We start from the raw sequence: 57,671 nt of genomic DNA on the forward strand, positions 1-57,671 counted from the left end.
TCCCGGTAACGGCCGGCCAGCTCCACGATCTGCATGATCAGCTCCGCATTCAGAAGATCTTCCTTCACCATAAAGCTTAAAACGCGGATCTCGAAATCCTCCAGCCGTTTCAGAAGAAGCGGCGATTTCTGCAGAACCAGAGCCGCCTCCAGATACATGATCCGGCTCGCACAGCCGTAGATATACTGCTGCCGGATCGCATCCAGCTTCTGTCCCGGATGGCGGAGATAATTCTCACGGATATAGAGGAGAAACCAGGTGAGCTTCCAGTTCTCGGGATTCCGTAAACTCAGCTCCCCAAGCTTTTCCTCCACATAGTCGATATATTTTTTATCCTTATTATAAAAGGTCGTGAGATACAGAAAATATCCCTGCTGCTCCGGTGCTGTCAGATGGTTTCTCTGCTGCTCGATCCGATCCAGAAGGAAGCAGGCCTCCTCCTCTTTTCCCGCGGAAAATAAAAGGTGAATGTGGATGAGTTCCATCATGGTTCCGGTGCCGCCGGCCTTCGTGTACTCATCCCAGGCCCTAATGGAGCGCTCCACCCAGGTCTCCGCCTGGATCCGTTTCAGCCGGAAATCCATATAGCAGTCGTAGAGAGCCGCCAGCTCCCGATGCTGCTCCTTGAGGTTTCCGTCCTTCTTTCGCAAAATTCCGCCATGGACTCGCACCTCAAAGGTCAGATCCGTTCCCACGCCGTGAATGTGGATCCTGCCGAAATTCCGTCCGGCATGAAGTTCCTCCCGGTCGATGAGATAATTCAGAGTGTAGGTGCTTCCGATAAACTCATCGGTGGTGACAACGGGCTTCTCCACCTTGAGGAAGGGTGCGTCAGAAGTCACCTCCAGTTTGAAAAATCCCCAAGTGCTCTTCGTGAGAGTCAGGCTCTCCCGGATGGTCTGGGGCATTGTATCGTAGGAAGCTTCCGTCTTATCTGCCTGAATCACCACGGGTTCCTTTAAGCCCGCGGAAACCAGAAATTCTTCCATGCTCCGATAGCTCATGGCTTCATTCTGGAAGCCTTCGTAGAGAAGCCTGAGTTTTGGCGCTTTCTCTTTTAAAAATTCCCCAAAGCTCCCGGATGCAAAGAACACATAGGCTTTCTGGAAATCCTTCTGAGCCAGGGTCACAAAATCCTCCAGGCTCTCGCAGGGCTTCTCAAGCTCCTTCACCTCCGGAGCCTCGATCTCGATGCGATAAGGAATGGCATACTCGCCCAGACTGGAGGCCACAGTCAGTTTTCCCTCCAGCACATCTCCTTTTTCCATGCCTGTGGTGTCGATCTCGTAGATCACCTTCTCGCTGATGGCAGAAAAAGCCGCCGGCTCAAAGGCAACTCTGGGGCTCTCCGCATAAAGAAAGCCCTTCACCTTCTTCTGGGCCGGATTTTCCAGGCTGAAACTTCCCCTCACCTGCTTGCCTTCCCGCACTTTTGCCTCTATTTTATCCTCGGATATCTGAAGCTTCGGAGTCTCATATTCAAAAATTCCGTTTAACAGCTGTTCGATTCTTCTTTTCAAAACTTTCACCTGCACTTTTTCATTGGCTTTCATTGATATACATACTCCTAGGAAGTATAACACTAACCCGAGGGGTTCCGCAAGGTTTGTTTTGTGTGATATAATAAGCGAATCGAAACAGGGAAATCACTATTTTTCAGTCCTTCATGATCACCTGTTATATGGATTCTTCTGTATCAAAGAAGATGATGAGCACATAGAAATTGGCCTGGGTATGAAACCAGAATATACAGGTATCCACCACACAGCCCCGCCGGGAAGCAGCGGGCGGGGCATCCGTCTGGACCTGACATTGACCGCATATCGTAAAATCTCAAAATGAGTCAAACATACCCCCAAAATCGCATGACTGCAATCCTAAAAATTCCAAAACAAGTCAAATGCACACCAAATCGCATGAACACAAATCAAAAAAAGCTCAACGCAGTCAATTCTACAGCCAGTAACTCCAAAACACACCGCGTCTCAGGCAGAAATTTTCCAAAAATAAAATACACTGCACAAATCTCACTCTGATTCGCAGTTGTTAAATATACCTGTACGGGTACATGCATTTTCCTCATCGCTATAGCAACAACTATAATAAATAGAAACAGGCAGGAGCCTTCCCCAGCTCCTGCCTGTTTCTTATCTTACTCTTTATTCCTCATCCTTCGCCCAATGTAGCGCGTATTTCACAGCCTTATTCCAGCCTTTGAGCTTCTTTGCCCGCTCTTCCTCGGTGATGGCCGGGGTAAAGGTCCGGTCGATGGCCCAGTTCTTGCGGATCTCGTCCTGATCCTTCCAGTAGCCTACGGCGAGGCCGGCGAGGTAGGCTGCTCCCATAGCGGTGGTCTCCACACATTTCGGGCGGTTCACCGGCGCGTTGATGATGTCTGCTTGGGACTGCATCAGGAAATTGTTGGCGCTGGCGCCGCCGTCCACCTTAAGCTCGCTCAAGGAAATACCGGAGTCTGCCCGCATGGCATCCAGCACGTCATGCACCTGGTAGGCGATGGATTCCAGCGTGGCCCGGGTGATGTGGTACTTGTTCACGCCACGGGTGATGCCGACGATCGTTCCTCTCGCGTACTGATCCCAGTGGGGCGCTCCAAGACCGGTGAAAGCAGGCACCACATAACAGCCGTGGGTATCCTTCACCTTCCGGGCCAGATACTCGGAATCCTCAGCGGAATCGATGAGACGCATCTCATCCCGGAGCCACTGGATAGCCGCTCCGGCCACGAAAATCGAACCCTCCAGCGCATAGTTCACCTTTCCGTCGATGCCCCAGGCGATCGTCGTGACAAGGCCGTTGCTCGAAAAGACCGGCTTCTCGCCCGTATTCATCAGAAGGAAACAGCCTGTACCGTAAGTATTTTTCGCATCTCCTGCCTGGAAACAGGTCTGGCCAAAAAGCGCCGCCTGCTGGTCTCCTGCCGCTCCGCCCAACGGAATCGGCGCGCCGAAAAACTCCGGAGCCGTCTCCCCGTAGATGCAGCTTGAGGGCTTCACCTCCGGCAGCATACAGACAGGAATGTTCAGTTCCTTTAAGATATCCTCATCCCAGGCCAGCGTATTGATGTTAAACAGCATAGTTCGGGAGGCGTTGGAATAATCCGTCACATGGATCTGCCCCCTGGTCAGCTTGTAGATGAGCCAGGTCTCCACGGTTCCGAAAAGAAGCTCTCCCCGTTCTGCCCGCTCCCGCACGCCGGGCACCTCATCCAGAATCCATTTCAGCTTCGTCGCCGAAAAGTAAGCATCGATGACAAGGCCTGTCTTCTGGCGGAAACTCTCCGTCAGTCCTTTTTCCATCAGGGAATCACAATATCTCGAGGTTCTCCGGCACTGCCAGACAATGGCGTGATAGACCGGCTCTCCGGTATTTTTGTCCCAGACGATGGTCGTCTCTCTCTGGTTTGTGATGCCGATGGAAGCGATATCCGCAGCCTCGGCCCCGGCCTTTTGCATGGCCTCCACAGCCACGCCCAGCATCGTGGACCAGATCTCCCCCGCGTCATGCTCCACCCAGCCGGGCTTCGGAAAATACTGGGTAAATTCCTTCTGAGCCACGCTCACCATGTTTCCTTCCCTGTCAAATAAGATACAGCGGTTGCTCGTCGTTCCCGCATCCAGCGCCATTACATATTTCCCCATCGTAAGCTCCTCCTTAGTTACAGAAAGTCTGTCTTTACGACCAGTGTAACGCGGCAAAAGTCATCTGTCAACGACGGTTTTTGCTCTGCTTCTCTTGACAAATGAAAGTCTATTCTTTAGGATAAACATAAGAAAACTTTTGGAGGTATACTATGGCTAGAGAAGATTACCACAACGCGCGTGTGGCAGGCCGCAAGGCGTACCGGGCCGATGTACAGGCCGGCCGCTATCCCTACCTGCCCGCCCTGGATGATATGATATCTTATTCCGAAACCCAGGGAGAATACCCATTAGGCCGGGTGGACATTCCCTTAAATCTTATTGTCGGAACAAAAACCGCCGGCCGGCAGAAAGCCTTTGCCAGCAACTTCATGCCCCTTCTGGGAGAAAATACCGAGTTCGGCATGAAATGGGCTACCCTCTACGACTCCCAGTTAAACGAGGGCATCCGGGACCCCATCAAAGCCTACGAATTCATGAATAAATTCTATGTAGAGGAAGGAAACAAGCGTGTCAGCGTCATGCGGGCCGTAGACGCCGCCTATATCCCGGCTATCGTTACCCGGATCCTTCCCAAACGGACCGAGGAAAAAGACAACCTGATTTATTACGAATTTGTCGATTTCTATAATGTAGCCCACACCAACGAGATCTGGTTCAGCCAGTTGGGAAGCTTTCCTGCTCTCATCCAGGCCATCGGAAAGAAGCCCGGAGAGCCCTGGTCCGATGAGTTCCGCCGGGATTTCTTTTCCCTCTATAATACCTTCTCCGAATATTTCCTGGCAAAGGGCGGCGAAAAGCTCCCTGTGACCATCGCCGATGCCTTCCTCAAATATCTGGAAATCTACGATTACGAGGATATCCTGAAAAAGAGTCCCGCTGAGGTCAAGGAAGATGTCAACCGGCTCTGGGATGAGTTTTCCGTTACCGGTGATGAAGGCTCTGCCCTGGTAAAAGACACCGGGGACGCCACCACCACCTCGAAGGGTCTCTTAAGCCTGACCCGCCTCTTCTCCGGCAGAACCCAGAAAGTCAAGATTGCTTTCTTAAACGAGAAGACCAGCGAGACTTCCAGCTGGACCTACAGCCATGAGCTGGGCCGCCTGTATCTCGAAGAGACCTATCCCAACAACGTAGAGACCTTCCACATCGACAACCTGGAGGAGGGCGAGAGCGCCGAGAAAGCCATCGAGTCCGCGATCCAGCTGGGCAGCGATATCATTTTCACCACCTCCCCCTGCCTCATCAAATCCAGTGTCCGGGCAGCTGTGGCTCACCCCAACGTGATTATCCTGAACTGCTCCCTGAATCAGTTCTACCACTCGCTTCGCACCTACTACGGCAGAATGTACGAAGCCAAATTCCTCATGGGCGCCATCGCCGCCGCCATGTCCCAGACGGACCACATCGGCTACCTGGCAGATTACCCCATCTACGGAACCATCGCCAACATCAACGCCTTCGCCATGGGTGCAAAAATGATCAATCCCCGGGCCATGATCCATTTGGAATGGTCCCGCATCAACCACTGGAGCGGCCGTCACCTCTCCGAGATGGAGGAGGTTCAGGTCATCTCTGGCCAGGATATGATCCGCCCCGACGCTCCTTCCCGGGAGTTCGGTATTTACAAAAAAGGAAAAGACGGCATCGAGAACATCGCCTCTCCGATGTGGCACTGGGGTAAATTCTACGAGCAGATCGTCCAGAACGTACTGGACGGCACCTGGAAAAAGACAAAGACAGCCATGAACTACTGGCTTGGCCTTTCCTCCGATGTCATTGATATCGTTTATTCCAACAATCTGCCTGTAGGCACCCGCCGGCTTCTGAAATTTCTGGAAGCCTCCATCATCAAAGGCACTCTGGAGCCTTTCTACGGCGTTCTCTATTCCCAGGACGGCATCGTGCAGAAATCTGAGGATGAAAGCATGACACCGGAGCAGATCGTGACCATGGACTGGCTGGCTGACAACGTTCTCGGAGTGATTCCTACCTTCAGCGACCTGACCGATGAGGCCAGGGAACTGGTACTGCTGCAGGGACCCCTGAATACAGAGGAGTAAAATACATGAGAATTTTAGTGATCGGCGATCATGAATCCAAATCCCTCTGGGATTTCTACGAACCTTCCAAACTGGAGGATATCGACCTTATCATCTCCTGCGGAGACTTAAGCCCCCGATACCTTTCTTTCCTCGTGACAATGGCTCACGCCCCGGTGCTCTACATCCACGGAAACCATGACGACAAGTATGAGATGACCCCGCCCGAGGGCTGTATCTGTGTGGACGATGATCTCTACGTCTACAATGGAATCCGCATTCTGGGCCTGGGCGGCTCCATGCGTTACCGCTACGGCACACACCAGTACACGGAAAAAGAAATGCGGACCCGCATCCGGAAGCTCTGGATGAAACTGATCCGCTACAAGGGTTTCGATATCCTCCTGACCCACTCTCCGGCCAAGGATATCAACGACGGCGAGGATCTGCCTCACCAGGGCTTCGAGTGTTTCCGGACCCTGCTGGAAAAATATAAGCCCAAATATTTTATCCACGGCCATGTTCATATGAGCTACGGTCGAAAGTACAAGAGAATCGACCATTATCAGGACACCGTGATCATCAATGGTTACGATCAGTATGTCTTTGATTATGAAAATCCTGATTTCTCCTCCGACGTCAGCCGGGCCGGAACCCATATGAGTAAATAGTATTAAGAAAAACGGACCATCTCTTTCCGGAGCCGCTTCATGATCTTTTTCTCCAGGCGGGAAATGTAAGACTGTGAGATCCCCAGGATATCTGCCACTTCTTTCTGGGTCTTCTCCTCCCCGTCCAGGGAATTGATCCCGAAGCGCAGGGAAACGATGGTCTGTTCTCTTTTGCTGAGCTTTCTTATGGCCCGGTTCAGAAGACGGTACTCTGCCTCCGTCTCCATATCTTTGTAAATCACATCTTCATCCGTTCCCAGAATATCCGATAAAAGCAGCTCATTTCCGTCCCAGTCCACATTCAGGGGCTCGTCGATGGAGACCTCCATCCGGGTCTTGCTGTTCCGCCGAAGGTACATGAGGATCTCATTCTCGATGCAGCGGGAGGCGTATGTGGCAAGCTTGATCTTTTTCTCCGGCACAAAGGTATTGATGGCCTTGATGAGGCCGATCGTCCCGATGGAAATCAGATCCTCCACACCCACTCCCGTATTGTCGAATTTTTTCGCTATGTATACCACCAGTCTTAAGTTGTGCTCGATAAGGAGGGATTTGGCTTCCTCGCTGCCTGTCTTTCCCAGCCGCTCGATGGCGGAGGCTTCCTCGTCCGGCAGAAGAGGCGGAGGCAGGACTTCGCTTCCCCCGATATAGTGGATCTCATTTTCCTTCTGAAAAAGCACGGTCTGAAAAGCGGGAACCATGCGAAACTGAAATTTACCCGGCATTGCTACTTTTATCACCATTCTCTATTCCCTCCTAATCATCGGTCAGCGCGCTGGGCAGGATCATCTGATATCTACCTTTGGCGCTCAGCGTTTCTTTACACACTGCCACGATGGGACGGTCGATCTTCTTTTCTTCCCCATCCCTGCTGATAAAAAGACAGTCCAGACAGATCCCCGGCAGGCAGCCGCTCTGCTTTCCCACCGTCTGATAAGGAATCCACAGGACCTTCGTTTTCTGATTAAAAAGCTCTTTCACCGCCTGGTATTCTACCACGGCCACCGGTTTTCCAAAGTATGGGTCCACCAGCCGGTTTCCCGTATCCCGAAGAGCGAAAAGTTTCTTCTGTCTCCCATTCCAGAAAAGCGTGACTTCCGTAAGATTCTCCGTCTCGTATTTCCACTTCTCCTTCAGGCGCAGGGCAGCGTAAATCAGAGCCGTACCGGCGATGCCGGAAAGGATCACCGGAAGGGTGAGTCCCAGGCGCAGCACCGGAACCACTCCTCCCAAGAGAAACGCCATTCCGAAAAAGACAGCCGTACTTCTCAAAAGCCGTTTTCTCTGCCCGAAGGGAATTTGATAGCTTCCCTTCACCATGAGGAGCGCCATCGCCAGTGCCGCCGGAAAAAGAAGTCCCCCTTCCCCCGGAAAAAGAAAAAGCAGCAGGCAGCTGCACAGGCTTCCGAAGGCTGCCCCCACCGCCATGCGTCCAAAGCGTATTGGAAGTTTCGCCGCGATTCCCGTCAGGAACAGCAGCAGAAAATCCAGGCAGAAGTTTTCCAGAAAGAACTCATCCATATAAAGCTCGTAATACACAAAACACCCCCTGTATCCCACTGGGCCTTTGCTCTTTCAAGCAAGATCCATTATAGAATACAGGGGGTGCATATTTTGTCATAATCAGAAAGCGAATCTGCCATTTTCATCGACAGGATTCGACAGCACTTTGGTATGTAAATCAGCCAGCGTAACCGTTGGGGTTGTTGCTCTGCCATCTCCAGGAATCGACACACATGCGGTCGATACCGAACTCAGCCTTCCAGCCCAGCTCTCTCTCTGCCTTGGAAGCGTCGCAGTAGCAGGTAGCGATATCGCCTGCACGGCGCGGTTTAATTTCGTAAGGAAGGGTCTTTCCACAGGCTTTCTCAAATGCATGAAGCACATCCAGAACGCTGTAGCCCTTACCGGTACCCAGGTTGTAGATGTTGACGCCGCTGCCCGGTGCCAGTTTCTTCAGAGCCTTCACATGGCCTTTTGCCAGGTCTACGACATGGATATAGTCACGCACACCTGTTCCGTCCGGTGTATTGTAATCGTCACCGAAAACGCCCAGACATTTCAGTTTACCCACAGCTACCTGTGCAATGTAGGGAACCAGGTTGTTCGGGATACCCTTCGGATCCTCGCCGATGAGGCCGCTCTCATGAGCACCAATGGGGTTGAAATAGCGGAGAAGCAGGATGTTCCACTCCGGATCTGCGGTATGAAGATCGGTCAGAACCTGCTCCAGCATGCTCTTGGTACGGCCGTAGGGGTTTGTCACCTCACCCTTCGGACACTCTTCGGTGATGGGTACGAAAGCCGGATCGCCGTATACGGTTGCAGAGGAACTGAAGATCAGGTTCTTCACACCATGATTTCTCATAACATCACAGAGGTTGAAGGTTCCGGTCATGTTGTTGTGGTAATATTCCAGGGGCTTTGACACGGACTCGCCTACGGCCTTCAGACCCGCAAAATGAATAACAGCGTCAATCTTCTGCTCGTCAAAGATCTTGTTCATGCCTTCTTTATTCAGCATGTCTTCTTTGTAAAAAATAACTTTCTTGCCGGTGATCTTTTCCACCCGCTCCAGAGCCTTCTCGCTGGCATTGTAAAGGTTGTCCATGACAACGACCTCATGACCCTCGTTTAAAAGCTCGATGCAGGTATGGCTGCCGATATAACCGGCTCCGCCTGTTACTAAGATTTTCATAGCTGTGTCCTCCTTTTTATAAAAACGCTGCTGCGTTTTGAGCTGTTTACAAAAGATGGGACCACAAAATCGGGTCCCATCTTTCTATTACTTATCTCTTTCTCAGGAAATCCGGGATCTGGATATCTTTCTCCTGGATCTTGCTTTCCGGAGTTCTCAGTCTGTTAAGACCGGGAGCTGCCGGGGCCGGATTCACGGAAGGTCTCGGCTGGCTGTAGGAAGGAGCCGGGCTCTTTTTCGGGAAAGCGCTGACATTGGCTCTCTCACGGCTCTGGAACGGATTGCTGAAGGAAGAAGCGGTGGAAGTACTGTTCACTTTTTGTGTCTCCACACCGGCATTCTGGGCCTCCTCTGTGTGAAGGCCTGTAGCAATAACGGTAATGCTTGCTTCATCAGCGTATGTATCATCATACATAGCACCAAAGATGATGTTCGCATCCTCTCCTACCAGTTCCTCTACATAGCTGGCTGCATCGTTGGCATCCATCAGGGAGATATCACCGGAAATATTGATGATGACATCGGTAGCGCCCTCGATCGTGGTCTCAAGAAGCGGGCTGGATACGGCCTGTTTCACGGCCTCCATAGCCTTGTCGTCGCCCTTGGCCTGTCCGATACCGATATGAGCGATACCCTTGTTGGTCATAACGGTCTGTACGTCTGCGAAGTCCAGATTGATAAGAGCCGGCATATTGATCAGGTCTGTGATACCCTGAACGGCCTGCTGCAGGACTTCGTCTGCTTTCTTTAATGCCTCCGGCATTGTAGTCCGGCGGTCCACGATCTCAAGAAGCTTGTCATTGGGGATCACAATCAGAGTGTCCACGTTGGCTTTCAGTCTCTCGATACCTGCAAGAGCATTGCTCATACGGGTCTTTGCCTCGAAACGGAAGGGCTTGGTCACAACGCCGACGGTCAGGATACCCATATCCTTGGCAAGTCCTGCCACTACCGGAGCAGCTCCGGTTCCGGTTCCGCCGCCCATACCGCAGGTAACGAATACCATATCGGCACCCTGCATCACCTGTTTGATATCCTCTGTGCTCTCCTGGGCAGCCTGCTCGCCTACTTCCGGCTTTGCTCCTGCGCCCAGTCCCTTGGTCAGCTTCTCACCGATCTGGATGGTGGTAGGAGCCTTACAGAGCTGAAGTGCCTGCTTATCGGTATTGATTCCGACGAACTCTACGCCGCCGATGGTCTCGTCAACCATTCTATTTACAGCATTATTGCCTGCTCCGCCGACACCGATGACGATAATCTTAGCAGCAGACTCAGTTTCATTTGTCATAATTTCTAACAAGGGTATTTCCTCCTTCTCGCGTCTATATACGACCTTTCAGTCTCCTCGCGAACACTGAACAGCATCTTTCTTTCCCGATTACAGCATACTACACCCATTGCCGCAATCTTTATCATATATCATATAGGTTTTTCCCGAAATTATCAAGTATATATTTGAAAAAATTTTTATTTACTGAATGTAGGCTCCCGTGTAGGGGTCGATATAGCCATAGCCGTCGGTGATGATATCTCCGTTGCTGTCCACATAATTATAGGAATCCACGTTGTAAGTGACATTTCCGTTTTTGTCCGTGTAGTAGCGGTTTCCGTCGGCGTCCTCGGCGAAGGTGCCATCAGACTCCTGATAGGTCAGAGCACCGCTGGCCTGGGTGGTATGGGTCTCCTCGCTGTCGGAATTGTCGGAGCTTCCGGCGATCACATTTCCGTTCTCGTCCGTCTCCGTCTCTCCCGCGGTCTCTGTCTCCGTCTCGGGCGTATCCCGGTAAGTGACAGACTGGGACTGGCTGGAATAGCTCTCCATATTGAGGTTGCCACTCTTGTCCGCCACGGTGGGAAGAATGGAGGAAAGGACGGAAATCTTATCCTCGATCGAGGACTCGTCTCCCATGAGCACATTCAATTTTCCGAAAATCAGGATCAGCTCGTCCTTCGTGGAATAGCGGATCTCGTCCGGCGTCAGGCCTTCCTGGTTTAAAAGGTCCGCCACCCGGATCACCGTGTCAAGTTTGTCCGGATCGGTGGCCGTCAGGTTTTTGTAGAGCGTCACCTTATCCAACGTAAGACCTGTGACTTCCGGCACATTCTCATGAAGCTTCTGGGAATTTTCGATAATAAGGCCTGTCCGGTCAAAATAAACATATTTTCCCTGGGTCCGCACATAACCCACGGCCTGTTTCTCATAGACGTGGACCTGAACCTTGAAGGGACTTTCCATCTTCACTTCCACGCTGCTCAAAAAGGGCAGGGCCTTCTCCGCTCTCGTCTTATCGCTGTATTTCCACATGAGATAAAGGGTGTTCTGGCACAGGCCATCCTGAAGGATAGCCTGTTGGATCTGGGCTGAAGTAAAGGTGCTGTTTCCGGAAACCGAAATCTCATTTACCCGGAAAAGTCCGAAGACGATCGCTGCCGTCAGGACCAGTACCCCGATGAACCCCCATATCACTTTGCCTTTTCTCTTCCGTCTTTTATGACTGTTCTTCATTCTGTCCCCCGTAAGTTTTGCTACAGTGAAAATTAAGTTGCTGATACATTGACAATGGATGCTTTCTTCATCTGCAAGACGGAGTAATGAGGCGTAGCGGTGGCTATGTCGATTGACGACAACGCAGCAGATAAAAAATCAGACAAGTCAAGGTGTCAGTTACTTAGTTTTCACTGTGCTGCTCTGCATGCAGGCACCCAGAGCGCCAAGATCCCTCAAAAGATCCTCGTAGCCTCTCTCAATATACCCGTCATCCTGAATCAGTGTGGTTCCCTCCGCTCCCAGAGCGGCCAGAACCAGAGCAGCCCCTCCCCGGAGCTCTTTCGCCCGGACAAAGGTGCCGTGAAGGGAAGAAACGCCCCGGATCAGGGCCCTGTTCCCTTTTATCTCAAGATCCGCTCCCATCCGGCGAAGCTGAGCCGCCGTCTGGAAACGTGCTTCAAAAATATTTTCCTCAATCTCGCTTTTTCCCCGGGCCACGGTCATGGCCGAGAGCAGGGCCGACTGAAGGTCCGTCGGAAAGCCCGGATAAGGGCTGGTTTCCACTCTTCCCGCAGGAAGGAAGGCCTCCCTGGCATCGAGAAAAATCCCTCTGGGACTCGTGTGAACCACCGCCCCTGTCTTTTCTATAACCTTCAGGACCTCTGTAAGCGTCCCGGTTTCCGCTCCTTCCAGGAATACTCGGCCTCTGGTGAGCACTCCTCCGAAAAGATAAGTCCCCGCCACAATCCGGTCCGATGAAAAAATAAATTCGCTGTCCTCCAGGCTGGAAACGCCCTCGATCCGGATCGTCTCCGTCCCGTCCCCTTCGATCCGCGCTCCTTTTCCCCGAAGGAAACGGCAGAGTTCTGAAATCTCCGGCTCTCTCGCCGCTCCGGAAAGGACCGTTACGCCCTCCGCCAGTACGGCCGCGAGGATCACATTTTCCGTGGCCCCCACGCTTGGAAAAGGAAGGGAAAACTCCGCCCCGGAAAGCCTCCTGCAGCTGGCCTTAAGCCCCCGCTCCTCCTCCGTAAAGGTCACTCCCATCTCTGAGAGCATTTTTAAATGAAGGTCGATGGGACGTTTTCCGATGGTGCAGCCTCCGGGATAGGGAAGACAGGCTTCTCCAAACCTTCCGAGCAGACTTCCCAGAAGGATCACTGAGGAGCGCATCTTTTCCCCGAGGCTTTCCGGAACCCGGTTTCTGTCAAGTCCCGCGGCATCCAGAATCAGAGCATCTTTTTCCACGGTGACACTGCAGCCCAGGCTTCTCAGTATCTCAAGGGTATAACCCACGTCTGTGATCCCCGGACAGTTGTGGAGCACCGTCCTTCCTCTGTGGAGCAATGCTCCGGCCAGAACAGGCAGGGCTCCATTCTTGGAACCCTGGATTTTCACTGCCCCGTCTAAGGGCCTGCCGCCCCTTACCTCATACCATGCCAAAGAACGTCCCCCGCTTTCTTTCCTTGATACCTACGAATTGCTCCGCTGCGAAGCAGCTTACGCAATTTTACAATAAGGTATGCAGAAAGCAAAGATTCCGTGCATCAGCATTTCCGGCTGATCCCCAGGACCAGCCCCATCTCAGCCAGAAGGAAAAGAATCGAGGTTCCTCCGTAGCTGACGAAAGGAAGGGTGATGCCCGTATTCGGTATGGTGTTCGTGACCACAGCCACGTTTAAGATCACCTGGATTGAAATATGGCCCATGACCCCCGCGGCAATGAGGGAACCTAAAAGATCCGGCGCATGGACGGAGACCAGGAAAAAACGCCAGATCAGCACCAGAAAGAGAAGAAGCAGAATCCCTGCCCCCACAAGCCCCAGCTCCTCACAGATGATGGAAAAAATCATATCATTCTGTGCCTCCGGGACAAAGCCCAGCTTCTGGATACTTCCGCCAAGACCCGTGCCAAAAAGGCCGCCGGAGCCGATGGCATAGAGCCCCTGGATCGTCTGAAATCCTTTCTCGTAGCTCTCCGGGTCCCGCCAGATCGCAATGCGTTCAAGACGGTAGCTCTCAAGCCCCAGAAAGATTCCCATAAAGCCTGCTCCCGCCCCAAAAAGCCCCACGAAGGGAAGATAGAACGGACTGGAGACAAAGACCAGAATCACGGCGATGCCAAGGATAATGACGGCAGTGCTGAGATTACTGGTTCCCACGAGACCAACGATGGGCAGAATCAGAACCAGGGTCCGGAAAAGCTCCAGCATCCCCTTTTTCTTCTTCTCTCTTCTGCTGATGGTCCGGGCCAGAAATAAAATCACCGCCGGTTTCGCAAACTCCGATGGCTGGAAGGATAAGGGCCCGAGGCTCAGCCATCGTCTGGAGCCGTTGATTGAAGCTCCCACAAAAAGCACCAGAGTGGAAAGGACCAGGGACAGAAGATACGCCGCCCCTGCCCATTTTTCCAGATCATGGTAATCCATTTCCGCCACCACATACATGGCAACAACGCCTAAAATGGTAGCAAAAAACTGTTTTTTAAAATAACTGGCAGGATCGGAGAACTTCACCTGCCCGTTGTATGCACTTGTGCTTAAAAGGACGGTCAGTCCGAAAACAATCAGAATGACCACCAGTATCAGGAGTGTGTGATCCATCGTACCCTTTTTCCGGTCCATGGCACCCCCTGTTTCCTGTTACAGCTGATTTACAAACTCTTTGAACTCTTTTCCGCGAACCTCATAGCTCGGGAACATATCCCAGCTCGCGCAGGCCGGTGAGAGCAGGACTGCCTCTCCGCTTACGGCATGGGACGCGCAGAACTCCACGGCTTCCTTGAGGGAATCCACGAAATATACCGGCTCAAAGCCGCATTTTTTTGCGGTCTCGGCGATCTTCTCTCTCGTTGCTCCGAGAAGAACCAGGCCTTTTACTTTTCCGTCGAAGGCATTGATCCACTCTTCATAGGAAGAACCTTTGTCGTAGCCGCCGCCGATGAGCCAGGTGGGCCGGTTCATGGCCTGAATGCCCTTGATAGCTGCATCCGGGTTGGTTCCCTTGGAATCGTTATAGTAGGCAACACCATTTTTCTCCGTCACATACTCGATCCGGTGCTCCACCGCATGGAAGCGAACCAGTGCATAGCGGATCTCCTCCAGGCTGACGCCGTAGGCCAGCGCCATGGCAACTGCCGCCATGACATTCTCGAAGTTATGAAGGCCCAGAAGGTTCAGCTCGTCGGTATCGCAGATCTTTATGGTTTCTTTGCCGTCATTGTAGAAAATCGCGCCGTTTTCGTAGTACATTCCCTGATCTAACTTACGCGCACTGGAGAAAAATATGACTTTCGTCTTCAGGGTCTCTCCGAATTTTCTTAAGACTTCGTCCTCATAGTTCAGGACGCAGGTGTCTTCCGCCGTCTGATTGGCGGTGATCAGCTCTTTCACCCTTATGTACTCTTCCATGGTATGATGGCGGTTCAGATGATCCGGCGTGATGTTCAGGATCGCGCTCACCTTCGGGTGAAAATGCTCGATAGTCTCCAGCTGGAAGCTGCTGATTTCCGCCACCGTAACGGAATCCTCATTCATCTGCTCCACAGCTTCCGTGTAGGGATTTCCGATGTTTCCTACAACGAAAACGGAGTTTCTCGCATGCTCCATGATGGCTCCCAGAAGGCTGGTGGTTGTCGTTTTTCCATTGGTTCCCGTGATGGCCAGCACGTCACCTTTTCCAAAAGCGTAGGCCAGCTCCACCTCGCCCCAGATCTTCAGTCCTTTTTCCTTAAAATGAAGGACCAGCGGAAGGTCCGTGGGAACACCGGGACTTAATACAACCAAGGAGAGTTTATCGATCTCTTTCTCCGGCAGGTTTCCGATAAAGACCTCGGCCTTTGTGCCCTCTTTCAGGCGGCTTTTCACCTCCGCCGGGTCTGTTTTTTCATTTCCGTCGTAGAGAACGGGGATGCTTCCCATGTCCTCCAGAAGTTCAGCGGCTCCAATACCGCTCTTTCCCGTGCCGAATACCAGCACGCGCTTTTCTTTCAAATCCATGACAATCATGTCCTCCTGAGTTTATCGAATAAGCAGAAGCCCTGCGATGCAGAGCAGCATGGTAACAGTGGAAAATACGGCAACGATCCTTGTCTCGGACCAGCCGCAAAGCTCAAAATGATGGTGAATAGGCGCCATCTTGAAGAAACGTTTTCCTCCGGTCTTCTTGAAATAAGTGACCTGAATGATAACGGAAAGAACCTCGATGAGGTAAATCAGACCCACCACCAGAATGATCCAGGGCATACGGAGCATATAGGCAGAACCTGCCACGAAACCGCCCAGTGCCAGAGAACCTGTGTCACCCATAAATACCTGGGCCGGATGCACATTAAAGAGCAGGAAGCCCAAAAGTGCGCCTGCCACAGCTGCGGTCACAGGCTCGATGCCGCCGCCCAGCGCCAGGGAAGCGATCGTGAAGAAAACAGCTACCACAGCTGTCACGCTGGAAGCCAGGCCGTCCAGACCGTCGGTAAAGTTGACACCGTTGTCGGTACCCAGAATCGCGAAATAGGCCAGCGGAACCGTGATCCATTTGATATCCAGCACATAGTCCGTGAAAGGAAGGACCATCGCCAGACCGCTTTCATCCTTAAAAATCAGATAAACCACAAAAACAGTGGTCACTGCCAGCTGACAGAACAGCTTCTGTTTGGGAAGAAGTCCGTCGGAACGCTTCAGCACCACTTTCAGATAGTCATCCAGAAAACCGATGATTCCAAAGCCCAGGGTCAGAAACAGAACCGGAATGATCCGGGGATAACGGCCCACAAAAAACAGGCAGGTCACCAGGACGCTGATAAGAATGATCGTTCCACCCATTGTGGGGGTTCCCGCTTTCTTCAGATGGGACTGAACGCCCTCGACTCTCTCTGTCTGTCCGACCTTGAGTCTCCGAAGGAAGGGAATGACGAAAGGACTTAACGCCACGCTGATCGCAAACGCAACGAGCAGCGGGATCATCACGGATTGAATGATTTCTGTACTTATAACCATTTTGCACCTCTTTGTTATTTAATTCTATTTGGAGCTACAGCCCAATTCTGCTTAGCTCCGAATAGTTACAGTATAATTCTTTTTTCTCCATTACGCAAGGTTTTCTTACCCCGCCTCTGTTTCCGTACTGACCGTTTCCGTTCGTTCCACTCCAAGATAAGGGAGAATATTTGCAAAAATATCCCGGATCACCGGGGCGGCCACGGTGCCTCCATAGTAGACGCCCTGGGGATTGTGGATCACACAGATTCCCAGAACCGTGGGATTTTCCGCCGGAGTAAAGCCTAAAAAAGACGAAATATAGCGATGGGCGCTTCTCGGGATCGTCTCCGAAGTGGCGGTCTTTCCGCCGATGGAATACCCCTCAATGGCCGCATTTTTCCCCGAACCGGCGCTCACCACCTCCTTTAAAATCCCCCGCACGGTTTCCGAAGTCTCCTCCGAAAGAATCCGCTCCCCCAAGGGGTATTCGAGCACTTTTAAGAGGGCTCCGTCCCGGTCCCGTACCTGGATGCCGAAATGCGGCGTAACTCTTCTGCCGCCGTTGATGAGGGAACTCACCGTGGCCGCCAGCTGCACCGGCGTCACCTGGAACGACTGGCCGAAGGAAACCGTCGCCAGCTCCACGAGCCCCATGTTTTCCTTTTTATGCATGATCGTTCCGGCCTCTCCCGGAAGGTCAATGCCCGTCTTTTTCAGGAGGCCAAACTGCTGAAAATACCGGTAATAGGCATCGATGCCCAGCCTTAAACCCACCGTGATAAAAACCGGGTTGCAGGAGTTCATGGCCCCGTGGACGAAATCCTCGCTCCCGTGACCTCCCACCTTATGACAGCGGATCCTCCGGTCCTCCACGATGCAGTAGCCAGGACAGTAAAACGAATCCGAAGGATGTACCACGCCCTCTTCCAGCCCCGCGGACATCGTGATGATCTTAAAAACCGACCCGGGCTCGTAGGTATCGTTGATGCAGCCGTTCCGCCACATCTGGTTTCTGGCATCCTGGATCTCCTGCTCCGACAGCCCCGAGGTATCCATTTCCCCGAGATCAAAGGGATGGTTAAGATCAAACTCCGGCACATTGACACAGGCGTAAATCTCCCCGTTCCGGGGATTCATCAGGAGAATCGAAACCTTTTCCGCCTGTTTCTCCTCCATGACTTTCAGGGCCGCCTGCTCCGCGTACTCCTGGATATTCCGGTCCAGGCTGATGATGAGATTCTTCCCCGGAACAGCCTCCTGCCGCGACTCACCGGCATCAGAGAGCTCCACGCCCCTGGCGTCGGTGAGGGTCAGAATCTTTCCGTTGGTTCCTTTTAAGACCTCCTCGTACTCCGCCTCCAGACCGATGATGCCTTGGTTATCGCTTCCCGTAAAGCCCAGGACCCGGGAAGCCAGCGTCCCGTATGGATAATAGCGCTTGAAATCTTCATCCACCTTCACCCCGGGCAGATTGTATTCCCGGATCTTATCTCCCGTCTCCTTCGGCACGTTGGTGCGGATGCGCTCCAGGGCGCTGACCTTTTCCACCCGTTTTCGCACCTGCTCCCCGGGAAGTTCCAGTTCCTCTGTGAGAACATGTATCACTTCCTCCTTATCTTTCAGCTGATTGTGGACCACAGAAACCGTACAGACCGGCTGATTGTCCGCCAGCACCGTGCCGTTGACATCCAGAATCCGCCCTCTGGCCGCCTTGATATCCCGTTCCCGCTCGTGAAGGTCCGTAGCCTTTTTGTGGTAATATTCTGACTGAAAAAGCATGAGATAGCCCAGACGCCCCACCAGTCCCACCAGCATGGCCGCGCAGAGGAGAAAGACCAGAAGGATCTTTTTCTTGTGAAAAATCTTCAGCGTGGACATAGAAAAACCTCCGGAAAAGCTTTCTATTATGTATAGTCGCTTTTCCGAAGGTCTATGTGTTTTTTATTCTGCCGCGAGATCTTCTCTCGTGATGCCGGCGTTGTCCGGCAGGCCTTCCTGCTGCTCCTCGTCAGTCTTTTCCGCAGGAGGATTGGAAATGTTGGGGTTGTCTGCCACCTGACTGTCGGCACTCTGGATGACGTTTCCATTCTCATCCGTTTCCGGTGTCTCGGTCTCGGTGATTCGTCCGGCCTCCGCCTCCTCCCGGGTGATGCCGTGTTCTGCCAGCTCCTCGTCGGTGTACTCCTCGGTAGCGGGAATGTTGAGATACGGCAGAATCTCCATCAGGATCTTTCGGGACATGATGTGGGGATAGCCGCCCTGGGTCTGATCCTCCACGTTGGGCTCATCCACTACGGAATAAACCACCACTTCCGGATCGTCGATGGGGGCTGCACCGATAAAGGAAACGATGTATCGTCCTGACCAGCGCTGTCCGGTTTCCGGATTGATTTTCTCCGCAGTACCTGTCTTACCTCCGATACGGTAGCCCGGAACCCAGGCTTTCTTTCCGGTTCCGTAAAGGACACCCATCTCAAGGGCTTCCTGAAGAACCTTGGAGGTTGACTCGGAAATCGGCTGGCGAAGAAGAATCGGATCGTTGGTTTTCACCACGCCACCCTGATCGTTGATGATCTGCTTCACCATATGGGGCTGATAGTAATAACCACCGTTGACTACCGCACTGAAAGCGGCAATCTCCTGGATCATCGTACTGGTAAAACCCTGACCAAAAGTATTGGTGGCCAGTTCTACCTCGTGCATGTTCTCCGTCGTATAGAGGCTTCCGATATTCTCATTGGGAAGATCGATGCCTGTCCGGCTTCCGAAGTTGAAAAGCCGCTGGTATTTACAGAATTTCTCCACACCCAGACGATAACCGATCTGCATCAGGGCATCGTTGCAGGAGTTCTGAATGGCCTCCCGTACGGTCTCCATGCCATGACCATTGATATTATCGCAGTTGATCCGGGTATCAGTGATAAACTCATAACCATCACAGTAAAACGTGTCATCCGGATTGATGGAACCGGTCTCAAGGGCCGCGGATACGGTAATCGGTTTGAAGGTAGAACCAAGCTCAAAGGCGTAGGAAACGCAGAAGTTACTCCACATATCGTTGTAAACCACTGCCTGCTCCTCTTCGCTCAAAGCATCCACCTCATCCTGATCGTACCAGGAACTCACATTGTAGGGATCGGAAAGGTCATAGCCGTGGTTCGTGGCCATGGCATAGATCTCGCCGGTCTTCGGATTCATGACGATGACCGCGATATTCTTGGCTCCGTGGCCGTTCAGCTCCTGGTTGGAGCCGTCGCTGAGTTCTTCATCCAGCTGCTTGATGTATTTCTCCACGATCTGCTGGATATTGACATCCAGCGTGGAAACCAGACTGTAACCGTTCTCCGGCTCAATGACGGTCCGCTGCAACTCGGAATCCTCGTTGAGGTAGCCGAACTCCCGGCCGTTCACGCCATTGAGAACATCGGTATAGTAGGATTCCAGCCCCACAATACCGTCGCTTAAGTCATTGGAGAAGCCCACCACGGTACTGGCCAGAGATTTCATCGGATATTCCCGGACATAACTCTCTTCAAACCAGATGCCCTTGACATTATTTCTCTGGTTGATCTCCTCTTTCGTGAGATTCTCATCCGAGGTGGAAATGGAAGCCTCATAGGCGTCCTTCTCTTCCTGGGTGACTTTTTTCTTCAGAACCTGGTACTGGCTGTTCTTTGTGTCCTCCGCTGTGATAAGGCTTCGTAGCTTCACCGCATCGAGGCCGAAGGAGGAGGCCAGAGCCTGTACCGTCGGCTCCAGATAGGCTTCTTTCTCGTTGACCGCCTTGCAATCCAGGATCACGGTGTAAACCTTTTCGCTCCGGGCCAGAACATTGCCGTTCCGGTCCTGGATCTCGCCCCGCCGGTAAGGAATCGTCCGGCTGTCGTACTCCTTCTGGGAGAGCACCTGCTTGGCATATTTATCGCCGCTCTTGATGTTGATATAGGCAATTTTTAAATTTAATATCACTAAAACCAACAAAACAAATGCAAAAACGCCCAGGAGCTTTTTTTGCATTTGTTTATCAAATTTCTGCTTTCTTCTTCTTTTTTTCAATCAAACCACCTGTGTACTATTCCTTCGGTACTTCCTCGTACTGACGGACATAGTCTTTGTCCTGCTTTTCATAAGTAACGATCTGATCCTGATTGGCATATACCATACCCAGCTCATTGATCGCAATGTCACGGATCTTATCCAGGTCCACAGAAGAAACGGCCTTGGAATAAGCCGCATCGTTGGACAGCTTCAGATCGCTGTAGGAACTCTCCATGCGGGAAATCTGTTTTCTGGATTCCGTCACCTGAGCCTGCAACTTCAGATAATTGACACAGATAAACAGACAGGCTACGGCTACGATACTTAAGAAGGTCACATATCCCTTATTCATCTGAAAAGCTCTTGCTCTGGCCCTGCGTCTGGCGACGGCCTTCTGCCGGGTCTTCGGACGACTCTGGCTGGTCTTGCGCTTCGGTGTCTGCTGTCTCTTCTCAGGTGCATGATGCCGCCCGGGCATCTCCTCCGGCACTGCCTGCTCATACTGTGAAAGTTTTCTCACGGCGGTACCTTCGATATAAGCTCCGCTGTTCAATTTTTTGCGAGTGTTCATCTGGCTCCCCATGATAACTCCCCTTTCACCCGGTCATTACCTCCGCTGGCTCAGAGAATGATCTTCCGTTCAAAAACTCTGAGCTTGGAACTCTTGGAACGTTTGTTTTCCAGAAGCTCCTCCTCACTCGGAACAATCGGTTTTCTAGTTATAACTTTTCCCTTTGATTTCCGTCCGCAGACGCAGACAGGAAACTCTTTGGGACAGATACAAGGATCTTCGTTTTCTTTAAAAATATTCTTAACGATCCGGTCCTCCAGAGAGTGGAAGGTGATCACTGCAATCCTGCCTCCGTCATCCAGAAGATCGATCATATCTCCAAGGGAATCTTTCAGCACATCCAGTTCCCTGTTCAGTTCGATCCGAATCGCCTGAAAGGTTCTTTTGGCCGGGTGTCCGCCTACGGCACGGACTTTCATCGGAATCGCCGCTTTTATCACTTGAATTAACTCCCCAGTTGTTTCCAATGGTTTTTCACTTCTCGCGCTGACGATGTGCTTCGCGATATTCTTCGCAAATTTGTCCTCTCCGTAATCACGGATGATCCGATACAGGTCACTCTCGCTGTAGCCATTGACGATATCTCTGGCCGTCATTTCCTGTCTCTGATCCATCCGCATATCCAGTGGGGCATCCTCCCGGTAAGTGAAACCGCGTTCCGCGTTATCCAGCTGATAGGATGAGACCCCCAGGTCCAAAAGAATTCCGTCCACTGCTGTAATGTGTAATTTTGTCAGTTCTGCCTTCATGTTGCAGTAATTGCTGCGAATGATGGTCACTTTATCCTTAAACTCCCCTAAGCGCGCCCGTGCAGCTTCTATGGCAGCTTCGTCCTGGTCGATCCCGATGAGCCGGCCTTTGTCCGAAAGCCTGCGGCAGATCTCGTATGAATGACCGCCGCCGCCCAGTGTACCATCAACGTAGATACCGTCCGGTCGGATGTTCAGTGACTCCATGCACTCACTGAGCAGTACAGATTGATGTTTAAATTCCATATTGTCCTCCCCTGACTATATGCCAAAACCTAAATCTGTCATCTGTTCGGCGATCTCGTCCATTGCCACATCGTCCAGGGAATTGTTTTCATTCCACTTTTCTTTGCTCCAGATCTCGATTCTGTTCAGCATACCGGTCAGCACTACATCTTTTTCCAGACCTGCAAATTCTCTTAACGTCGCCGGTAAGAGGATTCTCCCCTGCTTGTCCAGTTCACAGGGCGTCGCACCCGCCACAAAAAAGCGTGCAAACTGCCTGGCGTTCTTATTGGTAAGTGGTAATGATTTCAGTTTGATCTCAAAGGCCTTCCATTCCTCATCAGAGAACACAAACAAGCAGCCGTCCAGTCCCTTCGTGACAACGAATGTCTCTCCGAGTTCCTCGCGGAACTTGGAAGGGATGATCAGCCTGCCCTTGGTATCAATCGTATGACTGTATTCTCCCATGAACATGGTGGCCACCTACTTTCTAACGACACAGATTACGTCCACATCTGCGCCCTGTGGAAAAACGCTATCCTGTGAGCCACATGCCACACTTTCCAACCACTTTCCTCCACTTTCTACCACTTATGGGTTAATAATAGCTCATTTCTCCCTAAAAAGCAATGGGAAATTCGGATTATTTTTGTCTTTTCCTCAATACTGCCGTACGGGATTTTATATTGAATATAAAATATCCCCCCATTTTTGTGGGGGGATATTTACGGTTTCTTCTCTTTTCAGGCACTCTGCCGGTCCAGATATTCCTCGACCAACCGGTCCAGTACGAGACTCTGGCGGTAAGTCGCCTCCAGATCGTCGCCCAGGGCCAGGCGGTTTAGTTTTTCTCTTTCTTCCTCAATGCGTTCCTTTAATGTTTCCATCTGATTCATAGCGTCTGTTTTCTCCTTTCGGTGTATCTCCTCTTCTTCTCAAAAGCACGATTAAAAGTATAGAAATGACAACCATCACACCGGCCAGCAGCTGTGATACGGGCCAGTGTACCACGGGAAGCAGAAGCTGATCGGTACGGAGTCCTTCAATCCAGGCTCTGCCGAGGCCATAACCTCCCAGATAACACAAGAACACTTCGCCATTAAATTTCCGGCGCTTTATCTTATAAAGTAAAAAAATGAGTACGCCTACATTCCACAGAGATTCGTAAAGGAACGTGGGATGCACCTGGATGAACTGCACTCCTCCGATGACCTGAAGGTGCGCCATCATCTGATCCGTCACCTCGCCGGAACGGACAGCGTCCAGCGGGAGCTGCATAGCCAGGAGATTATCGGTATAGCCTCCGAAGGCCTCCCGGTTGAAAAAATTCCCCCAGCGGCCGATGATCTGGCCGAGAACGATGCCGCAGCTCGCGGTATCTCCCAGAAGTCCGAAGGGAATCTTCTTTTTCCGGTTGAAATAGACCATCGTGAGGATCGCTCCGATGACGCCTCCGTAGATCGCCAGCCCTCCCCCCCGGGTGTTCAGGATGCTTAAGAGATCATCCTTATACTGATCCCAGGAGAAGATCACATAGTAGAGCCGGGCGCAGATGACAGAAACAATGATACCGGCAATCGCCATATCAAAATAGTCATCCGGGTTCTGGCCTGTGATCTTCGCCACATGGAGCGCCAGAAAAATCCCGGCCAGCATGGCGACGGCAATGGTCACGCCGTAATAAGCGATCTCAATGCCGAAGACGGAAAAGCTCTTTCCCACATGATCGAGGTAGATGCCCAGGTGTGGAAAATTGATCGCTTCACTCATAAAAGGCTTCCTTTCATCAAACGTTGAAGCGGAATAGAATGACGTCTCCGTCCTGCACTACATAATCCTTTCCTTCCAGGCGAACCAGACCTTTTTCCTTGGCTGCCGCATAGGTCTTGGAATCCAGAAGCTCCTGATAATTGATGACCTCGGCACGAATGAATCCTCTCTCGAAATCGGAGTGAATCTTTCCTGCTGCCTGAGGTGCCTTGGTACCCTTCGTAATGGTCCAGGCTCTGGTTTCCTTCTCGCCTGCGGTGAGATAACTTAAAAGTCCAAGAAGGCTGTAGCTTGCGCGGATCAGTTTTTCGAGGCCGGACTCGGAAAGCCCCAAGTCCTCCAGGAACATGGACTTCTCATCGTCGTCCAACTCGGAAATCTCTTCCTCGATCTTGGCGCAAATCACGAAGACCTCGCTGCCAGATTTCTTCGCATACTCCCGAACCTCCTGAACGTACGGATTTTTCGCTCCGTCGTCTGCCAGATCATCCTCAGCCACGTTAGCGGCGAAAATCACTGGTTTGGCGGTCAGAAGGTTGTATGTGGGAATCCAGGCCAGCTCGTCCTCATCTTCGGTCTCGTAGGAGATAGCCAGGTTGCCATCCTCGAGATGAGCCTTCAGCTTGTTCAGAAGCTCCAGCTCCTTGGCAAGGGTCTTGTCATTTCTCGCTCCTCTGGTAGTCTTTGCAATTCTTCTCTCCAATATTTCAAGATCGGAGAAAATCAGCTCCAGATTGATCGTCTCGATGTCACGGACCGGATCAACGCTGCCGTCCACATGGATGACGTTGGGATCCTCAAAGCAGCGCACCACATGAACGATGGCGTCCACCTCACGGATGTTGGCCAGGAACTGGTTTCCCAGGCCTTCTCCTTTGGATGCACCCTTTACGAGACCGGCGATATCCACAAACTCAATGACGGCCGGCGTTACCTTCTCGGAATTGTAGAGGTCAGCCAGGAGCTTCAGTCTTTTATCCGGTACTGCCACAACGCCCACGTTCGGGTCGATGGTACAGAAGGGATAGTTGGCTGACTCCGCTCCTGCCTTGGTGAGAGAGTTAAAGAGAGTACTTTTTCCTACATTCGGTAATCCGACGATTCCTAACTTCATCTATTAAAACTTCCTTTCTTATTCTTATCTTTTGTTTTATGATTCAGGGCAAACACTTCTATACAAGTTTCCTGCTCATGAGACAGTTTAGCACAGGAACTGACAGAAATGCAAGCGCTTTGCGGGAGAAGTCTTCGACAGGATTCGTCAATCCTTCGATTCCATGACAAGAAGCATTCCCGACGAAAAGGAAATCTCCCCATTTTCCGCTGTTATCTCGTTGCTGACGCCGATGGGATTCTCCGGAGTCATGTCGTATTCTGTCAACGGATAAAAGAAACCCCGGAGGGTCAGGCCTGTCACCTGTCCGCCGAAGGCGAACAAAGAGACGTACTTGCCGTACTGTTCCGTTTTTCTGATCTTCATCGGCTGATCCGTGAGGCGGATCCGGTTGTGCTCATCGAGGAGAATACATTCCTTTCCCTGCTCGAGGGCCATGGCCAGAAGCTTGATATTTGCCACCACATGATCCAGTCGGGTGCCGGTGCCGCCAAGGATAAAAATCCGCTCTGCACCAAGCTCAATTGCAAGGTTCATCGCAATCTCTGTGTCCGTCAGATCCTTCACCGGATTGAATTTCCGGATCGGAATCTCCGGAAACCGCCTGAAATACTCCAGGGCGTCCCCGGAAGCCGAGTCGAAATCTCCCACGATATGGGTGGGGCGGATTCCTTTGTCCCTTAAAAAGCAGATCCCTCTGTCCGCTCCAATGAGGATCTCCGGCTCTTCTTTTCTCAAAAAAGCAAGGGCAAAGTCCGGATTCAGACTGCCCCCGCTGATAATAACGGCTGTTTTCATTTCTTTTCCTCGTAAGCCCTCATGGCTTCCAAAAATGCCCGGACATTGGCCGCCGCATCCCCTTTGAAGACGCTGCTGCCCGCCACGATGACATTGGCTCCCGCATCCAGGATCTCAGAGAGATTCTTTAAATTGATGCCGCCATCCACCTCAATATCCGTATCTTTTCCAGCTGCCGTCAGTTTTTCCCGAAGATCACGGATTTTTCCCGTCACCGCCGGAATGTAGGGCTGCCCGCCGAAGCCCGGGTTTACGGACATGAGGAGAATCATATCCGCCTCGTCGAGGACATAGTCCAGAACGGAAAGCGGGGTAGCGGGATTCAAAGCCACGCCGGCCTTTTTCCCAAGGGAACGGATATGTTGGAGGGTCCGGTGAAGATGGGTGCAGGCCTCTGCATGTACCGTGATGATATCGGCACCGCAGTCTGCGAACTCTGCGACGTAACGATCCGGCTCCTCCACCATCAGGTGAACGTCCAGAACCTTGTCTGTCATTTTCCGGAAAGCCCGGACCACGGGCATTCCGAAATTGATGCTCGGGACGAAGTTTCCGTCCATGATATCCACATGAATATAGGGAGTTCCCGCCTCGTCAATGGTGCGAATCTCCTCTCCCAGTCTGCTGTAATCGGAAGCCAGCATTGATGGTGATAAAAAGTACATCTCAGTATTTCCTCCTGTCCTTTAACTCTTCCAGCATTTCCAGATAGCTCTGATACCGTCTCTCACTGATCTTTCCCTCCGCAAGCGCTTCCTTAATGCCGCAGTCAGGCTCCTTGTCGTGAAGGCAGCCCTGGAAGCGGCAGAAGGGCTCAAAAGGAGTGAAATCTGGAAAATAATTCTGCAAGTCTTCTTTTTCCATCTCAGGAAGCATCAGGGAACTGAACCCCGGCGTATCCATAAGATAAGTGTCCTCTTCCACATAGAAAAGCTCGGAATGGCGGGTGGTATGTTTTCCGCGGTCGATCTTCCTGCTGATCTCCCCGGTCTCCATGGAGGCCTGGGGGCAGATCCGGTTGATGAGGGTGGATTTTCCCACGCCGGAGGGCCCGGCCACAGTCGTGGTCTTTCCTTTCAGGATCTCATGGACTGCTTCCATGCCTTTTTCCTGGCCGGCACTGACGAAAAGCACCTGGCTTTCACAGCCCGCGTAGATCCTTTGAAGCTCTTCCAGCTCTTCCTTTGTGGAAAGATCTTCCTTATTAAAACAGATCACGGTCTTCACCTTCTGGTATTCCATCATGACCAGAAAATGATCCAGAAGGTTGAAGTTGGGCTTCGGCCGGTTCACGGCGAAGATCACCAACGCCTGATCCACGTTGGCCACGGCCGGGCGGATCAGGGTATTTTTCCTGGGAAGGATCTCCATGAGATTTCCTGTCTTCTCTTTCTCATCCAGGATCTCAATGCCCACATCATCCCCCACCAGGGGCTTGATGCCGTTTTTCCGGAAGATTCCCTTAGCACGGCACTCGTAAATCACATTGTCACGGGTGTGCACATAGTAGAAGCCTCCGATTCCCTTGATAATCTTTCCTTTTTGCATAAAGTCTTCCTTAATATCATTAAATATAAGGATTGTTCCGTGCTTCGCACTCTCACAATCCTTCCCGGCATTCGCATATCGCGGAGCGTCCACCCCGCTTTTATGCTCATCCCGGGGCGTGTCCCAAGATCATATATACGCTTTTGTGCAAGCACAAGCGTATATATGACTTTGGTTCACTATTTAAAGGGCACGTTATTGTAGTCGTACTGATACTTCACCTCACCGGAACCCGGGTCCAGGATGTAGACGGTGATGGTTCCGCTGCTGTTGGACTCGCTGCTCCATTTCACGGAGTAGGGGAAGGTGATGACCTCGCCGTTCACCAGAGTCGTGGAACGGCCGTCCTGGGTGATGACCAGCTGTACGGGCTCACCCGCATAGACATCCGGAGCCTGGAGGCTCACGTTACAGGAGTACTCTGCGGTTGTGTTTCCTGCCTCTGTGGCGGCCTCGGAGGACGTGGTATTCGTCGTTCCGGAGCTGGTTCCGTTTCCGGATTCTGCCGGATCTCCGGCTCCCACGCTGACGGTCAGGGTGACGGTACTTCCCGCTGCCGGGGTTTCGTCGATCGGATTCTGACTGATAACTGTTCCTGCCGGGATATCAGCGCTGACCTGCTCGGTGATCTGTACCACATAACCGGCAGCCTCAAGGCCTGACTGGGCGTCGATGACACTCTGGCCAGTGTAGTTTTTAAGCGTCTGCGTGGTGGCGGAACTGGTATCTCCGTCCGCAGGCTGGCTCACCCAGAGTTCAATCGTATCTCCGGCTTTTACCGTACTTCCTGCCTCGGGGTTCGCGTAAATGACATGATTGCCTTCCACGTTGGGGTTCGTCGTATATTTCACATTGTATTTGATGCCAACCTTGTCGCAGGCACTCTGTACGTCGCTTAAGAGAAGACCTGCCACCTCAGGAACGGTGACATCGGTCACACCGCTGCTCACCACATAGTAAACCGTGGTATTTTTCTCCACAGAGGTTCCTTCTGTCGGGGTCTGGGAGATGATCTGGCCTGCCGCATAATCTGCAGAGGGCTGCTCACCGCTCTTCACGCCGCCGATGCTTAAGGCATTCAATGCCTCCAGAGCCTCTTTTTCAGTTTTTCCGGTCAGGGACGGTACGGTGGCAGGAGTGTTTGCCTCCTCCGTTACCTGCTGCAGGTTGTCGCTCTCAGTCTCGCTGCCTGTCTCGGTTTCCGTGGAGACCTCCGTCGTAGCCTGGTTGAGTTTCGTCTTGTTTCCCTTGAAGTTGAAAAGACCTGCCGCATTTCCCACCAGCGCCAGGAAAATGCAGAGGATAATCAGACCGATGATGATGCTTCCGATGGTCATAAATTTTTCCAGCTTCGGGCTGATGCCATCCTCATCCTCGTCCTCATCGGGATCGAAATAATTCTCCTGATAAGGATTTCTCTGGGGCGGGTAGGCGCTTCCCTGACCTGCCGGACGGCCGCCCTGGGGCGGATAAGCGTTTCCGTAGCCGCCGCCATAACCGGGATTTCCATTTCCCGGAGCTCCTGCCGTGGCCTTATGTACCGGCGGTATGTTAGGCACGCTGTTTCTCTGTGGACTGACCGGTGTCTCGCCGTAGCTCTGCTTGATCTTGTTCAGCTCATCTCCGGAGATCACCACGGTACGGGCGTTGTTATTAATCGTAGCCAGCTGGACAAAATCTCCCTCGGGGTTTACCAGGGATTCCTTGAGGTCCCGGATCAGCTCCGCCATATCGTTATAACGGCGGTCGGGACTCTTCTGGGTACATTTGTAAATGATCTGCACCGTGCTCTTTGGTAGATCCGGCACATATTTTCTCGGGGAGGGAAGCTCCTCCTGAAGATGTTTGATGGCAATCGCCACAGTGCTGTCCCCGTCAAAAGGCACGGTTCCTGTCAGCATCTCGTAAAGCGTGATGCCCAGGGAATAGATATCACTCTTATAGTCACTGTATCCGCCTCTGGCCTGCTCCGGTGAGCTGTAATGGACAGAACCCATGACGCTGGAATTGATCGTGTTGGAGCTGGCTGCTCTCGCGATTCCAAAGTCTGTGACTTTTACTTTTCCATCTGTGGAAATGATGATATTCTGAGGCTTCACATCCCGGTGAACGATGCCGTTCCGGTGGGCCGCCTCGAGCCCCATGGAGACCTGGATCGCGATGCTGGTGGCCTCGCGGACTGCAAGCCGTCCCTTCTTGTCAATGTATTCCTTCAGGGTGATGCCTTCCACCAGCTCCATGACAATGTAGCTGATGCCGTGATCCTCCCCGACATCGTACACATTGACGATGTTGGGATGGGCGAGTCCTGCCGCCGACTGGGCTTCCACCCGGAATTTGGAGATAAAAGCCTTATCTTCCCGGAACTCCTGCTTCAGCACCTTCACCGCCACAAAACGGTTCAGCTTGTGGTCTTTTGCCTTATAGACATCAGCCATTCCGCCGGAACCGATCCGTCCGATGATCTCATATCGTTCCTGTATAAACATTCCTTCTTTTAACATTCTTTCACCTCACCTGATAGTGGCTCCACCAGCACTACGGAGATGTTGTCTTTTCCTCCGTTCTGGTTTGCCGCTGTAATGAGTTTCCTGGCTCTTTCTTCCACATCTCCCCCACTTTTTACGATCGCGCAGATCTCGCTGTCCTCCAGCATATTGCTGAGGCCGTCGGAACAGAGCAGTATTTTATCGCCTTTCCGTACCCGCAGATCAAAGAAATCGATGTTGACTTCCCTTTCCACGCCCACGGCTCTTGTGATCACATTTTTGTTGGGATGTTTTCTCGCTTCCTCTTTCTTAAGCTTGCCGCTTCGTACCATCTCCTCCACCAGGGAATGATCCTTGGTGATCTGACGGATGTCGTCGCGGATCAGATAGAGACGGCTGTCTCCCACATTGGCCACATAGAGATAACGGCCTTCGATGACAGCCACTACCACGGTGGTCCCCATGCCAGCCAGATTTTCATCCTCCCGGGATTTCTCGTATACCCGGCGGTTGGCTTCCTCCACTGCAGTACGGATGATCTTGATGGGATTGGTCTCGCGGCTCTTGCGGACGCTCTCAATCAGTGTCCCTACCGTATCTCTCGACGCGGTGTCACCGGCTCTGTGGCCTCCCATTCCATCTGCAACCACAAAGAGGTTCGGAAGATTACCCACCGGTGTCTCAGAGGCGAACACAAAATCCTGATTCATGGACCTGTTCTGGCCTACATCAGTGATGCAAAACGCCTTCATATTTCTTCCTCTCCTTTGTTCTTCTCCATATAACTTCTTCGAAGCTGTCCACAGGCCCCATTAATATCCCGGCCCATTTCCCTTCTTATAGTAACATTTATTCCGTATTTTTCAAGTTTATTTTTGAATGCCTGGGTCACAGCGCTGGTCGGCTGAACAAAATCCCGCTCCTTGATGGGGTTTACCGGAATCAGGTTTACATGGCCGTTCAGCCCTTTCAAAAGCCCGGCCAGTTCCCTGGCATCTTCGGTGTGATCGTTGACGCCGCCCACAAGACTGTACTCAAATGTCAGTCTCCGTCCGGTTTTATCATGATAATACCGGCAGGCGTCCATGACCTCGGAAAGCTCATACTGCTTCGCAATAGGCATAAGTTTTTCCCTTTTCTCCTGGCTCGACGCGTGAAGAGAGAGCGCCAGCGTGATCTGAAGCTCCTCGTCGGCCAGCCGCCGGATGTTCGGTACAATGCCGCAGGTGGAAAGGGTGACGTTTCTCTGGCTGATATGTAGGCCGTTCTCGTCGGTAAGCAGCTCGATGAATTTCCGCACGTTGTCGTAATTGTCCAGCGGCTCTCCCGTTCCCATCAGAACCAGGTTGGAAACCCGCTCGCCGGAGATCTTCTGGATCTCATAGACCTCCTCCAGCATCTCCGATGCGGTCAGATCCCGCTTCTTTCCCCCGATCGTGGAGGCGCAGAAGCGGCAGCCCATACGACAGCCCACCTGGGAAGAAATGCACACGGAATTTCCATGGTGATATTTCATGAGAACGCTCTCGATCACGTTCCCGTCTTTCAGCTCAAAAAGATATTTCTGCGTGCCGTCGATCTCGGAAGTCAGGATCTCCACTGGCTTTAAGACTGTGTACTCCGTCTCCCCGGCCAGCTTTTCTCTTAAGCCTTTGGAAAGATTTGTCATCTCGTCAAAGCTTCCCGCGAGCTTCTGGTGCATCCACTGATAGAGCTGGCCGGCCCGGAAGGGCTTTTCCCCCCGTTCCTTGAACCAGGCCTTCAGTTCTTCCAGATTCAGCGATCTGATATCTGTTTTTTCCATCATTCTGATACCCTCTTTAATCTGGCCAGGAAAAAGCCGTCGCTCTCATGAATGCCCGGCAGGAGCTGTAGGTAGCCCGCCCGGGTGGTTTTTCCCTGTAATTCCTCTGGAAGGTAGGGATCGATGCTTTCCAGCTTGAAGGGATAATTATCCAGGAACCATTTGAGGTTGTACTGGTTCTCCTCCGCTCCGATCGTGCAGGTGCTGTAGACAAGCGTGCCTCCCACCTTCACATATTTCCAGACCGTATCCAGGATCTGGCGCTGGAGTTTCACGATATCTTCCTGTTTTTTCTCTGTCATTTTATAACGGATATCCGGCTTTCTGCCGATGACGCCAAGACCGGAGCAGGGAACGTCCGCCAGAAGGATATCTGCCTTCTCCTCGGAAGCCGGTAAGAATACCGTGGCATCCGCCACAACGGCGTTCATATTGATGAGAGCCGTCCGCTCGATGTTGTCCTGCATGAGTTTTACTTTGGACTCGGTAATATCCCGGGCCTCCACGAAACCGCTGCCCTCCAGCTTGTCCGCCAGATGAAGGGATTTTCCTCCGGGAGCGGCGCAGACGTCGATGCAGTAATCTCCCCATTTGGGAGCCGCCACCTCCGCCACCAGCATGGAGCTCACATCCTGTACCTGTATCCAGCCATTCCGGAAAGCATCCAGCGCTTTGAGGTAATTATAATCGAAAAGATTCAGTGCATAATCAAGGTACGGATGCTCCGTCACGGTAACGCCCTGGTTCCTCAGACTCTCCATGATATCCTTCTTGGAAGCCTTGTTGAGGTTGCAGCGCACCGTGGTCACATGATCTTTATGGATGCCCTTGCAGATGGTCTCCACGGTCTCAAAATCATAGAGGCGGAGCCAGCGGTTGAGAATCCATTCCGGCATGGAATAGGTGACGGAAAGATAGGGCACCGGCATCTCCTTCGGATCCGGATATTTTACCTTGTCCAGATTTCTTGCCACACTTCTTAAGACACCGTTCACGAAACCTTTCAGATTGAAAAAGCCCTTTCTCTGGGCCAGCTTCACGCCCTCGTTGCAGACGGCGGAATCCGGTACTGAATCCATATATTTCAGCTGATAAACCGACATCCGTAAAATATTGCGGATAGCAGGCTTCATACGGGAAACCTTCACGCTGGAAAACTGGGAGATGATATAGTCCATCTCGATGAGGTTTTCCAGGGTTCCTTCTGCCACTCTCGTGATGAAGGAGCGGTCTCTTTTTTCCAGATACTGGTATTTTTCCAGCACTTCGCGAAGAACGATATGGCTGTATTTGTCCTCCTCCAGAACCTCGTTCAGAACGGCGAGGACAATCTCTCTTGTATTGATCACATCAGTCACGGTCTCTTCTTCCTCCTGCCAGAATAATCAGTCTTAAAAGCTGTAAAACAGAAGCTGCCAGGCTTGCCACATAGGTCATGGCTGCTGCCCGCAGCACTTTTTTCGCCCCGTCGATCTCGGTGGAACCCAGCATGCCGGTGCTCTCCAGCACTTTGATGGCTCTCGCGGAAGCGTTGAACTCCACGGGAAGCGTCACCAGCTGGAAAAGGACAGCCAGGGTGAAAAGCACGATGCCGGCCATCACCAGCGGGCGAAGGGACATGATAAGGCCCAGAATAAATACCGGCCAGGCAGCCGTGGACCCAAAGTTTGCCAGCGGCACCAGCGTACTCCGGAGCACCAGCGGACCATACTGCTTCTGGTCCTGGATCGCATGGCCGCACTCATGAGCTGCCACGCAGACGGCAGCCACAGACCTTGAAGCATAGGTGCTGTCCGACAATCGCAGGACCTTGCTTCTCGGATCGTAATGGTCCGTCAGTTTTCCGGAAATGTGCTCGATGGACACATTATAAAGGCCGCAGCTGTCCAGCACTTTTCTCGCGGCCTCAGCCCCGGAAAGATTGGACATGCAGCGCACTTTAGAATATTTGTTGAAGGTACTGTTTACCACGCTGGAAGCCCAGAGCGACAACAGAAGTCCAATGACTACAAGGAAATACGTCGGATCAAAGTAAAAACCGTAACCGCCGTATCGATAAGCTGCTAACAGCATAAATTGGTTCCCTCCTCAATCGTGTAGCCGCGAAGAAAAGCTGCAGTGTCCATGCGTTTCTTTCCTTCCAGCTGAAGCTCGGTAATCTTTAATGCGTCTTTTCCGGTCTGGACGAGAAGTTCTCCTTTCCCTCCGGGAAGGACGGTGCCGGGAGCCTTTGTCTCATCTCCGGCCACTACCTCTGCCCGCCAGATTTTTAAAGTCTTGTCGTGAACATGGGTGTAGGCGCTGGGCCAGGGGTTTAAGCCCCGGATCAGCCGCTCGATGGAGACGGCATCCTTATTCCAGTCGATGGCTCCCATCTCCTTCGTGAGCATTTTCGCATAGGCCGTGGGGCTCTCGCCCTGTTTTTCCGGCGTTACCGTACCTTTTTCCAGGGCGGTAAGAGTCGCCAGAAGTAGTTCTGCCCCGGCGGCACTCAGTTTGTCGAAAAGGCTGCCTCCGGTCTCCTCTTTTTCCAGGGGAATAACTTTCTTAAGAAGCATATCTCCGGTGTCCAGGCCCTCATCCATCTGCATCGTCGTGATGCCGGACTCTTTTTCTCCGTCGATGACGGCCCACTGGATCGGCGCTGCTCCGCGGTATTTCGGAAGCAGGGAGCCGTGGACGTTGATGCAGCCGTACTTTGTCAGGTCCAGAATGGTCTTCGGGATGATCTGGCCAAAAGCCACCACCACGATGACATCGGCATTTAATTTACTTAATTCTTCTACCACTTCCGGCTCCCGCACCTTTTTCGGCTGAAGCACCGGAATGTTTTCCCGGAGAGCCACCTCTTTGACCGGCGTGGGCTGCATGGCCTTGCCTCTCCCTTTTGGTTTATCAGGCTGTGTAACGACAGCCACCACTTCATGCTCGGATTTCACGAGGGCTTCCAGAGTCCCTACCGCAAAGTCCGGCGTTCCCATAAAAATGACTCTCACTCCAGTTCCTCCTCTTCTTCCTCGATGGGCTCCACATCCATGAGTTCTCCTTCCACTTTGGAAACGTACATCAGACCGTCCAGATGGTCGCACTCGTGGCAGATTGCTCTTGCCAGAAGGCCGTCACCCTCCAGAACGAACTCTTCCATGTTTTCATCCAGGGCTTTCACCTTCACATGATCCGGACGGGTCACAATACCGGCTTTTCCCGGGAGGCTTAAACAGCCCTCCTGCCCGGTCTGGGAACCGGAGGTCTCGAGGATTTCCGGATTGATGAGCACATAGGGATCTTCCCCTGTAGTGTCGATGACCACGATCCGTTTCAGGATACCCACCTGGTTTGCTGCCAGACCTACGCCGCAGCCGTCGTACATCGTATCAAACATATCGTCGATGAGCTGCCGGGTCCGCGGGGTCATCTTTTTCACCGGTTTGCAGATCTTATCCAGCACTTCGTCACCCATAATTCTTATATTTCTGATTGCCATTTTCTTAATCCTCCTTATTAAGCTCTTTCGTATTGTATGTGAATCTTCTGATAGCCTTCATTCATTTCAATATATTGTTCCACTTTTTCTTTCACCATAGTCAGCCGGTTTTCGTTTGGATGACGGACGTAGAGCACCTTCCGGTAGACGTCCTGAATCCGGGCGATGGTCTCATCCCCGGGGCCGATAACCTGGATTCCGGTCTTGCTTTCCAGGAGATCCAGAAATTTCTTCAGATACTCCATCGCCATGGAAAGGTAGGCCTCATCTTCTGAGGAAGCGTGGATCGCCAGCATGCCTCCCGCCGGCGGATAGCCTCCGATCGCCCGAAAAGCGATCTCCTGGCGGTAAAAGGCTTCGTAATCCTGCTCTGACGCGGCCTGGATGCTGTAGTGCTCCGGGTCGTAGGTCTGGATCACAACTCTGCCGGGCAAATCGCCCCGGCCCGCTCTTCCCGCGGCCTGGGTCAGAAGCTGGAAGGTCCGCTCCGCCGCCCGGAAATCGCTGGCGTGAAGGGAAAGGTCCGCCGCCAGAATCCCCACCAGGGTCACATTTGGAAAATCATGGCCTTTGACGATCATCTGGGTCCCGATGAGAATGTCCGCCTCGCCGTTTGCAAAGGCGGAAAGAATTTTCTCGTGGCCGTCCTTTTCCCGGGTCGTGTCAAGATCCATCCGAAGAATCCTGGCCTCCGGAAATTCCCTTGCCACCACCGTCTCCACCTGTTGGGTCCCAATGCCGAAATCCCGCAGAAAAGGACTTCCGCAGGAGGGACAGGTCTTCGGGACCGTCGTCTCGTAGCCGCAGTAGTGACAGATGAGCCGCCCGCCCCGGTGAAGGGAGAGGGACACATCGCAGTGGGGGCACTCGATAACCTGGCCGCAGGAACGGCAAGACAGGAAGCCCGCATAGCCTCTCCGGTTCAGGAAAAGCATCATCTGATGGCCGGCGGCCAGGCACTGGGCCATCTCATCTTTCAGGGTATTGCTCAGAACGGAGCGGTTCCCTTTTTTCAGCTCTTCCCGAAGATCAACGATGGAAACCTCGGGGAGGGCGGCCGTTTTCACCCGCTTCCGGATCGTGAAGAGGCGGTACTCTCCTTTTTCCGCCTTATAATAGGCATCCACGGAAGGCGTGGCCGTTCCGAAAACCACATGGGCCCCTTCCAGCTCGCCACGCTTCACCGCGGTCTCCCGGGTCAGATAGCGGGGCACCGTCTCACTCTGGTAAGAGGTCTCGTGCTCCTCATCCTGAATGATAATCCCCAAATTTGGAAAAGGAGTAAAAAGAGCCGACCGGGGGCCGATCATCACGTCAATGAGGCCTTTTCTCGCCCGCTCGTACTGATCGAAACGTTCTCCCGGGGAAAGCCGGGAATTCATAACAGAAATCCGCTCCCCAAAACGCCGGTAAAAACGCATGACCGTCTGATAGGTCAGGGCGATCTCCGGAATCAGAACGATGGCCTGTTTTCCTTCTTTCAGGACTCCGGCGATGAGCTCCATATAGATCTCCGTCTTGCCGCAGCCCGTGACGCCGTGGATCAGGCAGGGGCGGGGCGTTTCTTTTTCCCACTCCTCGCGGATTCCCTCCACCACATGCTGCTGCTCCGGGTTGAGCGTCACGGCCTGTTGTCTCGACGCCTTGACATGGACGGGATTTCGATAAACCGTGTCCACCTGAATCTTCAAAAGCTCCATGTTTTCCAGGCTACGGATCACCGCGGGCGGAATATTGAGCTTCGTCGTCACCAGCTCCCAGGGAAGGCTTCCCTCCTCCAAAAGGGCATTGAGGAGCCGGTAGCGGGCGGTCTGATGTTTCTTTTCAAAAAAGGCAAGGCGCTCCCCGGCCTCTTCCTCAGATACCGCCAGCAGTACCTGCTTTTTCTCTTTTGGTTTTTCCTTTTTTCGTACCGGAATTACGGTTTTCAGAGCCTGGATCATCGTGGCGCCGTAGTAATCCCGTATCCAGGCCGCCAGAGCGATAAGCCGGGACTCCACGCCCACGCCGTCGGTGGAGAGGGCATGAATGGACTTGATACGCTCCGGAGCGATCTCCGCCCGGTCCGTGGTTCCAATCACATAGCCCTTGATGAGGCGGTCGCCCCGGCCGAAGGGAATCTCGACCACCATTCCAGGAAGAAGTTTCCCCTCAAGTTCTTCGGGAATCCGGTACTGAAAGGGTTTATCCAGCTTTTCGTGGGAAATATCCACGATGATATTGGCATAAGTCAACGTAAGTTCTCTTCCTCCAGGATCTCCTGAATCAGTTCTCTTTCATCCATGTGATACTTTTTGCCCTCGATCTCCTGATAGTCCTCGTGGCCTTTTCCTGCCAGGACGATGACATCTCCGGGCTGGCCGTGAAGGATGGCGTAACGGATTGCTTCTTTTCGATCGGCGATCTTGACATATTTTCCGTCGGTCTTCTTGATGCCGCTCTCAATGTCATCCAGGATGTCCTCCGGCTTCTCAAAACGCGGATTATCGGAAGTGATGATCGTGAAATCAGCCAGTCTTCCGGAGACCTCCGCCATCTCGAAACGGCGGGCTTTGGAGCGGTTTCCACCGCAGCCAAAGAGGCAGACCAGTCTGCCCGGTTCATACTCTCTCAAGGTGGTAAGAAGACTTTCGAGGCTCATGGCATTGTGGGCGTAATCGATCATCAGAGTAAAATCATCAGAAACTTTCACAAGCTCCACTCTTCCTTTGACCTTCGCCTGTTTGAGAGCGGTCTTGATGTCAGCCTCTCTCACCTTGAAATGCAGGCAGACTGCAATGGCTGCCAGAGAATTGTAAACGCTGAACTTTCCCGGAATATCAATCTCCACATCCATGTCGATCATTCCTGCGGCATGATAGGAAATGCCGAGGTAGCCGGGTTTGTGAACCATCTTGAGATTCTCTGCCCGGAGATCGTTTTTCTCGGAGAGACCGAAGGTCTCCACCTTGCAGGTATGGCCCGCAAGCACCTGATCAAGATGCTCGTCATCGCCGTTCACGATACCGATGCGGCACTGGCGGAACAGGAGACCTTTGCAGTGCATGTAGTCTTCAAAGCTCTTGTGCTCCGCGGGTCCGATGTGATCCGGCTCGATGTTGGTAAAAATACCGATCTCAAAAGGGATACCTGCGGTACGGTTCAGCATGAGACCCTGGGAGGAAACCTCCATGACAGCCATATCGCAGCCGTCCTCCAGCATCCGGTGGAAATATTCCTGGATTTTCACGGATTCCGGCGTGGTGTTGCTGGACGGGATATGAGTCTCACCGATGATGGTCTCGATGGTTCCGATGAGGCCTACCTTGTGGCCCGCGGATTCGAGAATGGATTTGATCATGTAAGTAGTTGTTGTTTTTCCCTTGGTTCCGGTAATACCGATGACCTTCAGTTTCTCCGCCGGGTAATCGTACCAGGCTGCGGAAACCAGGGCCATCGCGTAGCGGGTATCTTTGACCTGGATCACGGTAACGGACTCCGGTACCTCCACCGGCTCCTCCACCAGAAGAGCGACAGCTCCTTTCTCTGCCACTTCAGCGGCATATGTGTGTCCATCCGTCACAGCTCCCCGGATGCTGAAAAAAAGCGTCCCGGGAACTACCTGTCTGGAATCATTGGCGATACCTGAGATCTCCCTGTCCAGACTTCCCTGCACGCAGGTATATTCCAAACGTTCCAATAACTGTTCAAGCTTCATATATATTCCTCCATATCGTGCCTGTTTTGAGGCAGGCGGGTGAAATCGCTTCTTTATAGAATAACATAAGGGGGAGGATTTTTCAAGAATTTGGGGGAGGGTGTTTCTGGCTTTTTGCAGGGCCACTGCAGAATAGGCGGCTTCGGGAAGCCGTAGGAAGCTTTTGTTGAGGGGTGGCTTTGAGAAGCCGTGGGAACTTTTGTTGTGGGGCGGCTTTGAGAAGCCGTGGGAACTTTTGTCGAGGGGCGGCTTTGAGAAGCCGTGGGAACTTTTGTTGTGGGGCGGCTTTGGAAGCCGGCAGGGAACGTAAATGCGAGGGGGACGGCTCCAGGGCCGCCCTCCCCCTCAGCCTCCCCCTTGTGGCCCTTTAAGTTCAAAAAATAGGGGGCTTACGTCAACAGGTAGACATTGTACATCGGTTGTGGTGTGACAACAGGAAGGATGTGTGGTATGGTAAGTAGCGCAAGCATGATTTATGGATGTTTTTCGAAGAATATACAGCCAGCCACCTGACTTGCTACTCACTCAAATAAAAAAAGTTTCATTATATTATATGCTATATGAATCCACGACTACCCGTCATTTCACGCACCATCTGTATGACGTAAGCACCACTATTTTCTAGCGTGCCCTGGAAGGGGGTGCAGGGGGAAACCAGGACGCAACTCCGATGGTTTCCCCCTGCATATTTTAAGAAAAATTAGAAAGGAAGATTTTCTATGGAAAAATTTACCGGCAATAAAATCATCGTCCTCGGCTGCTCCGGCAGCGGCAAAAGCACTTTCTCAAGAAAGCTTGCTGCACGCACCGGTCTCCCTCTGATCCACCTCGACAATATCTGGTGGCGGCCTGACCAAACGCACATTACGCGGGAGGAATTTGATCAGAAGCTTAATGAAATACTGCATGATGATTTCTGGATTATTGATGGCAATTACAGCCGGACCTATGAAGAGCGGATCCGCGCCTGCGACGCCATTATCTTTCTTGATTACAGCGAAGAGGTCTGTATGGACGGAATCACCCGCAGAGTAGGCCAAAACCGCCCCGATATTCCCTGGACAGAGCAGCATCTGAATCCTGAGCTTGTGAAGTTTGTTCATGCTTTCCACGAAACCGGCCGTTCTCAATTGCTTGCTCTTATAGAAAAATATTCCGATAAGAAAGCTCTTATTTTTAAGACCCGCGAAGAGGCTGGCGAGTGGTTGTCGCAGACGTTTCTCGCCTGTCACCCAACCACCGAAGAAGAAAAATACCGGATCAACGCCTGGAACTACACCGGTGATTACGCCATCTACAACAATCCTCCCTATGAGGAGCAGAAAAAAAGAGGCTTTGGCTTTGCCAATCCCCAAAACAATTTCTATTCTTTTTATGACGGTACCTCTCTGGTCGGCTTTGTCAATCTTTCTGAGGAGGAAAACGAAGTTTTCTTTGGAATCGGCGTAAATCCGGACTGTTGTAACCACGGCTATGGCCAGCAGATGACCCGCATCGCCTGTGAACTGTCGCAGACGCTGTTTCCCGGAAAGCCTCTGTATCTGGAAGTCCGGACCTGGAACACCCGCGCTGTCCGCTGCTACGAAAAGGCTGGATTTTGCATCACAGGGGAACCGATTTTGCAGAAGACGTCTCTTGGGGAAGGGCTTTTCTATCGGATGAGCAGAGGAGAATAAAAATCCCCTCAAAAAATTTTGTTTAAGCGGAAAAAATCAACATGAACTTTACTATAACAACCGAACGACTCACCATACAACCGTTCAGCAATATCTTTTTAAAGACATACTACAAAGAATTTACAGATAAAATTACACAGTATCAATATCCCGACAGTTTTCCCAGTATAGCTTCCGCTGATAAAATTCTTTCAAAATTTGTCCATGATATGACGCAGGGAGAAATGCTCGAGCTGGTTATTCTCACCCATGATGGTGAGTTTATCGGAAGCCTGGAAGCTTTTGCCATCACTGAAAAGACACCCGAGCTTGGACTCTGGCTGAAAAGTTCTGCCCATGGAAAAGGCTACGGCTATGAAGCTTTAAATGAATTAGTTGATTACTTAAATTCAACAGGTAAATACCAATATTATATTTATGAAGTAGATGTAAGAAACACCCCCAGCATTCACTTAGTCGAGAAATTCCATTATAAAAAAGGCGGTTATGAAGAAATCACAACTGCATCCGGGAAAATACTGAACTTACAAACCTATTATATTTTTAATTAACTCCGAAGGAACCATTTCTATTTTTATCAAAAAAGAAATAATAATCTTTCATAAATTTATGGTATTGGTATACTGATGGAGGATTCTTATGTTGGGGAATCCCAGGGGATTTATATGGGGATTTTTTGTGAGATTTGTATGATTGTTGCTCCCAGAACCAAATAGAAATTCTTCCTATAAATATGAATCACCAACCACCCGTCATTTCACCCACTACCAGTATGACGTAAGCCCCTTATTTTCTAGCGTGCCCAGGAAGGGGGTGCAGGGGGAAACCAGGACTTCGCAACTCCGATGGTTTCCCCCTGCAATATTTCAGCGGATTAACCCAACAGTTGCGATGAGCTCCACCTCGCACAGCACATTCTTCGGCAAAGTCTTAACTGCCACACAGGACCGCGCCGGTTTTGACACGAAATATTTTGCGTAAACTTCGTTGAAAGCTGCAAAATCGTTCATATCTGCCAGGAAGCAGGTGGTCTTGATGACACTGTCGAAGCTTGCGTGAGCCTCTTTCAGGATCGCGCCCAGGTTCTTGCAGACCTGCTCAGCCTGTGCTTTAATGTCGCCGTCTACCAGCTCTCCGGTCTCCGGGATGATGGGGATCTGTCCGGAAGTGTACAGGGTGTCGTTGGCAACGATGGCCTGGGAATAGGGTCCGATTGCTCCGGGTGCTTTATCAGTGGAAATTACTTTGTTCATGGTATCTTCCTCCTCTTATGCCGGATGAATCCGGCTGTGATTTTTCGTATAGTGCCATTGTACCACAACTTGCCCCCCTTTTCCACTGCAATTCTGCAAACCTGGCTATCTGTTTCATTGCCTCTCAAAAACATGCAGTGCCGAAGGGGAACAGCGATCATTTTTCCTTAAGTCTGCTTCCGCAGCCGCTCTTCCCGGAACAGCCGCTGCAACCGCAGCCACAGCCGCCGTTCTTGATATCCTTATGTTTCTTCCGGATCACGAAAAACGCATACAAAACAATCAAAAGAACAATCACAATTCCTGCTATCATATCTTTATCCTTTCTCAGCCCACAAAGAGTCTTCCAATCTGATACACCAGCAGCGTCACAACCCAGGCGGTCCCCAGCTGAAACAGCGCTGCTTTCAGCGCCCATTTCCAACCGCCCATTTCTTTTTTAATCGTAACAAGGGTTGCCGCGCAGGGGATGTAGAGCAGACAGAAAATCATCAGGCAGTAGGCGTTCAGTCCGCCAAAGCCCATGGCAGCAAGCTGTCCCTGAAGGAGCTCCATACCCGCCAGGGAATTGATGTTGGAGATTCCGAACAGCACGGCACAGCTGGTGACAACCACCTCTTTGGCGGAGATTCCCGCGATGAGCGCCATGGCGATCTGCCAGTAGCCCAGTCCCAGAGGCTGGAAAAAGGGCACGATCACTTTTCCAAGAACCGCTCCGAAACTTGCTTCCATTTCCGTGGTGTAGCCGCCGGGGCCGAAATTCAGAATGAACCACATGATAACGGACGCCAGAAAAATCGTAGTGCCCGCTTTGGTGACGAAATCCTTGACTTTTTCCCAGACATAAATGGCCACAGTCCTGGCGCTGGGCGCTTTGTATTCGGGAAGCTCAATCAGAAGAATGTTTGGATTTTCCTCTTTATCCGCCAGATGAAGGATCGCCGCAATGCCGATGGCTACGAAAAGGCCGATGACATACATGGAATAAGCCGCAATCATGGCTTTTTTTCCAAAAAACATCTCCGAAAACAGAATATAAATCGGAAGTCTCGCGCTACAGGACATAAACGGTGTCACCAGCATGACCCGGTAACGGTCTTTCTGATTTTCCAGCACCCTTGAGGCCATCAGCGCCGGAACGCTGCAGCCAAAGCCCAGAATCATGGGGATAAAAGCCCGGCCGGAAAGTCCCAGCCTTCCCATGATGCCGTCCATGACATAGGCCACTCTCGCCATATAGCCGCTGTCCTCCAGAAAAGCCAGGGCCAGAAACAGGATGAAAATATTCGGAAGGAAGGTCAGCATGCCGCCCACTCCGGCAATGATGCCATCCGTCACCAGAGAAATGATCTCCGGCCGGACATGAAGGGCCGTAAGCCCATCTCCCGCGGTCCCGGAAATCAGCTCCATCAAAAGCTCCACATAGCCCTTCAGCCAGTCTCCCACAGTAAAGGTCAGAAGAAACACCAGTGCCATGATACAGAGGAAAATGGGAATGCCCAGAATCCGGTGGGTCAGAAAACGGTCCACATGATCGGTCAGCTCCGCTTTCTGGGCCTTGTTTACCACGACCTCCTCCACGATCTCCTGGATAAAATCATATTTCTGGTTGATGATATCCGTCTCATAGCTCCGGTCCAGTACCTCTGGAAGATTCACCGGATATTTTGCCGTGATCTCCGGGTCCTGCTCCAGAAGTTTCAACGCCACCCAGCGGTGGTTTGTAATTTCCGGATAGTTTGCCTTCAGCACATCCTTGATCTGATCGATCTTGTCCTCGATCTCGTCGGAATACACCATGGCGTAGTCCTTGTGGTGATTATGTTTGTGGTGAGTCACGCCGGAATGGTTGTGCTCCAGCCCCTCCGGATGCGAAGAATCCTTATGATGCTCCGCCGCATGGATCAGAATGTCAAGGCCTGCCCTTTTTCTCGCAGAAACAGGAATCACAGGGATTCCGAGCATCTCCGGAAAACGATGAAGGTCGATCTCCATGCCTCTTTTTTCCACAATATCCATCATATTCAGCGCCATGATCACCGGCTTGCCCAGCTCCAGAAGCTGCAGCGTCAGATAAAGATTTCGCTCCAGCGCCGAAGCGTCCACCACATCGATGATCACATCCACCTCATCGCTCAGAATATACTGCCTGGACACCTGTTCCTCCATCGTATAGGAAGTCAGGCTGTAGGTGCCCGGAAGGTCCACCAGTTTAAATTCATGGCCATGGTACTTCATGGCTCCTTCCACCTTTTCCACCGTCACACCCGGCCAGTTGGCCACTTTCAGTTTCGCGCCGGTGAAAGCATTAAAAAGTGTTGTCTTTCCACAGTTCGGATTTCCGATAAATCCAATTCTCAAGTCTTCTCTCATGCTCTTTTACCTCACCGTAATCTGTTTTGTGATCCCTCTTCCCAGGGCGAACCTGGTTCCCCTGACGTTGACGATCAGCGTTCCCCGGCTCTTGGCATTGAGAACCAGGATGGAAGTTCCCTCCGTCATCCCCAGGGCCTCCAGCCGTTTTTCCAACTTCAGCGGAAGATCGATCTTTTCAATGGTGTAGGTCTCATTGATCTTTCCAGTATCGAGAGTCATAAAAAATTGCCCTCCTTTTACATACTAGAGCTATGATAGACTTATTGAGAATTTTTGTCAACAAAAAGATGGAAACAGAAAAGCAGCAGGCAAAAAAGACCTACTGCTCTGTCATCTCTCTTAAGGCCGCCGCCGCCCGGCGCACCTCCTCCTCTGTGTTTCCATGAGAAAAGCTGAACCGCACCATGCCCTGGCGCTCCGTGTGGAAAAATTCATGCATCAGCGGCGCACAGTGACCGCCGGGGCGGGTGCAGATCCCGTACTCATGAAAAAGCCAGTCGCTGACCTCGCCGGAATCCTCTTCCCTAAGATTCAGGGAAATGACCGGCACGCGAAGTCCCCCCGCCGGATCCCCATAAAAAATGAATTTCGGACAGTCTTTCAGTTCCCTGTAAAAAAGCTCCGCGAGACGCAATTCTTTCTCCTGAAAATTCTTCCAGCGTTCCTCTTCCATGAGATACCGGACACCGGCCAGAAGCCCGGCAATCCCGTGAGTGTTCAAAGTTCCCGCCTCCAGCCGCACCGGCATGGCGGAAGGGTGCTCTTTTTCAAAGGTAAGAATTCCGCTTCCGCCGGAAAGCAACGGCCGGATCTCCACACCTTTCCGCACGCACAAGCCCCCGGTTCCCTGGGGACCCATCAGACTTTTGTGGCCCGTAAAGCAGACCACGTCGATATTGTCCTCCTTCATGGAAATCGGGAAAATTCCGGCCGTCTGGGAAGCATCCACGATAAGAAGCGTCCCGGTTTCCCGGCAGATTTTCCCGATCCGCCGAAGGTCGTTCCGGTTTCCCGTCACGTTGGAGGCGTGGGTCACCACGGCAAGCTTCGCTCCCCGGCGGATCTTTTCCTCCAGATCCTCGTAGAGCAGACGCCCTTTCTCATCGCAGCCCGCCAGCAGAAGCTTCGCCCCCTGCCCTTCCATCTCATAGAGGGGCCGGAGAACACTGTTATGCTCCATTATCGTGGAAACTGCGAGCTCTCCGGGCTTTAAAAGCCCCTTGATCGCCAGGTTCAGGCTCTCCGTGGAATTGGCCGTAAAAGCCACCTGCTCCGGTCCGTCCCCGTCAAAAAGCCGGTTCAACGCTTCCCTTGCCTGAAATACCGTGCGCGAAGCCAGAAGCGAAGGGCCGCAGCCGCCCCGGGAGGGATTTCCAAAGGAAGTCATAGCCCCCGCCACCGCCTCCAGCACCTCCGGCGGCCGAAAAAAACTGGTAGCGGCACTGTCGAGATAGATCACGCTTCTCCCTCCCTCATCAGAGAAAGGAGGCCTTCCAGCACGCCTCCGCCGATGCAGCGCGCCTTGTCGGAGATCGTGAAGCAGTTCGCGTACTCCGAAAGCCGCGGGTCCACATCCGCCATTTTCAGGCCCTTCGTCACAGCAAAGCCATCGGGAAGGATTCCCCGGAGAAGACCGGAAAGAGGCGAAGGCACTTTCACCTCTCCGATCAGACCCAAGGGTTCTCCTTTTTCCACAGAATCCCCGATGTCATGGAGGATATGAAGCGTCCCATCCGCCGGGGCATGAACCACCCGCTCCTTTCCGTAACCGGCGATGATGCCGGGAACGCCTGTATTCGGCATCGCAGAGCCCTCCCGGATGATCCGGCCCAGGGAATGGCCGCGCATGGTCTCAATAACCAGATCCACGTCTGCCCCCGCGGTAAAGCCAGGCCCCAGCGCAAGGGTGTATTTTGCCATTTTCCGATGAGTTCCCAGGTTTTTCTTCGCCAGGATCGCATCCACCAGGGCCAGCGGTTTTAAATCCTCAAGGCAGCGGCATTCCGGATCCACCAGAAGCGGAATCCGTTCTTTTTCCCATTCTTTTTCTATCTCATCCGTGCTTTCGATTCTTGCCGCCGTGAGATCCTCCACCGTCGCAGTCCCCTCGTAAACCGCCTGGGAAAGCGCCACCTTCCGGCGGATTGCCGTGGGCCGGTCCGTCTCCAGAATCACCAGGCCAAAGCCGCTGTTCCAGAGCTTCTGAATCGTTCCGGTGGCGATATCTCCGCCGCCCCGGACAACTACCAGTGTTTCTCGTTTTCTCTGCATCCTCTCTCCTCCGGTTACGGCTTCACGATGAGGGAAGCGTGGGTCATCCGCTCCGCGATCTCATACATGTTTGTCACCTGACCGACAGCCAGCTTGTCTGCCAGACCATAGTGGTTCAGGCAGGTACCGCAGGTGAGAATTTCCACGCCGCTCTCCTCCAGGAAACGGAGATCTTCCAGGGATTCGCTGCCCTCCGTCGTCAGAAAAGCGCCGCCGTTATAGAATAACACGGTCTGCGGAAGCTCCTCCTGCTGCGTCAGCGCATAGAGAAAGCCTTTTAAAAGGAGATGACCCAGAACCGGATCGCCCTCTCCCATATGATCTGCACTGATGACAGCCACCATGCCTCTGCGGCGCTCATCTTTTTTCTCCGGCTCCAGAGAAGTTTCCTCCTCCAGTTTTTTCAGGGCCTCCTCCCCGGAAGCTCCGGCCACGATTTTCACCAGATATTCCCTGTCTCCGGTCTTTGTGGAACTGGACGTCAGGCCTTTGTGATCTGCCATTTTCAGCAGGTTCTGCACGGCGATCTCATTGTCCACAAGAATCTCCATGATTTCTCCCTCCGGCGCATCTTTTAAGGCATTTTTCGCCTCGATCACAGGTAACGGGCACTGTTTTCCTCTTGCATCAATCTTCATTATTCTTCCATCCTTTCAGTTTTCGTAGACGGCCTCGTAGGTTACGCCATTAAGGACCGCCAGTTTTTCCATCTCTTCCCGCCAGGAACGCTCCGCCATCCAGGCCAGGCCGCAGCCCGCCGTGATCTCTCCCGGCACCGGCACCAGTCTTCCCAGAAGCCCGGCCCCATGACAGGCCGCCTCCATCTTCATGGCCTCCGTCGTGTTCGGGAAGGTCATAAAGCAGCGGTTTTCCCGGTCTCTTCGCAAAAAATTCCGATGAGTCTGTTCTTCTTCTATCATACGAAATCCCTCTGAAAAAAACAATCAGTAAAAAAATACCCCCGGAAATATTTTTTACTTCCAGGGGCATATCGCTTAGTTAAAATATACCATCTCTTCTGCCGGCGCCTCGCAGGGAACCACCTCAGAAGCATAGAAAACAGGACCTTTGCCCCGATACTGTTTGGAATACTCGAAGGCAACCTTTGCAGTCACCTGCACCCACTGTCCATGGCGGAGCGTTTTTGCCAGAGGAGTCTTGCAAATGTAGCCGATGACACGAGTATCATCCGCACAGCAGGTCATGGCCTTTCTGCCGGGAACGAAGTATTCTGCCTCTTCCTTCCGGCTCTTCATAGCCCGGGCTTTGAAACGCACGGTCTTGCCCACATATTTTTTCGGATTGTCTTCCATGTCAATGTAGAAAATACCATAATCCACATCGTCGATATCGATGATATCCGCATTCATATCGTAAGGCATGCTCTCCTCGAAAAGATCGATGAGGTCGCCGTTCTCGTCCTCAAAGCTGATATCGCAGGCCGGATTGACCACCTTCAAGCCACGGCGGTAGTTTGCCAGAGACATAGATGTTTTACAGCGGTTAAAAATCACCATATCCGCATCCTGCACCATCTCGGTGAAGACAGACTGCATGTTGTTGCGGTAGATCTCGTAACTGCCGCCGTCGATGATGACGATCTCCTGGCAGATGCCCCATCCCGGAGGCATCTCCATGGCTCTCAGCTTATTGACGCCCCAGAGCGGATTGTACTCAATGATCACACGCTCCGGGCGGTATTTTTTCTCAAAGGCTCTCAGAGTGGAAAGAGTCAGATCCTCCGGCTCCTCGATGGTTTCGAGAACCGTATGGTATTTCAGAAGATCTTTCTCGTCGTACTCTTCCTCACCTTCTTCACAGCTGATCAGAAGGGTGGTTCCATCCACCTGGAAATAATCCTGACGGATGGTAAAGTTCAGGAAAGACGTTTTTCCGCTCTCCAGGATTCCGTCCACCAGGTAGACCGGTGTTGAAATTTCAAAATCGTCCATAATTAACCTCTTTCAAACCAGAGTTTTTCCAGTTTTGCTTCATCCATTTTAGAACCGATCACACAGATACGGCCGGTGTACTCCGGATTGCCGTCACGGAGCTCATACTCTTCCGGAACCATGTCAAAATAGGTCCAGGTACCGTTCTCATCCTCCAGCATACCCTTTGCACGAAGGATCACGCCGTAAGAAGAGTCCTCGGAGAGCGTCTTAAGAATCTCCTCGATCTCAGCTCTGCTGAATTTACGAACGGTCTCTTTGCCCCAGCTGGTGAAGACCTCATCGGCATGATGATGGTGGTGATGATGGTCATGATCGTGACAGCCGCAGGTGCAGTTCTCGTCATGCTCATGATGATGCTCGTGATGATGGTCGTCATGCTCATGATGATGCTCGTGGTCGTGATGATGCTCGTGGTCATGATCGTCATGGTCGTGATGATGCTCGTGGTCATGATCATGGCAGCCGCAGGTGCAATTCTCGTCATGCTCATGATGATGGTCATGATCGTGATCCTCATCATGGTCGTGATGATGCTCGTGATCGTGATCGCACTCATCCTCGTGCTCTTCCTCCACATGGGAGAGATCGATCTTTTTGCCCTCGATGGTGTCCAGAATCTTCTTGCCTTCCAGCTGCTCCACCGGAGTGGTGATGATGGTGGCATCCGGATTCAGCTCACGGATCATGGAAATGGCAGTCTCCACTTTCTCATCGGTAGCCTTCGGAAGATCGGTACGGCTTAAGATAATGGTTCCGGCAGCCTCCACCTGATTCTTGAAGAACTCGCCGAAGTTTTTCAGATACATCTTGCATTTCAGCACATCCACAACGGTAACGGCGCTGTTCAGCACCACATCCTGGTCATGCAGACGCTCTACGGCATGGATCACGTCGGAAAGCTTGCCGACACCGGATGGCTCGATGACGATGCGGTCCGGATGATATTTCTCTACGACCTCTTTCAGCGCGGTTCCGAAATCGCCCACCAGAGAGCAGCAGATACAGCCGGAGTTCATCTCGCGGATCTCAATTCCTGCATCCTTCAGGAAACCGCCGTCGATACCGATCTCACCAAATTCATTTTCAATCAGAACGATCTGCTGGCCTTTGAAAGCGTCCTGCAGAAGTTTTTTAATCAGAGTTGTTTTTCCAGCTCCGAGGAAACCGGAAATAATATCAATCTTTGTCATTTTTATGCATCTCCTTTTACTGCAAAAGCGGACGAAGGATACCTCCGCCCGTATTATCTCTGACAGCCCGGCCACATTCCCTCCGGACTGCTGTTGCTTTTTTCTGTCCAGTAGATGATTATACTACGAAAAAAATTTTCTGTAAATGGCGTTATTGAAAACTTTTCCTCAAGGTCACTCCACGAGGATCTTTAACGGCTCTTTTTCCGTCACTTCCCCCACGATGGCCGCCGGAAGGCCCAGGTCCCGGATCTCAGAGAGAAGCCCTTCGGCATCCTCTTTTTGTACCGACAGGAGGAGGCCGCCGGAGGTCTGTGGATCAAAGAGAAGCTCCTCCATGAAAAAAGACTCCTTCTGAAATTCTACCTTTCCTTTCATGTGATTCCGGTTTCTCTGGCCTGCTGCCGTAATGTAAAATTCTTCCACATAGGCGGGACAACCCGGAATAAAGGGCACCGCGTCACTGAAAATTCGGGCGGAACAGTTTTCGCCCAGAAGCTCGTTTAAATGGACGAGGAAACCAAAGCCCGTGACGTCCGTGCAGGCGTGAGTCTCGTAGTTTCCGGCCAGAGCGGAAGCATATTTATTGAGCGTAGTCATGGATTTTACCGCCAGTTCATAATCCGCTTCCCGCACATCCTTCATACGGGAGGCCGTACAAACAATACCCACACCCAAAGGTTTCGTGAGGATCAACATATCCCCGGGATGACAGTTCTGATTCGCCAGCACTTGATCCGGATGGATCACACCGGTGACAGAAAGGCCGTATTTGATATCCGCATCCTGAATGGAATGGCCCCCGGCCAGGACGGCCTCCGCCTCCTCCACCTTTTCTGCTCCCCCGGTAAGAATTTTTCCCAGGATATTGAGATCCATACTCTCCGGAAAGCAGACAATATTGAGGGCCGTTTTCGCCGTCCCTCCCATGGCATAAATATCGCTCAGGGCATTGGCCGCGGCGATCTGCCCGAACACATGGGGATCCTCCACCATCGGAGGAAAGAAGTCCAGCGTCTGCACAATGGCCAGGTCCTCCGTCAGCCGGTAAATAGCCGCGTCATCCGCATGATCGTACCCCACCAGAAGATCCTTGTCCTGCTTTCTCGGCAGCAGCGGCAGAATCCGGTCCAGCACCTCCGGCCCCAGCTTCGCCGTACAGCCGCCGCCCTTGCAGAAAATTTTGTCTTCGCTCATTGTAAAAACCTCCCGTTCTTTTCTATTTTTATTATTAGGAAAGAATCCATGTATTTGTCACCATTTTTCCTTCTGCATCTACAAAATAGGTATTACCTACAAACCTACTCTTCGCCTAATCAGGAACTTTCACAAGATTCCGAACCGGCCACAAAGACACAATCAGTTGAAAAGGAAGCTTTTCCAAATCCCCGATATCTTTTCCCATGCGTTCTTCATACACACCGTATGGAAGATAAAATTTCTTTTCTGTTCCTGGCTTTAACGATAACGCCGGACTTCCCTCTGCACTTCTATTGGCAAATCCATATAATTCCGGTTCAAAATCAAGCACCCGGTTCTTCTCATACAGATAGAAAAAAGACCAGTTTATCCCTCTCTCGGTGCTTTCATGAGCCGATTCATTTTTCAATGTCACTGTAAGAAGATATACTTTGTCCGGCTTCCACAGGTTCTGATTCTTTGCCAGTTCGTCATATTCCGTTTTTTCTGATACTTCCGCGTACAGATTCAGGTATTCATCTGTTGATAGAATTCTTTTCTCGTCAATACGAAGATAATATCCGTCCCGATTATCATTTTCCTCCATTTGGCTTCCGCTTAAATTTACCCATTCTCCCGCTTCATATGTTTTTTGTGGAATATCCGGATAGTTCTTATTTACCCGCCAAACCCGCATCCCCCAGAGAACGAGCAGAAGTAGCACACCCGTAACTAATATCTTTTTCCTTTTCATCAGATTCCCCCACCATTCTCCCTTCTGAAAGTTCCAATATCTGGTCGGAATGCATCTTCAAAACTTCATTATCATGACAGGAGAATATCACCAATGCTCCATTTTTCTTTTCTTCTGCCAGCAAATGAGAAACCATTTCTATTCCGGACGTATCCAGTGCATTAAACGGTTCATCCAGAATAAGCAGATCCGGTTTTTCCATAACAGCTGCCGCTATCCCAAGACGCTGTTTCATTCCCAGAGAATATTTTTTATATTTTCGCTGGTCATCCGGATCAAGCCCTACTCGGAAAAGAGTATCTCTTATTTCCTTTTCCGTAATTTTTTGATTGATATCTGCAATCATTTTTAAATTTTGCAGCCCCGTACAGGAATCCAGAAAAGAAGGATTTTCCAAAAGGATTCCAACGCTTGGCGGAAAACGAAAATCGATTCCCAACTTCTTTTCATCATAGAAAATCTCTCCCTCTGACGGACGAATCAAACCGCACAATAAACGCATGAGCATCGTTTTTCCTGATCCATTGATTCCTTTTAAGCCATAGATTTTCCCCGCTAAGAAAGTACAGGAAATATCCTGCAGCACTATATTTCCATGTATGCGCTTTGTGACATGATGAACTTCCAGTTTTTTCAAACTCATATATCTTCCCTCTCCTTTGGAAGGTTTTCTTTTACACGGACTGCCAATCCCCACAAAAGCAGGCTGATAATTCCCACTCCTGCCAGAACCATCAAGCCTTCCTTTCTGTTGACACCAGTTTTTATAAGCGATTGATCTCTGAACACCATTCCCTGATTCGCTATCAGCAAAACGGACGGATATACCATAGCAGCCGCTATCTGAGAGACACTCATACAAAAGCCGCCTACGGGGCCAAGCAGCTGAGCCGTCGCTGTCTGCAATAAAATCAAAATAAAAAACGTAATTGCTGGACTGATGATCAAACCAAAAATCCAGAAAAAATCAGTCAGAACCGTCCCCTGAATGGACGGATACATCCAGGCAAATACTTCCTGATTCATTTTCAGGCTGAGCGGTATGTCACGCCAGACACAAAACAAAATAATCGTCAATGTCACGGTTATCAAATAGCCGATCGCCACAAGAAACGTCCAGAAAAGTTTTTCCAGCCACCAGCCTGTCTGTGAACGTAACGCCAGAATCTGCGCTGAACCTATTTTTTCTTTCATGCGAAAAGGAAAATCTGACAATAAATACAATCCATAGACATATATTATGCACCAGCGCAAAGGCAATTCCGGTATTCGGATTTCTGTTGAAGGAATATACTCGGTTCCCGCCAGAAGATACGCCAGTACATTCATAACGCTCCCCGTTGAGCTTATCCCTTGCTGCCGGATTCCAAATCTTACGGAAGTTTCATATCCCCCGCACAAAAATAAGACAAGGATTACCGAGATGCCAAGGCCTATAAGGATTCGTTTTTTGCAATAGCGGAGATCCATTTTCAAAAGTCTAATATATTTCATATGTTCTTACCTGTTTTTCTACAAGTACCAGTTGAATAAGCAGGAAAAGAAGCCCTTCTCCCAGTATGATCCATCCGTTTCTCACATAACCGGAGCCTCTTAAGAAACCATAAACAGATATTTCCTGCGCTTTTAAATTTCCTACAAACAGGATATTTTTGATTGCTTCGGCTCCCACATAAACCAGCAAAACAATTCCAAAAGAAATAAACTGATTCTTCACATACATGGTACAGACAAACACAAAGTTTGCAAGTAAGCCGCCAAAAATTCCCTCAATCAAAATATACATTCCTGCATAAAGTGATGGATAACTGTAAAAAATGGCAGCCCCAAAATCATTTTCAAGAATATTAAAATATGGATAAAAAGGCAGCGGCTTTTCCCATGGAAAAAATACAGCTGATATTGCCAGATTCACAAGCAGTGTTCCGCTGATTACAACGAAACCGCTGAGAAAAACAGCCAGGTATTTTGCCCGGAAATATTCTCTTCTCCCGGTTCTCACCAACACCAGACGAAGCTGTTTTTTCTTTTCTTCCTGATAATAAGAAGCTGCAAAAGGAAAAGCCGCCAGAAATGGAAGCCAGAAGAAAAAGAGCGTGCGTCCGATGCTAAGCTGTTCATTTAACATCCAGACATTATAAAGTGTGTAGGCCTGTCTGACCGGGAAGCGGTTTTCCCAATATTGTATATAGTCTCTCTGGCTTAACCAGGAACGGTACACCGTTAAAATACTGGATATCCCTAAAAACTGTCCGATACAAAATGCCAGCCAGAATCTGCTTCCGGTAAATGCTTTTTTCAGCTCTATTTTTATCATCTTCATAGTAAATCCTCTTCTGATATCTGAAATACCAGGCCGCCGTCCATATTTCCCGGGAATAAAATCAGACGGGCATCTGATTTTTTGTTCAGCCACTCCCTTCTCACCAGCATTCCCAGCGTAAAAATTGCTTCTTCGCCTTTTTCCAGAAATAACCGGTTCTCATTTTCCTCGATTGCTTTTTTATCCAGGTACAGCCGATTCACATCCTTTCCATCAGCCCCTTCCGGCCCATGAGGCTGCAGTAAAACAGATGGCAGAGAATCGATATTTTTATCCAGCAGCGCTTCGCACTGAAAGGCTCCATTCAAAAGAAGATACTTTTCACCTGCCTGTCCCACTCCATTTTCGTTATAAATTTTAAAACGTACCAACAATAAGGAATTGCTTCCCGTTAATTCATCCGGAATCACATTTCCTTCCTCATCGATAACTCCGGATACCTGACAGTCTTTTTGAGAAATCCCCTTCTCTTTTAAATTTTTTATCAGTTCCATATCTATAAGATCGACCGTAAACCCTTGATAAGTTCCTGTTTTCTCCTCTATTAAATTCTGCGTTTCGATTTCGATGTTTCGATCTTTATCCTGAAAATTATTTTTCTTTGACTTCCACTCCGGATTACTGATAACGATAAGAAGTAATAACATCGCCACTGCCGCAAAAATGTATTTTGTTTTTTTCATCTTCTTAATCCATCTATCCCCTCGTTTTATAAAAAACACAGCGTCCCCGACCACTTTCTTTCGCCTGATAAAGGGCTTTGTCTGCCAGTTCATAGAGTTGGTTAAAGGTGAGCTCCGGTTCTGCAAAAGCAACACCCATGGAAAGTCCGCTGCCGCCTTCCACAGCTTTCAGTGTCAGATTGATCTTATCGAAGATCATCCGTACCCGCTCCTGGATCTTTTCTTCGCTGACATCCGGCTGAAACAGAAGAGCAGCCGCAAACTCGTCTCCTCCCATACGGCAGGCACGATCCTCTTTTCTGAGTGCCGCTTCCAGAGTCTGTGCCATCAGGATCAGATATTTATCTCCATTGTGATGACCGTAGGTATCGTTATACTCCTTAAAATGATCCATATCCATCATCAGCATCACGATCCTGCATTTTCCCTGGAGAAGCTTCAGTTCCAGATCACTGCGGAAAGCCGCATGGTTCAGAAGCCCGGTCAAGGAATCCTTTCGATAAGTCCTCTCCCAGTAATGCAGACAGATCTTGGCCCGGTTCTGCTCCGCATCCAGCAAGCGCTTCATGGAATACGTTTGCCTGATATCCGCAATCGTGATCTCAGAACGCTGAGAGCGGGCAGCAGAATCATAGTAAACCCTGCCATAACAGAAGACAAAATTATCCGTTCCGTCTTTCCGCCGGATCTTATGTTCCAGATAAACCACCGGGCACTTTGCCAGCTCTGCATTTACTTTACAAAGATACTCGGTCCTTTCTTCCTCCGGTATCAGATCAACCTGAAAGAACTGCTTTTTCCGGATATCATCTTTGCTGTAACCGGTGATAGTTTCAAAAGCATCATCCACAGACAGGATCTTCATGTCTTCATCCAGTCGATAGCTGCTGTAAAAAACAGAATGAACATCGTTTTCTGTTTTTTCCACCTCCGCCGAAAGGCTCCGCATTTCCTCTTCGCTGCTGTGACTGCATAAGGCGATCAGTGCCGCCTCTGTTCCACGCACATAATACGTCTGTTTCGGAAAACATTTTCTCATACTTTCTGCCAGATGCCGGATCTTCTGATCCCCCGACTGTGTTCCCATGGTGCTGTTGATAACAGACAGCCCATTGATATCACACATGGCGATCCCTGTAGAAGGAGGAAGGGAATCCTTTCTTTCCTTCACAAAACGCTGGAAACTTTCCCATTCCTGGAAACCGGTGAGAAGATCTGTCTCCAGTGCTGCATCGGAAAATACAAACAGCTGTCCCAAATGCTGTCCTTTTTCATTCCTCAGTCTGCGAATGTCACATCGGAGCGGCCGTTCTTCTTCACCGTCCTTTACATAAAACTGAAGAGAACTGCTTTCGTTTTCCTCCAGATGGAGTTCCAGCTGATAGTGCTCCAGGAAATCCTGCAAAGCGATCCCATCCTTTTCCTGCATCTTTCCAAGCAGATCTTCTGCTCTTTTTTTTATTATCTGGGCGTCCGCTTCATCTTTTTTAATAACAGCAGCAGGACGACTGCAACCATGGTATAGGAAAAAATCAGATGCATCCAGTAAAGAGGCAGCATCTGATAAGCATATTGGGCGATCTGTGTATTTCTTTTCACATAATGAACCGTGATTTCACAAAACGGATTAACAGAAAAAACGATCACCTCAAAAACGGCATAGAACACCGCCAGACGCATTGCTTTTTTCCCCAGTTCACAAAGCTTCCTTTTGTGAAATACACGGTAAAAGCCACAAAACTCAACAGCATAAAATCTATGTCTATAAAATAAATACTGGACATCACTGACATGCAGAGATAACTGTCACTTAAAATACTGATGAGATAACTCAGATCAACGATGGCCGCCCCGATACAGGCAAGCCCCAGATAACGCCCAGTCGTCCGGTTTTTCCGTATGGATAATACTCCCAGATACAGATCCATAAGTGCGATCAAGATCGATAACAGAATATAAGCATCCAAAAACATTACAACTCTCCCCCGTTTATACGGATATTTTTCGCAAGGAGGCTATGTATCTGCTTCTGATAAGCAATGACCAGAAGCACGGCTGCCCCTGTCCAGGCTGCCACCTCAGCAAAATAAATTCCATATTCTCCAACAAACCGCGGCAGAAAAACGGCTGTCAGCAGTCTCATGGCAAGCTCCACAAAACCGGAGATCAGCGGAATGATGGTATTTCCCATTCCCTGCAGGGCCGAACGGTAAATATGCAGGCAGTAAAGGATCACCAGAAACAGAGAAAGCACCACCAGATAATGATAAGCATAGTTCAGCACTTCACCCGCGTCCGGACTGGAATGATCCACAAAAAGCCCTGTGATCTTCCTGCCGAAAAGGAGCATCCCCATACTGATCACCACAGAGATCACTGCCGCCATGGCAGCGCCTTTTCGTACACCGCTTTTAATGCGTTCATGTTCTCCTGCTCCCAGATTCTGTCCTGCGTAAGTAGAAACCGCAAAGCCCATGGAAACGGCTGCGATCTCCAGGAGTCCGTAAAGCTTGTTGGTCGCCGTAAAGCCAGCCACAAACACCACACCAAAGCCATTGACGATCGACTGAAGGATCATGCCGCCAATGGAAATGATCATATTCTGGACAGCCATAGGCATACCCAGGCAGAAAAGTTCTTTCGCCTGCTCCGGTTTCACAGAAAAATCATCCCGGCAAAGACGAAGGAGAGAAACCTTCCTCATCCTCAAAAAACAGTAAATGCAGGAAATCCCCTGAGCAATCAACGTTGCTGCTGCCGCACCTGCGATTCCCCATTGGAAGACTGCCACAAAAAGAAGATCCAGTACTACATTACTGGAAGAAGCCACTCCCATGGCGATCAACGGCGTCGTACTGTCTCCTATGGCCCGGAGCACAGAGGACATCCAGTTATAGATCATCACAATGAGGATCCCGCTGAACATAATGTAGACATAAAGAAGCGCATCGCCAAGGATCTCTTCTCTCGTTCCCATAAGACGCAGCACAGGAGCGGCAGAAAGCAGAAAGACAACCGTCACCACGATTGCAGAAAGCACTGCCAGGATCAGAGAAGCTCCCACCGTCTTTTTCATTTTTTCGTACTCTTTTGCTCCGAACTGCTGGGCGATCATGATCGAAAAGCCCTGGCTTAAGCCGGAGCAGATCCCAAGGCTCATCCAGTTAAACCAGTCCACCGAGCCCAGGGC

General features: G+C 51.2%; 55 protein-coding genes and 1 pseudogene (2 of these 56 cut by a window edge). 4 read left to right on the plus strand and 52 right to left on the minus strand.

The genetic code is table 11. From position 1 onward, the window contains the following. A protein-coding gene (locus tag LKD71_RS04350; RefSeq protein ID WP_227614505.1) for a DUF5717 family protein crosses the window boundary here: on the minus strand, positions 1 to 1,553 show its 5' portion. The gene continues 2,017 nt to the left of window position 1, outside the view; 1,553 of the gene's 3,570 nt are visible here — the first part of the coding sequence; its start codon is at positions 1,551 to 1,553; its stop codon lies off the left edge, out of view. 606 nt (positions 1,554 to 2,159) lie between these two features. Continuing rightward, entirely contained in the window at positions 2,160 to 3,659 is a 1,500-nt protein-coding gene (gene glpK / locus LKD71_RS04355) for a glycerol kinase GlpK (protein ID WP_178045763.1), read from the minus strand. Between the two features lie 152 nt (positions 3,660 to 3,811). Here glpK and LKD71_RS04360 point away from each other — a divergent pair, with 152 nt between their 5' ends. Then, complete coding sequence (locus tag LKD71_RS04360) at positions 3,812 to 5,722, plus strand: BMP family ABC transporter substrate-binding protein (RefSeq protein ID WP_227614506.1); 1,911 nt, start codon at positions 3,812 to 3,814, stop codon at positions 5,720 to 5,722. 5 nt (positions 5,723 to 5,727) lie between these two features. Then, positions 5,728 to 6,372: a metallophosphoesterase family protein gene (locus LKD71_RS04365; RefSeq protein ID WP_178045254.1), complete on the plus strand. Its 645-nt coding sequence runs from the start codon at positions 5,728 to 5,730 to the stop codon at positions 6,370 to 6,372. A gap of 2 nt (positions 6,373 to 6,374) precedes the next feature. Here LKD71_RS04365 and sigE read toward each other — a convergent pair whose 3' ends face one another. From sigE to LKD71_RS04510, 29 genes are all read right to left on the minus strand, one after another. After that, entirely contained in the window at positions 6,375 to 7,115 is a 741-nt protein-coding gene (sigE, locus tag LKD71_RS04370; protein WP_178045253.1) for an RNA polymerase sporulation sigma factor SigE, read from the minus strand. A 13-nt stretch (positions 7,116 to 7,128) separates the two neighbouring features. Then, a complete protein-coding gene (locus LKD71_RS04375) occupies positions 7,129 to 7,911 on the minus strand; it encodes a sigma-E processing peptidase SpoIIGA (protein WP_227614507.1) in 783 nt (260 codons plus the stop codon). 142 nt (positions 7,912 to 8,053) lie between these two features. Beyond that, positions 8,054 to 9,070: a UDP-glucose 4-epimerase GalE gene (gene galE / locus LKD71_RS04380; protein WP_227614509.1), complete on the minus strand. Its 1,017-nt coding sequence runs from the start codon at positions 9,068 to 9,070 to the stop codon at positions 8,054 to 8,056. Positions 9,071 to 9,161: 91 nt separating this feature from the next. After that, positions 9,162 to 10,358, minus strand: a complete 1,197-nt coding sequence (gene ftsZ, locus LKD71_RS04385) for a cell division protein FtsZ (RefSeq protein ID WP_227614587.1) — start codon at positions 10,356 to 10,358, stop codon at positions 9,162 to 9,164. A 183-nt stretch (positions 10,359 to 10,541) separates the two neighbouring features. Then, a complete protein-coding gene (locus LKD71_RS04390) occupies positions 10,542 to 11,576 on the minus strand; it encodes an FtsQ-type POTRA domain-containing protein (RefSeq protein WP_227614510.1) in 1,035 nt (344 codons plus the stop codon). A 159-nt stretch (positions 11,577 to 11,735) separates the two neighbouring features. Further along, positions 11,736 to 13,001, minus strand: coding sequence for a UDP-N-acetylglucosamine 1-carboxyvinyltransferase (murA, locus tag LKD71_RS04395; RefSeq protein WP_227614512.1), 1,266 nt, complete (start codon positions 12,999 to 13,001; stop codon positions 11,736 to 11,738). Between the two features lie 104 nt (positions 13,002 to 13,105). Further along, on the minus strand, positions 13,106 to 14,182 hold the full coding sequence (locus LKD71_RS04400; RefSeq protein ID WP_227614514.1) for an FtsW/RodA/SpoVE family cell cycle protein: 1,077 nt from the start codon (positions 14,180 to 14,182) through the stop codon (positions 13,106 to 13,108). A gap of 18 nt (positions 14,183 to 14,200) precedes the next feature. Further along, positions 14,201 to 15,556 carry a UDP-N-acetylmuramoyl-L-alanine--D-glutamate ligase gene (murD, locus tag LKD71_RS04405; protein WP_227614516.1) on the minus strand — a complete coding sequence of 452 codons (1,356 nt, stop codon included), beginning with the start codon at positions 15,554 to 15,556 and terminating at the stop codon, positions 14,201 to 14,203. A gap of 21 nt (positions 15,557 to 15,577) precedes the next feature. Then, the gene (mraY, locus tag LKD71_RS04410) at positions 15,578 to 16,552 is read right to left on the minus strand and encodes a phospho-N-acetylmuramoyl-pentapeptide-transferase (protein ID WP_255632929.1); all 975 of its coding nucleotides are present in this window, start codon (positions 16,550 to 16,552) and stop codon (positions 15,578 to 15,580) included. 105 nt (positions 16,553 to 16,657) lie between these two features. Next, positions 16,658 to 18,412 carry a peptidoglycan D,D-transpeptidase FtsI family protein gene (locus LKD71_RS04415; protein ID WP_227614517.1) on the minus strand — a complete coding sequence of 585 codons (1,755 nt, stop codon included), beginning with the start codon at positions 18,410 to 18,412 and terminating at the stop codon, positions 16,658 to 16,660. Positions 18,413 to 18,475: 63 nt separating this feature from the next. Then, positions 18,476 to 20,590: a peptidoglycan D,D-transpeptidase FtsI family protein gene (locus LKD71_RS04420; protein WP_227614519.1), complete on the minus strand. Its 2,115-nt coding sequence runs from the start codon at positions 20,588 to 20,590 to the stop codon at positions 18,476 to 18,478. A 16-nt stretch (positions 20,591 to 20,606) separates the two neighbouring features. After that, a complete protein-coding gene (locus LKD71_RS04425; RefSeq protein WP_227614521.1) occupies positions 20,607 to 21,155 on the minus strand; it encodes a hypothetical protein in 549 nt (182 codons plus the stop codon). A gap of 38 nt (positions 21,156 to 21,193) precedes the next feature. Then, entirely contained in the window at positions 21,194 to 22,138 is a 945-nt protein-coding gene (gene rsmH, locus LKD71_RS04430; protein WP_178046270.1) for a 16S rRNA (cytosine(1402)-N(4))-methyltransferase RsmH, read from the minus strand. 15 nt (positions 22,139 to 22,153) lie between these two features. Next, positions 22,154 to 22,591, minus strand: coding sequence for a division/cell wall cluster transcriptional repressor MraZ (gene mraZ / locus LKD71_RS04435; protein WP_178046269.1), 438 nt, complete (start codon positions 22,589 to 22,591; stop codon positions 22,154 to 22,156). 269 nt (positions 22,592 to 22,860) lie between these two features. After that, positions 22,861 to 23,013, minus strand: a complete 153-nt coding sequence (locus tag LKD71_RS04440; protein ID WP_178046268.1) for a Spo0E family sporulation regulatory protein-aspartic acid phosphatase — start codon at positions 23,011 to 23,013, stop codon at positions 22,861 to 22,863. Continuing rightward, positions 22,979 to 23,887 (minus strand): prolipoprotein diacylglyceryl transferase, encoded by a 909-nt coding sequence (lgt, locus tag LKD71_RS04445; protein ID WP_227614522.1) that lies wholly within the window; start codon positions 23,885 to 23,887, stop codon positions 22,979 to 22,981. Before lgt ends, LKD71_RS04440 begins: the two co-directional genes overlap by 35 nt. 16 nt (positions 23,888 to 23,903) lie before the next feature. Beyond that, positions 23,904 to 25,001 (minus strand): redox-regulated ATPase YchF, encoded by a 1,098-nt coding sequence (gene ychF / locus LKD71_RS04450; RefSeq protein WP_178046266.1) that lies wholly within the window; start codon positions 24,999 to 25,001, stop codon positions 23,904 to 23,906. Positions 25,002 to 25,148: 147 nt separating this feature from the next. Further along, complete coding sequence (locus tag LKD71_RS04455) at positions 25,149 to 25,799, minus strand: thiamine diphosphokinase (RefSeq protein WP_227614523.1); 651 nt, start codon at positions 25,797 to 25,799, stop codon at positions 25,149 to 25,151. Continuing rightward, a complete protein-coding gene (rpe, locus tag LKD71_RS04460) occupies positions 25,796 to 26,464 on the minus strand; it encodes a ribulose-phosphate 3-epimerase (protein ID WP_227614524.1) in 669 nt (222 codons plus the stop codon). The genes LKD71_RS04455 and rpe overlap by 4 nt, the downstream gene beginning before the upstream one ends. Position 26,465: 1 nt before the next feature. Then, positions 26,466 to 27,347 carry a ribosome small subunit-dependent GTPase A gene (gene rsgA, locus LKD71_RS04465; protein WP_178046263.1) on the minus strand — a complete coding sequence of 294 codons (882 nt, stop codon included), beginning with the start codon at positions 27,345 to 27,347 and terminating at the stop codon, positions 26,466 to 26,468. Between the two features lie 179 nt (positions 27,348 to 27,526). Further along, the gene (gene pknB / locus LKD71_RS04470) at positions 27,527 to 29,851 is read right to left on the minus strand and encodes a Stk1 family PASTA domain-containing Ser/Thr kinase (protein ID WP_227614525.1); all 2,325 of its coding nucleotides are present in this window, start codon (positions 29,849 to 29,851) and stop codon (positions 27,527 to 27,529) included. After that, positions 29,845 to 30,588, minus strand: coding sequence for a Stp1/IreP family PP2C-type Ser/Thr phosphatase (locus tag LKD71_RS04475; RefSeq protein WP_178046706.1), 744 nt, complete (start codon positions 30,586 to 30,588; stop codon positions 29,845 to 29,847). Before LKD71_RS04475 ends, pknB begins: the two co-directional genes overlap by 7 nt. Further along, positions 30,585 to 31,640, minus strand: coding sequence for a 23S rRNA (adenine(2503)-C(2))-methyltransferase RlmN (gene rlmN / locus LKD71_RS04480; protein WP_178046708.1), 1,056 nt, complete (start codon positions 31,638 to 31,640; stop codon positions 30,585 to 30,587). Before rlmN ends, LKD71_RS04475 begins: the two co-directional genes overlap by 4 nt. Next, positions 31,640 to 32,998: a 16S rRNA (cytosine(967)-C(5))-methyltransferase RsmB gene (gene rsmB / locus LKD71_RS04485; protein ID WP_227614526.1), complete on the minus strand. Its 1,359-nt coding sequence runs from the start codon at positions 32,996 to 32,998 to the stop codon at positions 31,640 to 31,642. The genes rlmN and rsmB overlap by 1 nt, the downstream gene beginning before the upstream one ends. After that, a complete protein-coding gene (locus LKD71_RS04490; protein ID WP_178046704.1) occupies positions 32,991 to 33,713 on the minus strand; it encodes a zinc metallopeptidase in 723 nt (240 codons plus the stop codon). Before LKD71_RS04490 ends, rsmB begins: the two co-directional genes overlap by 8 nt. Then, positions 33,704 to 34,636 carry a methionyl-tRNA formyltransferase gene (gene fmt / locus LKD71_RS04495; protein ID WP_227614527.1) on the minus strand — a complete coding sequence of 311 codons (933 nt, stop codon included), beginning with the start codon at positions 34,634 to 34,636 and terminating at the stop codon, positions 33,704 to 33,706. Before fmt ends, LKD71_RS04490 begins: the two co-directional genes overlap by 10 nt. Then, positions 34,633 to 35,124, minus strand: coding sequence for a peptide deformylase (gene def, locus LKD71_RS04500; protein WP_178046702.1), 492 nt, complete (start codon positions 35,122 to 35,124; stop codon positions 34,633 to 34,635). Before def ends, fmt begins: the two co-directional genes overlap by 4 nt. A gap of 17 nt (positions 35,125 to 35,141) precedes the next feature. Further along, positions 35,142 to 37,358: a replication restart helicase PriA gene (gene priA, locus LKD71_RS04505; protein ID WP_227614528.1), complete on the minus strand. Its 2,217-nt coding sequence runs from the start codon at positions 37,356 to 37,358 to the stop codon at positions 35,142 to 35,144. Further along, positions 37,355 to 38,821, minus strand: coding sequence for a UDP-N-acetylmuramoyl-L-alanyl-D-glutamate--2,6-diaminopimelate ligase (locus LKD71_RS04510; protein WP_227614529.1), 1,467 nt, complete (start codon positions 38,819 to 38,821; stop codon positions 37,355 to 37,357). Before LKD71_RS04510 ends, priA begins: the two co-directional genes overlap by 4 nt. A gap of 719 nt (positions 38,822 to 39,540) precedes the next feature. On the opposite strand from LKD71_RS04510, the gene LKD71_RS04515 reads away from it, so the two are divergent. Next, positions 39,541 to 40,497: a GNAT family N-acetyltransferase gene (locus LKD71_RS04515; RefSeq protein ID WP_227614530.1), complete on the plus strand. Its 957-nt coding sequence runs from the start codon at positions 39,541 to 39,543 to the stop codon at positions 40,495 to 40,497. Positions 40,498 to 40,538: 41 nt separating this feature from the next. Next, positions 40,539 to 41,048, plus strand: coding sequence for a GNAT family N-acetyltransferase (locus LKD71_RS04520; protein ID WP_227614531.1), 510 nt, complete (start codon positions 40,539 to 40,541; stop codon positions 41,046 to 41,048). A gap of 315 nt (positions 41,049 to 41,363) precedes the next feature. Here the strand turns inward: LKD71_RS04520 and LKD71_RS04525 are convergent, their stop codons facing one another. From LKD71_RS04525 to LKD71_RS04625, 21 genes and pseudogenes are all read right to left on the minus strand, one after another. Beyond that, on the minus strand, positions 41,364 to 41,750 hold the full coding sequence (locus LKD71_RS04525) for a RidA family protein (RefSeq protein ID WP_178046698.1): 387 nt from the start codon (positions 41,748 to 41,750) through the stop codon (positions 41,364 to 41,366). 157 nt (positions 41,751 to 41,907) lie between these two features. Continuing rightward, positions 41,908 to 42,063, minus strand: a complete 156-nt coding sequence (locus LKD71_RS04530) for a FeoB-associated Cys-rich membrane protein (protein WP_178046697.1) — start codon at positions 42,061 to 42,063, stop codon at positions 41,908 to 41,910. A gap of 14 nt (positions 42,064 to 42,077) precedes the next feature. After that, positions 42,078 to 44,123 carry a ferrous iron transport protein B gene (gene feoB / locus LKD71_RS04535; RefSeq protein ID WP_227614532.1) on the minus strand — a complete coding sequence of 682 codons (2,046 nt, stop codon included), beginning with the start codon at positions 44,121 to 44,123 and terminating at the stop codon, positions 42,078 to 42,080. A gap of 6 nt (positions 44,124 to 44,129) precedes the next feature. Then, entirely contained in the window at positions 44,130 to 44,345 is a 216-nt protein-coding gene (locus LKD71_RS04540; RefSeq protein WP_178046695.1) for a FeoA family protein, read from the minus strand. 100 nt (positions 44,346 to 44,445) lie between these two features. Continuing rightward, positions 44,446 to 45,585, minus strand: a complete 1,140-nt coding sequence (locus LKD71_RS04545) for an aminotransferase class V-fold PLP-dependent enzyme (protein ID WP_227614533.1) — start codon at positions 45,583 to 45,585, stop codon at positions 44,446 to 44,448. Next, positions 45,582 to 46,397 carry a selenium-dependent molybdenum cofactor biosynthesis protein YqeB gene (gene yqeB / locus LKD71_RS04550; protein WP_227614534.1) on the minus strand — a complete coding sequence of 272 codons (816 nt, stop codon included), beginning with the start codon at positions 46,395 to 46,397 and terminating at the stop codon, positions 45,582 to 45,584. Before yqeB ends, LKD71_RS04545 begins: the two co-directional genes overlap by 4 nt. A 14-nt stretch (positions 46,398 to 46,411) precedes the next feature. Further along, positions 46,412 to 47,035, minus strand: coding sequence for a sulfurtransferase-like selenium metabolism protein YedF (yedF, locus tag LKD71_RS04555; protein WP_178045095.1), 624 nt, complete (start codon positions 47,033 to 47,035; stop codon positions 46,412 to 46,414). Between the two features lie 15 nt (positions 47,036 to 47,050). Further along, positions 47,051 to 47,317 (minus strand): DUF3343 domain-containing protein, encoded by a 267-nt coding sequence (locus tag LKD71_RS04560; RefSeq protein ID WP_227614535.1) that lies wholly within the window; start codon positions 47,315 to 47,317, stop codon positions 47,051 to 47,053. A 75-nt stretch (positions 47,318 to 47,392) separates the two neighbouring features. Continuing rightward, the gene (locus LKD71_RS04565; RefSeq protein ID WP_178045096.1) at positions 47,393 to 48,349 is read right to left on the minus strand and encodes a TIGR03943 family putative permease subunit; all 957 of its coding nucleotides are present in this window, start codon (positions 48,347 to 48,349) and stop codon (positions 47,393 to 47,395) included. Between the two features lie 2 nt (positions 48,350 to 48,351). Further along, on the minus strand, positions 48,352 to 49,542 hold the full coding sequence (locus tag LKD71_RS04570) for a CobW family GTP-binding protein (RefSeq protein WP_227614536.1): 1,191 nt from the start codon (positions 49,540 to 49,542) through the stop codon (positions 48,352 to 48,354). Positions 49,543 to 49,716: 174 nt separating this feature from the next. Further along, positions 49,717 to 50,739, minus strand: coding sequence for a selenide, water dikinase SelD (selD, locus tag LKD71_RS04575; RefSeq protein WP_227614537.1), 1,023 nt, complete (start codon positions 50,737 to 50,739; stop codon positions 49,717 to 49,719). Positions 50,740 to 50,773: 34 nt separating this feature from the next. Continuing rightward, positions 50,774 to 50,848: pseudogene (locus LKD71_RS18670) on the minus strand (hypothetical protein); the annotation flags it as partial. A 6-nt stretch (positions 50,849 to 50,854) separates the two neighbouring features. Then, entirely contained in the window at positions 50,855 to 51,328 is a 474-nt protein-coding gene (locus LKD71_RS04585) for a hypothetical protein (protein ID WP_227614538.1), read from the minus strand. Positions 51,329 to 51,395: 67 nt separating this feature from the next. Beyond that, positions 51,396 to 52,118: an ATP-binding cassette domain-containing protein gene (locus LKD71_RS04590; RefSeq protein ID WP_227614539.1), complete on the minus strand. Its 723-nt coding sequence runs from the start codon at positions 52,116 to 52,118 to the stop codon at positions 51,396 to 51,398. Then, positions 52,115 to 52,804 (minus strand): hypothetical protein, encoded by a 690-nt coding sequence (locus LKD71_RS04595; RefSeq protein ID WP_227614540.1) that lies wholly within the window; start codon positions 52,802 to 52,804, stop codon positions 52,115 to 52,117. The genes LKD71_RS04590 and LKD71_RS04595 overlap by 4 nt, the downstream gene beginning before the upstream one ends. A 151-nt stretch (positions 52,805 to 52,955) precedes the next feature. Then, a complete protein-coding gene (locus LKD71_RS04600; RefSeq protein ID WP_227614541.1) occupies positions 52,956 to 53,798 on the minus strand; it encodes a hypothetical protein in 843 nt (280 codons plus the stop codon). Further along, positions 53,795 to 54,481, minus strand: a complete 687-nt coding sequence (locus LKD71_RS04605) for a hypothetical protein (RefSeq protein WP_227614542.1) — start codon at positions 54,479 to 54,481, stop codon at positions 53,795 to 53,797. The genes LKD71_RS04600 and LKD71_RS04605 overlap by 4 nt, the downstream gene beginning before the upstream one ends. Before the next feature lie 13 nt (positions 54,482 to 54,494). After that, positions 54,495 to 55,910 (minus strand): diguanylate cyclase domain-containing protein, encoded by a 1,416-nt coding sequence (locus LKD71_RS04610; protein WP_227614543.1) that lies wholly within the window; start codon positions 55,908 to 55,910, stop codon positions 54,495 to 54,497. Positions 55,911 to 55,942: 32 nt separating this feature from the next. Further along, a complete protein-coding gene (locus LKD71_RS04615) occupies positions 55,943 to 56,161 on the minus strand; it encodes a hypothetical protein (protein ID WP_227614544.1) in 219 nt (72 codons plus the stop codon). Beyond that, a complete protein-coding gene (locus LKD71_RS18485; RefSeq protein WP_227614545.1) occupies positions 56,125 to 56,454 on the minus strand; it encodes a histidine kinase N-terminal 7TM domain-containing protein in 330 nt (109 codons plus the stop codon). Before LKD71_RS18485 ends, LKD71_RS04615 begins: the two co-directional genes overlap by 37 nt. Next, positions 56,454 to 57,671, minus strand: the 3' portion of a protein-coding gene (locus tag LKD71_RS04625; protein WP_227614546.1) for an MATE family efflux transporter. 156 nt of this gene lie beyond the right edge of the window; the window shows 1,218 of its 1,374 coding nt (coding positions 157-1,374); the start codon falls outside the window, past its right edge; the stop codon is at positions 56,454 to 56,456. Before LKD71_RS04625 ends, LKD71_RS18485 begins: the two co-directional genes overlap by 1 nt.

This window comes from Fusicatenibacter faecihominis (assembly GCF_020686945.1).
GTDB classification, from domain to species: Bacteria; Bacillota; Clostridia; order Lachnospirales; family Lachnospiraceae; genus Limivivens; species Limivivens faecihominis.

What these genes read in the sequence shown, in the direction of transcription:
- lgt (WP_227614522.1), bottom strand. Translation starts at nt 23,887, where the DNA reads ATGAGTGAAGCGATCAATTTTCCACACCTGGGCATCTACCTCGATCAT.
- LKD71_RS04570 (WP_227614536.1), bottom strand. Translation starts at nt 49,542, where the DNA reads ATGACAAAGATTGATATTATTTCCGGTTTCCTCGGAGCTGGAAAAACA.
- LKD71_RS04615 (WP_227614544.1), bottom strand. Translation starts at nt 56,161, where the DNA reads ATGCGTCTGGCGGTGTTCTATGCCGTTTTTGAGGTGATCGTTTTTTCT.
- ftsZ (WP_227614587.1), bottom strand. Translation starts at nt 10,358, where the DNA reads ATGACAAATGAAACTGAGTCTGCTGCTAAGATTATCGTCATCGGTGTC.
- feoB (WP_227614532.1), bottom strand. Translation starts at nt 44,123, where the DNA reads ATGAGAGAAGACTTGAGAATTGGATTTATCGGAAATCCGAACTGTGGA.
- LKD71_RS04360 (WP_227614506.1), top strand. Translation starts at nt 3,812, where the DNA reads ATGGCTAGAGAAGATTACCACAACGCGCGTGTGGCAGGCCGCAAGGCG.
- LKD71_RS04525 (WP_178046698.1), bottom strand. Translation starts at nt 41,750, where the DNA reads ATGAACAAAGTAATTTCCACTGATAAAGCACCCGGAGCAATCGGACCC.
- LKD71_RS04560 (WP_227614535.1), bottom strand. Translation starts at nt 47,317, where the DNA reads ATGATAGAAGAAGAACAGACTCATCGGAATTTTTTGCGAAGAGACCGG.
- mraY (WP_255632929.1), bottom strand. Translation starts at nt 16,552, where the DNA reads ATGGTTATAAGTACAGAAATCATTCAATCCGTGATGATCCCGCTGCTC.
- rlmN (WP_178046708.1), bottom strand. Translation starts at nt 31,640, where the DNA reads ATGGAAAAAACAGATATCAGATCGCTGAATCTGGAAGAACTGAAGGCC.
- LKD71_RS04595 (WP_227614540.1), bottom strand. Translation starts at nt 52,804, where the DNA reads ATGAATGTACTGGCGTATCTTCTGGCGGGAACCGAGTATATTCCTTCA.
- LKD71_RS04540 (WP_178046695.1), bottom strand. Translation starts at nt 44,345, where the DNA reads ATGACTCTCGATACTGGAAAGATCAATGAGACCTACACCATTGAAAAG.
- LKD71_RS04490 (WP_178046704.1), bottom strand. Translation starts at nt 33,713, where the DNA reads ATGCTGTTAGCAGCTTATCGATACGGCGGTTACGGTTTTTACTTTGAT.
- LKD71_RS04565 (WP_178045096.1), bottom strand. Translation starts at nt 48,349, where the DNA reads ATGGACGATTTTGAAATTTCAACACCGGTCTACCTGGTGGACGGAATC.
- ychF (WP_178046266.1), bottom strand. Translation starts at nt 25,001, where the DNA reads ATGAAGTTAGGAATCGTCGGATTACCGAATGTAGGAAAAAGTACTCTC.
- LKD71_RS04590 (WP_227614539.1), bottom strand. Translation starts at nt 52,118, where the DNA reads ATGAGTTTGAAAAAACTGGAAGTTCATCATGTCACAAAGCGCATACAT.
- LKD71_RS18485 (WP_227614545.1), bottom strand. Translation starts at nt 56,454, where the DNA reads ATGTTTTTGGATGCTTATATTCTGTTATCGATCTTGATCGCACTTATG.
- LKD71_RS04365 (WP_178045254.1), top strand. Translation starts at nt 5,728, where the DNA reads ATGAGAATTTTAGTGATCGGCGATCATGAATCCAAATCCCTCTGGGAT.
- LKD71_RS04515 (WP_227614530.1), top strand. Translation starts at nt 39,541, where the DNA reads ATGGAAAAATTTACCGGCAATAAAATCATCGTCCTCGGCTGCTCCGGC.
- LKD71_RS04390 (WP_227614510.1), bottom strand. Translation starts at nt 11,576, where the DNA reads ATGAAGAACAGTCATAAAAGACGGAAGAGAAAAGGCAAAGTGATATGG.
- selD (WP_227614537.1), bottom strand. Translation starts at nt 50,739, where the DNA reads ATGAGCGAAGACAAAATTTTCTGCAAGGGCGGCGGCTGTACGGCGAAG.
- LKD71_RS04520 (WP_227614531.1), top strand. Translation starts at nt 40,539, where the DNA reads ATGAACTTTACTATAACAACCGAACGACTCACCATACAACCGTTCAGC.
- LKD71_RS04415 (WP_227614517.1), bottom strand. Translation starts at nt 18,412, where the DNA reads ATGTCCACGCTGAAGATTTTTCACAAGAAAAAGATCCTTCTGGTCTTT.
- galE (WP_227614509.1), bottom strand. Translation starts at nt 9,070, where the DNA reads ATGAAAATCTTAGTAACAGGCGGAGCCGGTTATATCGGCAGCCATACC.
- mraZ (WP_178046269.1), bottom strand. Translation starts at nt 22,591, where the DNA reads ATGTTCATGGGAGAATACAGTCATACGATTGATACCAAGGGCAGGCTG.
- def (WP_178046702.1), bottom strand. Translation starts at nt 35,124, where the DNA reads ATGGCAATCAGAAATATAAGAATTATGGGTGACGAAGTGCTGGATAAG.
- rpe (WP_227614524.1), bottom strand. Translation starts at nt 26,464, where the DNA reads ATGTACTTTTTATCACCATCAATGCTGGCTTCCGATTACAGCAGACTG.
- pknB (WP_227614525.1), bottom strand. Translation starts at nt 29,851, where the DNA reads ATGTTAAAAGAAGGAATGTTTATACAGGAACGATATGAGATCATCGGA.
- LKD71_RS04605 (WP_227614542.1), bottom strand. Translation starts at nt 54,481, where the DNA reads ATGAAAAAAACAAAATACATTTTTGCGGCAGTGGCGATGTTATTACTT.
- LKD71_RS04400 (WP_227614514.1), bottom strand. Translation starts at nt 14,182, where the DNA reads ATGGACCGGAAAAAGGGTACGATGGATCACACACTCCTGATACTGGTG.
- rsgA (WP_178046263.1), bottom strand. Translation starts at nt 27,347, where the DNA reads ATGCAAAAAGGAAAGATTATCAAGGGAATCGGAGGCTTCTACTATGTG.
- yqeB (WP_227614534.1), bottom strand. Translation starts at nt 46,397, where the DNA reads ATGCAGAGAAAACGAGAAACACTGGTAGTTGTCCGGGGCGGCGGAGAT.
- LKD71_RS04530 (WP_178046697.1), bottom strand. Translation starts at nt 42,063, where the DNA reads ATGATAGCAGGAATTGTGATTGTTCTTTTGATTGTTTTGTATGCGTTT.
- rsmH (WP_178046270.1), bottom strand. Translation starts at nt 22,138, where the DNA reads ATGGAATTTAAACATCAATCTGTACTGCTCAGTGAGTGCATGGAGTCA.
- murD (WP_227614516.1), bottom strand. Translation starts at nt 15,556, where the DNA reads ATGGATTTGAAAGAAAAGCGCGTGCTGGTATTCGGCACGGGAAAGAGC.
- LKD71_RS04455 (WP_227614523.1), bottom strand. Translation starts at nt 25,799, where the DNA reads ATGAAAACAGCCGTTATTATCAGCGGGGGCAGTCTGAATCCGGACTTT.
- LKD71_RS04425 (WP_227614521.1), bottom strand. Translation starts at nt 21,155, where the DNA reads ATGGGGAGCCAGATGAACACTCGCAAAAAATTGAACAGCGGAGCTTAT.
- LKD71_RS04610 (WP_227614543.1), bottom strand. Translation starts at nt 55,910, where the DNA reads ATGCAGGAAAAGGATGGGATCGCTTTGCAGGATTTCCTGGAGCACTAT.
- yedF (WP_178045095.1), bottom strand. Translation starts at nt 47,035, where the DNA reads ATGAAGATTGATGCAAGAGGAAAACAGTGCCCGTTACCTGTGATCGAG.
- LKD71_RS04585 (WP_227614538.1), bottom strand. Translation starts at nt 51,328, where the DNA reads ATGGAGGAAAATGATAATCGGGACGGATATTATCTTCGTATTGACGAG.
- glpK (WP_178045763.1), bottom strand. Translation starts at nt 3,659, where the DNA reads ATGGGGAAATATGTAATGGCGCTGGATGCGGGAACGACGAGCAACCGC.
- LKD71_RS04600 (WP_227614541.1), bottom strand. Translation starts at nt 53,798, where the DNA reads ATGAAGATGATAAAAATAGAGCTGAAAAAAGCATTTACCGGAAGCAGA.
- LKD71_RS04440 (WP_178046268.1), bottom strand. Translation starts at nt 23,013, where the DNA reads ATGAATCAGATGGAAACATTAAAGGAACGCATTGAGGAAGAAAGAGAA.
- LKD71_RS04510 (WP_227614529.1), bottom strand. Translation starts at nt 38,821, where the DNA reads ATGAAGCTTGAACAGTTATTGGAACGTTTGGAATATACCTGCGTGCAG.
- LKD71_RS04475 (WP_178046706.1), bottom strand. Translation starts at nt 30,588, where the DNA reads ATGAAGGCGTTTTGCATCACTGATGTAGGCCAGAACAGGTCCATGAAT.
- sigE (WP_178045253.1), bottom strand. Translation starts at nt 7,115, where the DNA reads ATGGTGATAAAAGTAGCAATGCCGGGTAAATTTCAGTTTCGCATGGTT.